This window comes from Propioniciclava coleopterorum (genome assembly GCF_011393335.1).
Classification (GTDB): Bacteria; Actinomycetota; Actinomycetes; order Propionibacteriales; family Propionibacteriaceae; genus Propioniciclava; species Propioniciclava coleopterorum.
In genome coordinates, this window is record NZ_CP049865.1 from 2,829,911 (window position 1) to 2,886,869 (window position 56,959).

At 72.1% G+C, this 56,959-nt stretch carries 49 protein-coding genes and 7 pseudogenes (1 of these 56 only partly in view); 34 read left to right on the forward strand and 22 right to left on the reverse strand.

Features of this window, described 5'->3' with window-relative positions; translation table 11 throughout:
* Together G7070_RS13480 and G7070_RS13485 are read left to right on the forward strand one after the other, a co-directional pair.
* On the forward strand, positions 1–1,092 hold the 3' portion of the coding sequence (locus tag G7070_RS13480; RefSeq protein WP_166234168.1) for a UxaA family hydrolase. It extends 375 nt beyond the left edge of the window; the window shows 1,092 of its 1,467 coding nt (coding positions 376–1,467); the start codon falls outside the window, past its left edge; it ends in the stop codon at positions 1,090–1,092.
* Positions 1,093–1,168: 76 nt separating this feature from the next.
* Positions 1,169–4,170 (forward strand): annotated as a pseudogene (locus G7070_RS13485) (alpha-mannosidase).
* Positions 4,171–4,176: 6 nt separating this feature from the next.
* On the opposite strand, the gene G7070_RS13490 reads toward G7070_RS13485, so the two are convergent.
* A complete protein-coding gene (locus G7070_RS13490) occupies positions 4,177–5,481 on the reverse strand; it encodes a hypothetical protein (protein ID WP_166234169.1) in 1,305 nt (434 codons plus the stop codon).
* A 193-nt stretch (positions 5,482–5,674) separates the two neighbouring features.
* Between G7070_RS13490 and G7070_RS13495 the strand changes: the two are divergent.
* Together G7070_RS13495 and G7070_RS13500 are read left to right on the forward strand one after the other, a co-directional pair.
* A pseudogene (locus G7070_RS13495) lies at positions 5,675–7,422 on the forward strand (proline--tRNA ligase).
* Positions 7,419–8,156 (forward strand): sulfite exporter TauE/SafE family protein, encoded by a 738-nt coding sequence (locus tag G7070_RS13500; RefSeq protein WP_246227123.1) that lies wholly within the window; start codon positions 7,419–7,421, stop codon positions 8,154–8,156. The pseudogene G7070_RS13495 and the gene G7070_RS13500 overlap by 4 nt, the downstream one beginning before the upstream one ends.
* A gap of 102 nt (positions 8,157–8,258) precedes the next feature.
* On the opposite strand, the gene G7070_RS13505 is transcribed toward G7070_RS13500, so the two are convergent.
* On the reverse strand, positions 8,259–9,167 hold the full coding sequence (locus tag G7070_RS13505) for a hypothetical protein (RefSeq protein ID WP_166234170.1): 909 nt from the start codon (positions 9,165–9,167) through the stop codon (positions 8,259–8,261).
* Positions 9,168–9,269: 102 nt separating this feature from the next.
* Here G7070_RS13505 and rimP point away from each other — a divergent pair, with 102 nt between their 5' ends.
* Genes rimP through G7070_RS13520 form a run of 3 tightly spaced genes read left to right on the forward strand, consistent with a single transcriptional unit; the run spans position 9,270 to position 11,816 of the window.
* Complete coding sequence (rimP, locus tag G7070_RS13510; RefSeq protein WP_166234171.1) at positions 9,270–9,758, forward strand: ribosome maturation factor RimP; 489 nt, start codon at positions 9,270–9,272, stop codon at positions 9,756–9,758.
* 4 nt (positions 9,759–9,762) lie between these two features.
* Entirely contained in the window at positions 9,763–10,734 is a 972-nt protein-coding gene (gene nusA / locus G7070_RS13515; RefSeq protein ID WP_166234172.1) for a transcription termination factor NusA, read from the forward strand.
* 50 nt (positions 10,735–10,784) lie between these two features.
* Entirely contained in the window at positions 10,785–11,816 is a 1,032-nt protein-coding gene (locus tag G7070_RS13520) for a peptidoglycan-binding protein (protein ID WP_431977898.1), read from the forward strand.
* 60 nt (positions 11,817–11,876) lie between these two features.
* Here G7070_RS13520 and G7070_RS13525 read toward each other — a convergent pair whose 3' ends face one another.
* The gene (locus G7070_RS13525) at positions 11,877–12,434 is read right to left on the reverse strand and encodes a hypothetical protein (protein WP_166234174.1); all 558 of its coding nucleotides are present in this window, start codon (positions 12,432–12,434) and stop codon (positions 11,877–11,879) included.
* A gap of 111 nt (positions 12,435–12,545) precedes the next feature.
* Between G7070_RS13525 and G7070_RS13530 the strand changes: the two genes are divergently transcribed.
* The 6 genes and pseudogenes from G7070_RS13530 to G7070_RS13555 all read left to right on the forward strand — a co-directional run bounded on the left by G7070_RS13530 (position 12,546) and on the right by G7070_RS13555 (position 18,877).
* On the forward strand, positions 12,546–12,803 hold the full coding sequence (locus G7070_RS13530) for a YlxR family protein (protein WP_206079794.1): 258 nt from the start codon (positions 12,546–12,548) through the stop codon (positions 12,801–12,803).
* Positions 12,804–13,003: 200 nt separating this feature from the next.
* Positions 13,004–15,874 (forward strand): translation initiation factor IF-2, encoded by a 2,871-nt coding sequence (infB, locus tag G7070_RS13535; RefSeq protein WP_166234175.1) that lies wholly within the window; start codon positions 13,004–13,006, stop codon positions 15,872–15,874.
* 89 nt (positions 15,875–15,963) lie between these two features.
* Positions 15,964–16,416: a 30S ribosome-binding factor RbfA gene (gene rbfA / locus G7070_RS13540; RefSeq protein WP_166234176.1), complete on the forward strand. Its 453-nt coding sequence runs from the start codon at positions 15,964–15,966 to the stop codon at positions 16,414–16,416.
* A 4-nt stretch (positions 16,417–16,420) separates the two neighbouring features.
* A pseudogene (gene truB / locus G7070_RS20010) lies at positions 16,421–17,319 on the forward strand (tRNA pseudouridine(55) synthase TruB).
* A 45-nt stretch (positions 17,320–17,364) separates the two neighbouring features.
* Complete coding sequence (locus G7070_RS13550; RefSeq protein WP_166234177.1) at positions 17,365–18,306, forward strand: bifunctional riboflavin kinase/FAD synthetase; 942 nt, start codon at positions 17,365–17,367, stop codon at positions 18,304–18,306.
* 118 nt (positions 18,307–18,424) lie between these two features.
* The gene (locus tag G7070_RS13555; RefSeq protein ID WP_166234178.1) at positions 18,425–18,877 is read left to right on the forward strand and encodes a hypothetical protein; all 453 of its coding nucleotides are present in this window, start codon (positions 18,425–18,427) and stop codon (positions 18,875–18,877) included.
* Between the two features lie 3 nt (positions 18,878–18,880).
* On the opposite strand, the gene G7070_RS13560 is transcribed toward G7070_RS13555, so the two are convergent.
* Entirely contained in the window at positions 18,881–19,387 is a 507-nt protein-coding gene (locus G7070_RS13560; RefSeq protein ID WP_166234179.1) for a GNAT family N-acetyltransferase, read from the reverse strand.
* Positions 19,388–19,547: 160 nt separating this feature from the next.
* Here G7070_RS13560 and G7070_RS13565 point away from each other — a divergent pair, with 160 nt between their 5' ends.
* From G7070_RS13565 to G7070_RS13575, 3 genes are all read left to right on the forward strand, one after another.
* Entirely contained in the window at positions 19,548–20,312 is a 765-nt protein-coding gene (locus G7070_RS13565) for a hypothetical protein (RefSeq protein ID WP_166234180.1), read from the forward strand.
* Between the two features lie 118 nt (positions 20,313–20,430).
* Positions 20,431–21,210, forward strand: a complete 780-nt coding sequence (locus G7070_RS13570) for a hypothetical protein (protein ID WP_166230692.1) — start codon at positions 20,431–20,433, stop codon at positions 21,208–21,210.
* A 109-nt stretch (positions 21,211–21,319) separates the two neighbouring features.
* Positions 21,320–22,192: a hypothetical protein gene (locus G7070_RS13575; RefSeq protein ID WP_166234181.1), complete on the forward strand. Its 873-nt coding sequence runs from the start codon at positions 21,320–21,322 to the stop codon at positions 22,190–22,192.
* A gap of 63 nt (positions 22,193–22,255) precedes the next feature.
* Here the strand turns inward: G7070_RS13575 and G7070_RS13580 are convergent, their stop codons facing one another.
* The 11 genes from G7070_RS13580 to G7070_RS13615 all read right to left on the reverse strand — a co-directional run bounded on the left by G7070_RS13580 (position 22,256) and on the right by G7070_RS13615 (position 32,236).
* Positions 22,256–23,656 carry an NAD(P)(+) transhydrogenase (Re/Si-specific) subunit beta gene (locus G7070_RS13580; RefSeq protein WP_166234182.1) on the reverse strand — a complete coding sequence of 467 codons (1,401 nt, stop codon included), beginning with the start codon at positions 23,654–23,656 and terminating at the stop codon, positions 22,256–22,258.
* Between the two features lie 4 nt (positions 23,657–23,660).
* The gene (locus G7070_RS13585; RefSeq protein ID WP_206079795.1) at positions 23,661–23,969 is read right to left on the reverse strand and encodes an NAD(P) transhydrogenase subunit alpha part 2; all 309 of its coding nucleotides are present in this window, start codon (positions 23,967–23,969) and stop codon (positions 23,661–23,663) included.
* On the reverse strand, positions 23,966–24,187 hold the full coding sequence (locus G7070_RS19310; protein ID WP_250645986.1) for a hypothetical protein: 222 nt from the start codon (positions 24,185–24,187) through the stop codon (positions 23,966–23,968). The genes G7070_RS13585 and G7070_RS19310 overlap by 4 nt, the downstream gene beginning before the upstream one ends.
* A 26-nt stretch (positions 24,188–24,213) precedes the next feature.
* Positions 24,214–25,134: a Rossmann-fold NAD(P)-binding domain-containing protein gene (locus G7070_RS13590; protein ID WP_206079797.1), complete on the reverse strand. Its 921-nt coding sequence runs from the start codon at positions 25,132–25,134 to the stop codon at positions 24,214–24,216.
* 106 nt (positions 25,135–25,240) lie between these two features.
* Positions 25,241–26,068 (reverse strand): Cof-type HAD-IIB family hydrolase, encoded by an 828-nt coding sequence (locus tag G7070_RS13595; protein ID WP_166234183.1) that lies wholly within the window; start codon positions 26,066–26,068, stop codon positions 25,241–25,243.
* Positions 26,069–26,075: 7 nt separating this feature from the next.
* Positions 26,076–26,387, reverse strand: a complete 312-nt coding sequence (locus tag G7070_RS17995) for a PRD domain-containing protein (protein ID WP_206079798.1) — start codon at positions 26,385–26,387, stop codon at positions 26,076–26,078.
* Positions 26,321–26,920 carry a CAT RNA binding domain-containing protein gene (locus G7070_RS13600; RefSeq protein ID WP_206079799.1) on the reverse strand — a complete coding sequence of 200 codons (600 nt, stop codon included), beginning with the start codon at positions 26,918–26,920 and terminating at the stop codon, positions 26,321–26,323. The genes G7070_RS17995 and G7070_RS13600 overlap by 67 nt, the downstream gene beginning before the upstream one ends.
* Positions 26,921–26,981: 61 nt before the next feature.
* Positions 26,982–28,394 carry a glycoside hydrolase family 1 protein gene (locus G7070_RS13605; RefSeq protein ID WP_166234184.1) on the reverse strand — a complete coding sequence of 471 codons (1,413 nt, stop codon included), beginning with the start codon at positions 28,392–28,394 and terminating at the stop codon, positions 26,982–26,984.
* 27 nt (positions 28,395–28,421) lie between these two features.
* Positions 28,422–28,823 carry a PTS sugar transporter subunit IIA gene (locus tag G7070_RS18000; RefSeq protein WP_206079800.1) on the reverse strand — a complete coding sequence of 134 codons (402 nt, stop codon included), beginning with the start codon at positions 28,821–28,823 and terminating at the stop codon, positions 28,422–28,424.
* Positions 28,772–30,277 (reverse strand): PTS transporter subunit EIIC, encoded by a 1,506-nt coding sequence (locus G7070_RS13610; protein ID WP_206079801.1) that lies wholly within the window; start codon positions 30,275–30,277, stop codon positions 28,772–28,774. The genes G7070_RS18000 and G7070_RS13610 overlap by 52 nt, the downstream gene beginning before the upstream one ends.
* Positions 30,278–30,514: 237 nt before the next feature.
* On the reverse strand, positions 30,515–32,236 hold the full coding sequence (locus tag G7070_RS13615) for an AAA family ATPase (protein WP_166234185.1): 1,722 nt from the start codon (positions 32,234–32,236) through the stop codon (positions 30,515–30,517).
* Between the two features lie 492 nt (positions 32,237–32,728).
* Here G7070_RS13615 and rpsO point away from each other — a divergent pair, with 492 nt between their 5' ends.
* Positions 32,729–32,992 carry a 30S ribosomal protein S15 gene (gene rpsO, locus G7070_RS13620; protein WP_166234186.1) on the forward strand — a complete coding sequence of 88 codons (264 nt, stop codon included), beginning with the start codon at positions 32,729–32,731 and terminating at the stop codon, positions 32,990–32,992.
* Positions 32,993–33,290: 298 nt separating this feature from the next.
* Positions 33,291–35,513 (forward strand): polyribonucleotide nucleotidyltransferase, encoded by a 2,223-nt coding sequence (locus G7070_RS13625; protein WP_166235311.1) that lies wholly within the window; start codon positions 33,291–33,293, stop codon positions 35,511–35,513.
* Positions 35,514–35,580: 67 nt separating this feature from the next.
* Here the strand turns inward: G7070_RS13625 and G7070_RS13630 are convergent, their stop codons facing one another.
* The gene (locus G7070_RS13630; protein WP_206079802.1) at positions 35,581–36,366 is read right to left on the reverse strand and encodes an HAD-IIA family hydrolase; all 786 of its coding nucleotides are present in this window, start codon (positions 36,364–36,366) and stop codon (positions 35,581–35,583) included.
* Between the two features lie 61 nt (positions 36,367–36,427).
* Between G7070_RS13630 and dapB the strand changes: the two genes are divergently transcribed.
* From dapB to G7070_RS13645, 3 genes are read left to right on the forward strand one after another with little or no spacing between them, the layout of a single operon-like run.
* A complete protein-coding gene (gene dapB, locus G7070_RS13635) occupies positions 36,428–37,162 on the forward strand; it encodes a 4-hydroxy-tetrahydrodipicolinate reductase (RefSeq protein ID WP_166234187.1) in 735 nt (244 codons plus the stop codon).
* Positions 37,159–37,410, forward strand: a complete 252-nt coding sequence (locus G7070_RS13640) for a hypothetical protein (protein ID WP_166234188.1) — start codon at positions 37,159–37,161, stop codon at positions 37,408–37,410. Before dapB ends, G7070_RS13640 begins: the two co-directional genes overlap by 4 nt.
* Positions 37,362–37,880, forward strand: a complete 519-nt coding sequence (locus G7070_RS13645; RefSeq protein ID WP_246227126.1) for an LmeA family phospholipid-binding protein — start codon at positions 37,362–37,364, stop codon at positions 37,878–37,880. Before G7070_RS13640 ends, G7070_RS13645 begins: the two co-directional genes overlap by 49 nt.
* A 41-nt stretch (positions 37,881–37,921) precedes the next feature.
* On the opposite strand, the gene G7070_RS13650 is transcribed toward G7070_RS13645, so the two are convergent.
* Both G7070_RS13650 and G7070_RS13655 read right to left on the reverse strand, forming a co-directional pair.
* Complete coding sequence (locus tag G7070_RS13650) at positions 37,922–38,965, reverse strand: glutathione S-transferase family protein (protein ID WP_166234189.1); 1,044 nt, start codon at positions 38,963–38,965, stop codon at positions 37,922–37,924.
* A gap of 32 nt (positions 38,966–38,997) precedes the next feature.
* A complete protein-coding gene (locus G7070_RS13655; RefSeq protein ID WP_166234190.1) occupies positions 38,998–39,948 on the reverse strand; it encodes a sugar-binding transcriptional regulator in 951 nt (316 codons plus the stop codon).
* A 104-nt stretch (positions 39,949–40,052) separates the two neighbouring features.
* Between G7070_RS13655 and G7070_RS13660 the strand changes: the two genes are divergently transcribed.
* The 3 genes and pseudogenes from G7070_RS13660 to glpK all read left to right on the forward strand — a co-directional run bounded on the left by G7070_RS13660 (position 40,053) and on the right by glpK (position 44,254).
* Positions 40,053–41,780, forward strand: a complete 1,728-nt coding sequence (locus G7070_RS13660) for a glycerol-3-phosphate dehydrogenase/oxidase (protein ID WP_166234191.1) — start codon at positions 40,053–40,055, stop codon at positions 41,778–41,780.
* Positions 41,781–41,944: 164 nt separating this feature from the next.
* On the forward strand, positions 41,945–42,661 hold the full coding sequence (locus G7070_RS13665) for an MIP/aquaporin family protein (protein ID WP_246228006.1): 717 nt from the start codon (positions 41,945–41,947) through the stop codon (positions 42,659–42,661).
* Between the two features lie 79 nt (positions 42,662–42,740).
* Positions 42,741–44,254 (forward strand): annotated as a pseudogene (glpK, locus tag G7070_RS13670) (glycerol kinase GlpK).
* 100 nt (positions 44,255–44,354) lie between these two features.
* On the opposite strand, the gene G7070_RS13675 reads toward glpK, so the two are convergent.
* Entirely contained in the window at positions 44,355–44,903 is a 549-nt protein-coding gene (locus G7070_RS13675) for a GNAT family N-acetyltransferase (RefSeq protein WP_246227127.1), read from the reverse strand.
* Between the two features lie 34 nt (positions 44,904–44,937).
* On the opposite strand from G7070_RS13675, the pseudogene G7070_RS13680 reads away from it, so the two are divergent.
* From G7070_RS13680 to G7070_RS13720, 10 genes and pseudogenes are all read left to right on the forward strand, one after another.
* A pseudogene (locus G7070_RS13680) lies at positions 44,938–46,631 on the forward strand (ribonuclease J).
* A gap of 106 nt (positions 46,632–46,737) precedes the next feature.
* The gene (gene rpmB, locus G7070_RS13685) at positions 46,738–46,923 is read left to right on the forward strand and encodes a 50S ribosomal protein L28 (protein WP_166234194.1); all 186 of its coding nucleotides are present in this window, start codon (positions 46,738–46,740) and stop codon (positions 46,921–46,923) included.
* Between the two features lie 181 nt (positions 46,924–47,104).
* A complete protein-coding gene (locus G7070_RS13690) occupies positions 47,105–47,713 on the forward strand; it encodes a GNAT family N-acetyltransferase (protein ID WP_166234195.1) in 609 nt (202 codons plus the stop codon).
* The gene (locus G7070_RS13695; RefSeq protein ID WP_166234196.1) at positions 47,710–49,917 is read left to right on the forward strand and encodes an ATP-dependent DNA helicase RecG; all 2,208 of its coding nucleotides are present in this window, start codon (positions 47,710–47,712) and stop codon (positions 49,915–49,917) included. Before G7070_RS13690 ends, G7070_RS13695 begins: the two co-directional genes overlap by 4 nt.
* 244 nt (positions 49,918–50,161) lie before the next feature.
* Positions 50,162–50,551 (forward strand): hypothetical protein, encoded by a 390-nt coding sequence (locus G7070_RS13700; RefSeq protein WP_166234197.1) that lies wholly within the window; start codon positions 50,162–50,164, stop codon positions 50,549–50,551.
* A 9-nt stretch (positions 50,552–50,560) separates the two neighbouring features.
* Positions 50,561–50,896: pseudogene (locus G7070_RS18940) on the forward strand (RsmD family RNA methyltransferase); the annotation flags it as partial.
* 71 nt (positions 50,897–50,967) lie between these two features.
* Entirely contained in the window at positions 50,968–51,147 is a 180-nt protein-coding gene (locus G7070_RS18945) for an RsmD family RNA methyltransferase (protein ID WP_246227129.1), read from the forward strand.
* Positions 51,144–51,623 (forward strand): pantetheine-phosphate adenylyltransferase, encoded by a 480-nt coding sequence (gene coaD, locus G7070_RS13710; RefSeq protein ID WP_166234198.1) that lies wholly within the window; start codon positions 51,144–51,146, stop codon positions 51,621–51,623. The genes G7070_RS18945 and coaD overlap by 4 nt, the downstream gene beginning before the upstream one ends.
* Positions 51,620–52,168: an RNA 2'-phosphotransferase gene (locus G7070_RS13715; protein ID WP_206079803.1), complete on the forward strand. Its 549-nt coding sequence runs from the start codon at positions 51,620–51,622 to the stop codon at positions 52,166–52,168. The genes coaD and G7070_RS13715 overlap by 4 nt, the downstream gene beginning before the upstream one ends.
* Positions 52,169–52,237: 69 nt before the next feature.
* Entirely contained in the window at positions 52,238–53,251 is a 1,014-nt protein-coding gene (locus tag G7070_RS13720; protein ID WP_166234199.1) for a tocopherol cyclase family protein, read from the forward strand.
* A gap of 165 nt (positions 53,252–53,416) precedes the next feature.
* Here G7070_RS13720 and G7070_RS20015 read toward each other — a convergent pair.
* The 3 genes and pseudogenes from G7070_RS20015 to G7070_RS13735 all read right to left on the reverse strand — a co-directional run bounded on the left by G7070_RS20015 (position 53,417) and on the right by G7070_RS13735 (position 56,798).
* Positions 53,417–54,795: pseudogene (locus G7070_RS20015) on the reverse strand (extracellular solute-binding protein).
* A 135-nt stretch (positions 54,796–54,930) separates the two neighbouring features.
* Complete coding sequence (locus G7070_RS13730; protein ID WP_166234200.1) at positions 54,931–55,848, reverse strand: carbohydrate ABC transporter permease; 918 nt, start codon at positions 55,846–55,848, stop codon at positions 54,931–54,933.
* Positions 55,845–56,798, reverse strand: coding sequence for a carbohydrate ABC transporter permease (locus tag G7070_RS13735; protein ID WP_166234201.1), 954 nt, complete (start codon positions 56,796–56,798; stop codon positions 55,845–55,847). Before G7070_RS13735 ends, G7070_RS13730 begins: the two co-directional genes overlap by 4 nt.
* Positions 56,799–56,959: the final 161 nt, after the last annotated feature.

Sequence of the window (56,959 nt, forward strand, 5' to 3'; positions counted from 1 at the left end):
ACCATCGAGCGCGCGGGCCTGCTGGACGCCTGGGACGGCGTGGACGCCGTGGTCCCCATCACCCACACCACCGGGTGCGGCCTCGCCGTCGAGGGCCCCGACATGGACCAGCTGCGCCGCACCCTCGCCGGCTACGCCGGTCACGTCAACGTGGCCGGCCTGGTCGTGGTGGCGCTGGGCTGCGAGATGAACCAGATCTCCGCGTTCCTGGACGCCGCCGACCTGCCCGCGCACCTGCCGGTGGAACGCCTCGCCATCCAGGAGGTGGGCGGCACCCGCGCGACCGTCGAGGCCGGGGTCGCCGCCGTCGAGCGGCTCGCCGCGGCGATCGGGCCCGTCGAGCGCGAGGACATCGGCGTCGACGAGTTGGTCCTGGGGCTGAACTGCGGTGGCTCGGACGGCTGGTCGTCCCTGACCGCGAACCCGGCGCTGGGCGTGGCCTCCGACCTGCTGGTCGCGCACGGGGGCACCTCGGTGCTCGCGGAGACGCCCGAGATCTACGGCGCCGAGGACCTGCTGCTCGGCCGCGCCGAGCCGGCGACCGCCGACCGGCTGCGCGCCATCATCGCGCGCTGGGAGCGCGAGATCGCCGCGGCCGGCGAGACGCTCGACAACAACCCCAGCCCGGGCAACAAGGCCGGCGGGATCACCACCATCCTGGAGAAGTCCCTGGGGGCGGTGTCCAAGGCGGGGCACGCCCCGCTGGCGGCGGTCTACGAGTACGCGCAGCGCATCGACACCCCGGGGCTGGGGTTCATGGACACCCCCGGCTACGACCCGGTCTCGGTGACGGGGCTGATCGCGGGCGGCGCCAACGTCGTCGTCTTCACCACCGGACGCGGCTCCGCGCTCGGGAGCCAGCTCGTGCCCGTCATCAAGGTCGCCACCAACACGCCGCTGTTCGAGCGGATGCGCGACGACATGGACCTCAACGCGGGCGACGTCGTCGACGCCGGCGTCCCGCTGGCGGACAAGGGGCGCGAGCTCTACGAGCTCATCGTCGCCACGGCGTCCGGGCGGCGCACCGCCAGTGAGGAACTGGGCTACGGCTCCCAGGAGTTCATCCCGTGGATGAAGGGGCCCACCTACTGACCGGACTGGCCGCAACCACCCAGCATCCCGCGGCAACCCGGTGACGCCCGCCGCCGCGCGGCGGCAGGATCGACCCATGCATGAGTTCCAGGCGCTGTCGTCGGGTCGGATCGAGCGGGTGCTGGAGGAGCGGCTCCGCCCGGCGATCCACTCACACCGCACCCCGCTGCGGCTGTCGGCGCACGTGGTCGGCGGCGAGCCGATCAGCGTCGCCGACGGGCTGGCGGCCGACTACCGCCCCTTCGCGGTGGGGAGCGCTGGGGGCGCGCGTGGGACACCGTCTGGTTCCGGATCGAGGGCGAGATCCCGCCGGAGCTGGCCGGTCGGCGGCTCGAGATCGTCGCCGACCTCGGGTTCGACCCGCGGCGTCCGGGCTTCCAGTGCGAGGGGCTCGTCCACCGCCCCGACGGCACCCCGGTCCGGTCGCTGAACCCGCGCGCGGACTGGATCCCCGTCGACGGGGCGGCCGGCGACCGCCTCGAGTTCTATGTCGAGGCGGCCGCGAACCCCCACCTGCCCTCGTTCGCGCCGACCGAGCAGGGCGACGTCCTGACCGCGAGCGACGAGGAGCTCTACCGCGTGCGCGCGGTGGACCTGTGCGTCTTCGAGGCCGAGGTGTTCGAGCTCGTGCACGACGTCGAGGTGCTCGCCCAGCTCGCCCAGCAGCTGCCGCCGGACTCGGCCCGCCGCGCCACGATCCTGCGGGCCCTCGACCGCGCCCTGGACCAGGTGGACCTCGCCGACGTCGCCGGCACGGCGGCCGCCGCCCGCGCGGTGCTGGCGCCCGCGCTGGCGAGCCAGGCCGAGGCCAGCGCGCACCGGCTGAGCGCCGTGGGGCACGCGCACATCGACTCCGCCTGGCTGTGGCCGCTGCGGGAGACGGTGCGGAAGGTGGCCCGCACGGCGGCGTCCATGACGACGCTGCTGGAGGAGGACGACGCGTTCGTCTACGCCATGTCCAGCGCGCATCAGTACGCCTGGCTCAAGCAGCACCGCCCGGAGGTGTTCGCCCGCGTGCGGGACGCCGTCGCCGCCGGACGCTTCGTCCCGATCGGCGGCATGTGGGTCGAGCCCGACGCCGTCCTGCCCTCGGGGGAGAGCTTCATCCGGCAGATCAGCCACGGCCAGCGGTTCTTCCGCGAGGAGTTCGGCCTGGAGAGCACCGGCGCCTGGCTGCCCGACAGCTTCGGCTACAGCGGCGCGCTGCCCCAGCTGCTGGTGGGCTCGGGCCTGCGGTGGTTCCTCACCCAGAAGATCTCCTGGAACCAGGTCAACCGGTTCCCGCACCACACCTTCTGGTGGGAGGGCATCGACGGGACGCGGATCTACACCCACTTCCCGCCGCTGGACACCTACAACGCCGAGCTCAGCGGCGAGGAGGTCGCCCGCGCCGCCCGCCAGTTCCAGGAGAAGTCGGTGGCCCGCTCCTCGCTGGCGCCCACCGGCTGGGGCGACGGCGGCGGGGGCACCACCCGCGAGATGCTCGCCCGCGCCCGCCGGCTCGCCGACCTGGAGGGTTCCCCGCAGGTCGTGCTGGAGTCCGCGGACGCGTTCTTCGACCGCGCGATGGCCGAGCTGCCCGACCCCGAGGTGTGGCGCGGCGAGCTGTACCTCGAACTGCACCGCGCCACCTTCACGACCCAGCACCGCACCAAGCAGGGCAACCGGCGCAACCAGGCGCAGCTCGCCGAGGCCGAGCTGTGGTCCGCCACCGCCGCCGTGCGGACCGGTCACCCCTACCCGTACGACGCCCTCGACGAGCTGTGGCGCGAGGTGCTGCTGCTCCAGTTCCACGACATCCTGCCGGGCACCTCGATCGCCTGGGTGCACCGCGAGGCCGAGGAGCGGCACGCCGCCATCAGCGCGCGCCTGGCCGACCTGATCGCCGACGCGTTGGACGCCCTCGGCGTCACGGCGGCCGCCGGGGGGCCGCTCGTCATCAACGCCGCCCCCGTCGCCCAGCACGGGGCGCCGGCGCTCGCCGTGACGGCCGGGGATCTGCCCGAGCCGCCCCCGGTCGCGGCGGCGGCGCCCGGCGGGCACGTGCTGGAGAGCGGGCACGTCCGCGTGGGCATCGACGCCGACGGCTTCGTGGTCTCCCTGCTCGACAAGGCGTCCGGACGCGACGCCGTGCCGGCGGGCGGACGCGGCAACCTGCTGCAGCTCCACCAGGACTTCCCCAACAAGTGGGACGCCTGGGACGTCGACGCCCACTACCTCGGCATGGTCCAGGACCTCGACGGCCCCGCCGAGGTGCGCGCCGACGGGGACGGCGTCGTCGTGGCCCGGACGTTCGGCGCCTCCCGGGTCGAGCAGCGGCTGTCGCTGGCCCGCGACGGCCGGACGCTGCTGATCGACCACGCGATCGACTGGCACGAGGACGAGAAGTTCCTCAAGCTGGCGTTCGACGTCGACGTCTTCACCGACGAGGTGGTGGCCGAGACCCAGTTCGGCCACCAGCGCCGCGCCCACCACACGAACACGTCCTGGGAGGCCGCCCGCTTCGAGACGCACGCCCAGCGCTGGTTCCTGGTGCGCGAGCCCGGCTTCGGGGTGGCGTTCCTCAACGAGTCCAGCCACGGCTTCGACGTCCGCCGCACCCGGCACGCCGACTCACCGGGGCAGATCGCGCGGTTCTCGCTGCTGCGCGCGCCGCGCTACCCCGACCCCACCGCCGACCGGGGACGGCACACCCTGCGCGTCGGGGTGCTGGTGGGCGCCGACGTGGCCGCAGCGACCGCGGCCGGCCTCGCGATGGAGCACCCCGTCCGCCGCGCGTCCGGCTCCCCGGTGCCGCCGCTCGTGGCGGTCCGCGGCGACGGGGTCCTCATCAGCGCGGTGAAGCTGGCCGACGACCGCTCGGGCGACCTCATCGTGCGCGCGTACGAGTCCCGCGGCGGGCGCGCCACGGCCCGCTTCGCGCTGGACGCGCCGAGGGAGCACCTGCTCGCGGACACCAACCTGATCGAGGTGGACGCCCCGGGCGGGCCGCGCCTGCTGGTCGGCGGCGCCTTCGAGGCCGCGTTCCGGCCGTTCCAGGTCCGGACGTTCCGGCTGAGCCGGCGCGCCCGCTCCTGAGGGGGGTCAGGAGCCCCGCGGGAAGTACACGGTGGTGAGGCCGCTCGCCGAGGACGAAACGAGTAGCCCGCCCATCATGTCGACGGTGATCCCGGTGTCGCCGGTGGGGTCGAGCTTGACGTCCAGCGACCCGACCTGGGTGCCGCGGCTGGTCCGCAGCAGCAGCGTCGTGCCGGTCCGGATCGGGCGGTAGGCCACCACGGCCCCGTCGGAGGAGACGGCCTCCATGACCGTCTGGAGGCCGGCGTCGGGCAGTGTGACGCCCGTCTGGGCGAACGTGCTGGTCCCCAGCCCGAACTGGTCGAACTCCTCCACCAGGACGGCGCGCCCGTCCCGGTCCACCGCGGTGACGCCGGAGGCGAAGTCGGCCAGCCGGAACGAGGTGCGCGTGTTCGGCGCGGGCAGCCCCGGCACGGCCGCGACGTCCACGCCCACCGGGGAGCCGGACAGGTCGTGGGCGACGAAGGCGGTGGCCCCGTGCCCCATCACGTAGCCGTCGTGGGCCCAGGTCACCTCGGTGGACCTGAACGGCTGGACGCGGAAGCTCCCGTCGCCGGTGTTCAGCGCCCAGGCCAGCGACGCGGACGCCGTCCCGCCGCAGCCGAGCGTCTCGTCCAGCAGCCGGCAGGTCGCCACCGTGCCGCCCGGAGGCACCGGCGCCGACCACGCCGTCGAGCCGTCCGGGTTCATCGCCATGATCGAGCTCTCCTCGGCGTGCACGAACAGGTAGGTGCGCCGGCCGTCCTCCCCGATGGCGGTCAGCCCGCCCAGGTCGTCGGGCACGTCGCCCTCGGTCAGCACCTCCCCGTCGGAGGCACGGACGCGCAGGGCGGCCACGGCGTAGCCGCCCTGCGGCTTCTCGGTGGCGCGTGCGACGACGGCGACGGTGCCGATCACCGCCCCGGGTTCGCAGGAGCCGGGCGCCGTGGACCACAGCTTCTCCCCGGTCGTCAGGTCGAGCGCCCGCACCTCCAGTTGCTGCTGCGCGTTCCGGGCCTGGAGCAGCAGGATCGCGCCGTCCGGGGTGACGCCGCACGGCGTGCCCTCGGCGTCGAACGTGCGGCCCAGGCCGTCGGCGTAGCCGGGCGCCAGCCAGGCCCCCGCGTCCGCGCCGAGCGGGGTGAGCAGCGGGCGGGCACCCGCCGGCGCGCCGCCCGGCGACGACGCCGTGGCGCCGGGCGACGGTGCAGGGGAGCTCGGGGCGGGCGTGGGTGCGCCGCCGGGGAACAGGCCGAGCACGCTGCACCCGGCCAGGGTGGACAGGGCGAGGCCGATGCCGAGGGCGGCGATGAGCCGGGGGGTGGCTGCCATGGGGGTCCCCTTCCACCGGGATCCGGTGTCGAGTACGGCGGATGGCGCAATACAAGCAGCCGGGGCGGCCGGTGCGCCCGGACGCCCGTCCCGCAAGACGCGCCCGCGGGCACGTCAGCCCCGCTGTCGCCACCCCCTCCACGATCCTGCGGACCGCCGCGGGACGGTAGGGTGGCTGATCGTGATCACGCGCATGTCCCAGCTGTTCTTCCGCACCCTCCGCGAGGACCCCGCCGACGCCGAGCTGCCCAGCCACCGCTGGCTCGTGCGCGCCGGGTACATCCGCCGCGTGGCGCCCGGGATCTACAGCTGGCTGCCGCTGGGGTTGCGCGTGCTGCACAAGGTGGAGGCCATCGTCCGGGAGGAGATGGCCGCCTTCGGCGCGCAGGAGGTCCACTTCCCGGCGCTGCTGCCCCGGGAGCCCTACGAGGCGACGAACCGGTGGACCGAGTACGGCCCCAACCTGTTCCGGCTGCAGGACCGCAAGGGCTCGGACTACCTGCTCGGGCCGACGCACGAGGAGATGTTCACCCTGATGGTGAAGGACCTGTACTCCTCGTACAAGGACCTGCCGCTGTCGATCTTCCAGATCCAGACCAAGTACCGCGACGAGGCCCGCCCGCGCGCCGGCCTGCTGCGGGGCCGCGAATTCGTGATGAAGGACTCCTACTCCTTCAACATCGACGACGCCGGCCTGGAGGAGTCCTACGCGCAGCACCGCGACGCCTACATCCGGATCTTCGACCGGCTGGGCCTGGACTACGTCATCGTCAAGGCCACCTCGGGCGCCATGGGCGGCTCGGCGTCGGAGGAGTTCCTCGGCATCGCCGCCAACGGCGAGGACACCTTCGTCCGCAGCCCCGGCGGCTACGCGGCGAACGTCGAGGCGGTCGTCCGGCCGACGGCCCCGCGCAGGACGCGTCCGGCGTCCCCGCGGCGCACGCCGAGGACACTCCCGACAGCCCGACCATCGAGACGCTGGTGGCGCTCTCGAACGACCGCTTCCCCCGCGCCGACCGGCCGTGGACCGCGGGCGACACGCTCAAGAACGTGCTGTTCATGCTGGTGCAGCCCGACGGCACCCGGACGCCGCTGGCGATCGGCCTGCCCGGCGACCGCGAGGTGGACGGCAAGCGCCTGGAGGCGGCGGTCGAGCCCGCGGAGGTCGAGGCCTTCTCCGAGGCCGACTTCGAGCGGTACCCCCAGCTCGTCAAGGGTTACATCGGCCCCGGCGCACTCGGCGCGGGCGCGGACGGGAAGGGCGTGCGTTACCTGACCGACCCGGCCGTGTCGGAGGGCACCCGCTGGATCACGGGCGCCGACGAGCCGGGCCGGCACGTCTACGACCTGGTGATGGGCCGCGACTTCTCCTCCGACGGCGTCCTGGACGTCGCCGAACTGCGCGACGGCGACCCCGCGCCGGACGGCTCGGGCCCCCTGACGCTGGCGCGCGGCATCGAGCTGGGCCACATCTTCCAGCTGGGGCGCAAGTACGCCGACGCGCTGGGCCTGAAGGTGCTCGACCCGAACGGCAAGCTCGTCACGGTCACGATGGGCTCCTACGGCATCGGGGTCTCCCGCGCCGTCGCCGCGATCGCGGAGGAGACCAGCGACGAGCTGGGGCTGGCCTGGCCGCGCGCCGTCGCGCCGTTCGACGTCCACCTCGTCGCCACCGGCAAGGACGAGGCGCCGCTGGCGTTCGCCGCCGAGTTGGCGCAGACCCTGTCGGACGCCGGCCTCGAGGTGCTCCTGGACGACCGCAAGGCCAGCCCGGGCGTGAAGTTCGCCGACGCCGAGATCATGGGCATGCCGACCTCGGTCGTCGTGGGCCGCGGCCTCGCCGACGGCGTCGTCGAGGTGCGCGACCGTCGCACCGGCGAGAAGACCGAGGTGCCCGCCGACGAGGTGGGGGACCGGCTGCTCGCGATCCTGGCGGAGTGACCGGGCTGGAGCTGCCGCTGGCGACGCTGGCGCTGCTCGTCGCCGCCTCCTTCTTCGCCGGCTGGGTCGACTCGGTCGTGGGCGGCGGCGGGCTGATCCAACTGCCGTCGCTGCTGATCGGGCTGCCCGCCGACACCCCGGTCCCGACGATCGCGGGCACCAACAAGCTGCCCAGTTCGCTGGGCACCGCCGCCGCGGCCCTCACCTACCTGCGGCGCGTCCCCATCACGTACCTCCACCTCGTGCCGCTCATCGCGGGCGCGGCCTCCGGATCCGCGCTGGGGGCGCAGCTCACCCACCTGCTGGACCGGCGCGCGTTCAACCCGCTCGTGCTGGCCGCGATCGTGGGGGTGGGCTGGTACACGTGGCGCCGGCCCCAACTCGGCATGGCCGCCGAGGACGCGCACGCCGGCTGGGCGGCCGGGCTGCGGCTGCTGGGGATCGGCCTGCTCGTCGGCGCGTGGGACGGCTTCATCGGGCCGGGCACCGGGTCGTTCTTCCTCATCCTGCTCGTCGCGGTCATGGGGCTGGAGTTCCTGCAGGCGACCGCGCTGGCCAAGGTCGCCAACCTGACCACCAACGTGGCGGCGCTGTTCGTGTTCGGGTTCTCGGGCAACATCCTGTGGGGGTTGGGGCTCGCGATGGGTGCGGCGAACGTGTGCGGGGGCTGCTCGGCGCGCGCACCGCGCTCAAGCACGGCAACGGCTTCGTGCGCCGGGTCTTCCTGGTGGTGATCGTCGTCCTGGGCGCCAAGGTCGCCTACGACACGGTGCTGGGCTTCCTCGGCTGACCTCCGGCGCGTGTGCGGCCTCCGGTCCTCCCGCCGGGGACCGCGGTCAGCGCAGCGGTAGCCCGGGCCAGCGCTGCATCAGCCCGCCCCACGTCGCCACCCCGGACGCCGACGCGTCCAGTTGCGCCGAGATCGCCGGGCGCATCACCGACGGCGCGTGCGCGAACGCGCGGCCCAGCACCGGGAGCGCGTCGCCCTGCAGCCGCGCGGCGAGCGCGCGCGCCCCGGCGGGGTCGGTGGGCCGCTCCACGCGGTACCACGGCGCCACGGGGGTCGGCGCCGGCGAGGCGGTCGCGGACGCCTCGGTCAACGCGTCCCGCAGCGTCAGCCACTGGGCCCGCTGCCGGCGCAGGGTGGAGGTCTCCTCGCCGCTCAGGCCCGGGGCGCCCGTGGCCACCTCGAGGCCGTAGACGGCCTCGCCCGCGGCATCCAGGGCCGCCTGCACCGCCTCGGCCGGTTCCTGCGCCGCCGGTTCCAGCAGCGTGCGGGCCGGCTCCAGCGAGGCGGTCGCGGCCGCCCAGTGCGTGGCCAGCGCCCGCGCCCAGGCGGCCATCGCCGCCCACACCAGCGGGCGGGCGGCGTCGGCGGCGATCGACTGCGCGGCGAAGGCGTCGGCGGCCGCGCTCAACGCGGCCTCGGGTGATGCCGACGGCGCGGCGGTGGGCGTCGGGGCGGCGGACGCGCCGGGGGAGCGCGCCGGGGGCAGGGACAGCGCGGCGAGCTGGTCGTCGCTCACCGACAGGGCCCAGGCGAGCAGCGTGGCGTGCGGGGCGTCCTGTCCGGAGGCGGCCGCAGCGTCGAGGGCGTCCCGCAGCGACAGCGCCGCCCGCTGGCCGTCCAGCAGCGCCCCCGTGGGCGGCGCCAGCGGCGCGGGCGGCGGGCCCAGCGGGACCAGGGCGCAGCCCGACAGCGACGCGAGGACCGCCCCGCCCACGAACGCACGCCTGCTCAGCACAGGCCGAAGGCTAGCAACCCCGACCACCCCGCGCGGACGCGTCGCCGCCCTGCCGCTCGGCTAGACTCGTGCGAACAACTGCACGTCACAACAGGAGGCTTCATGAACGAGCATGCGATCGCGGCATTGGTGGAGCCGGTGGTGGCGCGCAGCGGGCTCGAAGTCGACCGGATCGAGATCGCGCGGGCGGGCAAGCGCAGCGTCCTGCGGGTCTACCTCGACGGTGACGGCCCCGACGGGCGCGGCCCCAGCCTCGACGAGATCGCCGACGCGACGCGCGCGATCTCCACGGCGCTGGACGAGTCGCCCGCCGTCGGCAACGCCCCCTACACCCTCGAGGTGAGCACGCGCGGCGTCAGCCGGCCGCTCACCGAGGCCAAGCACTTCCGCCGCAACGTCGGGCGTCTGGTGAAGCTCACCACGCCCGACGGCCCGGTGGCCGGCCGCATCGCGGCCGTCGACGGCGACGCCGTCGAAGTCGACGTGGACGGCGCGACCCGCAGCGTCCCGCTCGGCGACATCAGCAACGCCGTCGTCCAGGCCGAACTCCGCAAGGACTCCTTCGCCGACGACGCCGACGAAGAGGAGTGACACGGTGGACATCGACATGGGCGCGCTGCGCATGCTGGAGCGCGACAAGGACATCCCGATGGGGGTCCTGGTGCGCGCGATGGAGGAGGCCATCCTCAACGCGTACGAGAAGTCGGGTCACCCCGTGAAGGGGGCCCGCGTCGAGCTGGACACCAAGTCCGGGCGGTTCTCGGTGATGGCCCCGGAGACCGACGAGGAGGGCGAGGTCGTCGGCTGGTACGAGGACACGCCGGAGGGCTTCGGGCGGGTGGCGGCGGCCACCGCGCGCCAGGTGATCTTCCAGCGGCTGCGGGAGGCCGAGGACGAGCAGAAGTTCGGCCACTTCGCGGCGAAGGAGGGCGACATCATCACCGGCGTCATCCAGGCCGACCGCGACAGCCGCACGGTGCGCGTCGACCTGGGCCCGCTGGAGGCGATCATGCCGCCGGCCGAGCAGGTGCCGACCGAGACCTACCGCCACGGCGACCGGATCCGCGTCTACGTGGTGGCGGTGCGCCGCGAGCCGAAGGGGCCGCAGGTGGTGGTCTCGCGCACGCACCCCAACCTGGTGCAGCGGCTGTTCAAGATGGAGGTGCCGGAGATCGAGTCCGGCGTCGTCGAGATCAAGGCGCTCGCCCGCGAGGCCGGCTACCGCACCAAGATCGCCGTCAACAGCAACGACACGAACGTGTCGGCCAAGGGGGCGTGCATCGGGCCGATGGGCCAGCGGGTCCGGGCGGTGATGAACGAGCTGAACGGCGAGAAGATCGACATCATCGACTGGTCCGAGGACGGCGCGACGTTCGTCGCCGAGGCGCTGAGCCCCGCCAAGGTCAGCTCGGTGACGGTCACCGACCAGTTCGCGAAGGCCGCGCGGGTCATCGTCCCCGACTACCAGCTCAGCCTGGCGATCGGTCGCGAGGGCCAGAACGCGCGCCTCGCCGCCCGGCTCACCGGGTGGCGCATCGACATCCGCCCGGACACCCAGCAGGACTGAGGCGCGAGCACCCCGAACGACAAGGGGGATCATCACCCGCAACGGGGGTGGTGATCCCCCTTGTCGCTGTTCTGGGGCGGGCGGAGAATGCGCCATGCGCGGCGAGGACTCGCCCCCGACCGCGCGGACCCCGGGGAGGTCGCCATGCGCAGTCGTCCGGCCACTGCCGCCCTGTTCGTTCTCGCACTCACGGTGGTGATGTCTCTCCTGGGGGCACGCCCGCGCAGGCGGCCTCACCGCCCTGCAGTTCCTCGACCCCCGTCGCGCAGCGCCCGCTGCTGCGGCGCGGGGACACCGGCTCGTGCGTCCGGGTGCTGCAGCAGCTGCTCACCGCCCGCGGGTTCGCGGCGACCGCCGACGGCATCTTCGGCCCGGGCACCGAGCGCGCCGTGCGCAGGTTCCAGGGTGACCGCGTCGAACTCGTCGTGGACGGTGTCGTGGGTCAGCGCTCGTGGAGCGCGATGGTCGCCAACAGCGGCACCCGGTACACGACGGGCCGCGGCCCGAACCTGTCCGGCCGCGTGGTGCTGAGCTACGACGACTGCCCGACGTCGCTGGCGGCCTTCACGACCATGGTCCGCGCCGCCCGCGACCAGGGCGTCGCGCTGGTGCTGTTCCCGACGGGGCAGTGCGTGTCCGCGGGCCGCGTCGACGTGGGCTACGCGCGCAGCCTGGGTCACTACGTGTTCAACCACTCGGTCAGCCACCCCGACCTCACGACGCTCAGCGCGTCCGGGGTCGCGACCCAGCTCGGGACGCCGGGGGTGCAGGGGTCCTACGGCCGGCCGCCGTACGGCGCCTACAACACCGCGGTGAAGGACGCCTACCTCGCCAAGGGGATGCGCGTGTGGACGTGGACGCTCGACACCAACGACTGGCAGGGGCCCAAGTCGCAGGCCCAGGTGGTCTCGATCGCGCGCGGCGCGCCCGCCGGGGCGACGGTGCTGATGCACATGCAGCACGCCGCCTTCAACCCGACGGCGCTGCAGCAGATCACCTCGGGGCTGGCGTCGCGCGGCATCGGTGTGTGCCGCAACCAGGGCGTGACGACCCCGGCACGCCCCACCGTGCTGGCCTGCTGAGACGCACGGGGGCCGCGCGTCCGAGCGACGCGCGGCCCGCGGGTGAGGAGGGCGGAGGGGTCAGCGGCGACCACCCCCGATCACGCCGGCCTCGACGGCCTTCTTGACCGCGTCGGCCTCGGCCCGGGTCAGGTCGCCGTCGGTGACCGCCTGATCCAGGCGCTGCTGCAGCGCGGCCGCGCGGTCGGCGTCCCGGTCGGACTGGATCCCGGCGAGGGCCTCGGTGACCTTGGCCTCGTCGACCCCCAGCGCCTTCGCGAGTTCGGAGGCCAGCGCCGCCTGGCGCTCCTCGTGGTTCGGCCGGTTCTGCTGGTTCCCCGCGGCGTCCTTGGCCGGCTTGACGGCGGCGTGCGCCGTCTTCAACGCCTCGCTCACCGTGGCCTGGTCGAGCCCTAGCTTCTCGGCGAGTTGCTGGGCCAGCCGGCCGTCGCGCTCCCCGCCGTGGCGGCCCTTGCCCCCGCCGCGCTCGGACCCCTGCTGGTCGCTCCCCACGGACGCCGAGGGCGTGGGGGAGGGGGTCGGGTCGGCCGCCTGGGCGATCCCGGCCGCGCCGGCGACGCCGCCGAGTGCCAGCGCGCCCGCGCCTAGCCCCAGACCGATCTTGTGCATCGTCTTCATGGTTCTCCTTACGTGGTGGACGATTACGACTCCAGTAGGCACCCGGCGGATCAGCGCCCGCTGGACGCGGGCTGTCAGGATGCTGTGAGTCTTCGGCACTAGGCTGAGGCCGTGCCGATCCGAACCTGCGTGGGCTGCCGCGCGACCGAGGAGCCGACCGCCATGGTGCGGGTGGTCGCCCAGGCCGGGCGCGTCGTGGTGGGGCGGACGCTCCCGGGGCGCGGCGCCTGGCTGCACCCGGGGTGCCTCGAGGCCGCCCTGAAGCGCCGGGCGCTGCCCCGCGCGCTGCGGGCGCCGGGCGTCTCCACCGAGGGCCTGGCCGAGGCGGTCGCCGCCGAGGCGGGGTCCGGGCGGGGTGCCTCGCGCTGACGCGGCCGTCCGGCTGCGGCGCCCCGCGCGATCCGCTTGGGCAAACGGCTGCTGCAACCGGTAGGATGGACGCTGCGCTTCGCGTGCTGTGCGCGAACACAAACCAGAAGGTGGGCTCAGGCTCATGACCACTCGATGAGTAATTCGAAATGAGCAACGACGACTAACTGGCTCGCGCGTCGCGGGCCTGAAGGAGAGTAGTGGCTAAGGTCCGCGTCTACGAACTCGCGAAGGAGTTCGGACTCGAAAGCAAAGAGGTTCTGGGGATCCTCAAGGACATGGGCGAGTTCGTCCGGTCCGCATCCTCAACGATCGAGCCGCCCGTGGTGCGGCGGCTCACCGAGAAGCTGAAGGGCGGCTCCTCCGAGAGCAAGCCCGCCGCCCCGGCGACCCCGGCCGCCCCGAAGGCGTCCGCCCCCGCCGGCACGCGCCCGGCCGCGCCGGGCCCCCGGCCGTCGGCCCCCGCGCCCGCGCCGACGGGCAACCGCCCCGCGCCCGCACCGGGCCCGCGTCCCGCGGCTCCGGCGCCCGCGCCCCGGCCCGCTGCGGCGCCTGCGCCTGCGCCGGCCCCCCGCCCGGCCGCGCAGCCGCAGCAGCCGCCGCAGCAGCAGCGTCCGGCGGCCAGCGCGCCGCAGCAGCCCGCCGCGGCGCCCAAGCCGGGTGCCGCCGCGCGTCCCGGGCCCCGCCCGGGCCCGCGTCCGGGTGGCACCGGCGGCCTTCCCGGCCAGCAGCAGCGCGCCCCGCGTCCCGGTGGCGCACCGCGTCCCGGCAACAACCCGTTCGCGCCGAGCCAGGGCATGGGCGTGCGTCGCCAGCGCCCCGACGCGCCGCAGCAGGGTGCCCGTCCGGGTGCCCCGGGTCGTCCCGGCCCGCGCCCCGGCGCCGAGGGCGGCGCCCCGCGCATGCCGCGTCCCGGTGGGACCGGCGGCATGCCGCGTCCCAACCCCGCGATGATGCCCAAGCACGCCAGCGGCCAGCTCAGCCCGGCGGGGCAGCGTCCCGCCCGCGGCGGCGGCGCCGGCGGCCCCGGCCGCGGTCGTCCCGGCGGTGCCGGCGGTCCCGGCGGCGGTGCGCGTCCCGGCTTCGGCGGCGGCCCCTCGACCGGCCCGGTCGGCGGCGGTGGCCGCGGTCGCGGTGGTCGCGGCGGCACCCAGGGTGCGTTCGGTCGCGGTGGCGGCCAGGCGCGTCGCGGACGCAAGAGCAAGAAGGCGCGTCGCGCAGAGTTCGACCAGATGGAGGCCCCGACGATCGGCGGCGTCCGCATCCGGTCGGGTGAGGGCCAGAAGGTCCGGCTGCGTCGTGGCGCGTCCCTGACGGATCTCGCCGAGAAGATCGGCGTCGATCCCGCGTCCCTGGTGCAGGTGCTGTTCCACCTCGGCGAGATGGTCAACGCCACCCAGTCGGTGGCGGACGACACGCTGCAGGTGCTGGGCGCGGAGCTGAACTACGACATCGAGATGGTCAGCCCCGAGGACGAGGACCGCGAACTGCTGGAGTCCTTCGACCTCGAGTTCGGCGAGAACGCCGGCGACGAGGACGACCTGGAGCCCCGCCCCGCGGTCGTCACCGTCATGGGTCACGTCGACCACGGCAAGACGAAGCTGCTGGACGCGCTGCGCCACTCCAACGTGGTCGCCAAGGAGGCCGGCGGCATCACGCAGGCCATCGGCGCCTACCAGGTGCAGACCGAGGTCGACGGCGTCGAGCGTCGGATCACCTTCATCGACACCCCGGGCCACGAGGCGTTCACCGCCATGCGTGCCCGCGGCGCCAAGTCGACCGACATCGCGGTGCTCGTGGTGGCCGCCGACGACGGCGTGATGCCGCAGACGATCGAGGCGCTCAACCACGCCCAGGCCGCCGACGTGCCCGTCGTGGTCGCGGTCAACAAGGTCGACAAGGAGACCGCTGACCCGGTGCGGGTCCGCGGCGAACTGTCCGAGTACGGCCTGATCCCCGAGGAGTACGGCGGCGACACCATGTTCGTCGACGTCTCCGCGGTCACCCGCGAGGGCCTGGAGCGGCTGCAGGAGGCGATCGTCCTGACCGCCGACGCGGCCCTGGACCTGCGCGCCAACCCCGACATGCCCGCTCAGGGTGTGGCGATCGAGGCGCACCTCGACAAGGGCCGCGGCCCGGTCGCGACGGTCCTGGTCCAGCGCGGCACGCTCCGCACCGGCGACTCGATCGTCGCCGGCTCGGCGCACGGCCGCGTCCGCGCCATGATCAACGATCTGGGCGAGACCGTGGACGAGGCTCCGCCGTCGATGCCGGTCCAGGTGCTCGGCCTGACGTCGGTCCCCGGCGCCGGCGACAGCTTCCTGGCCGTCGACGACGACCGGATGGCCCGGCAGATCGCGGACAAGCGCGAGGCGCGTCAGCGCGCGGCACTGCTGGCCCGCACGACCCGCCGCAAGACCCTCGACCAGCTGTTCGAGCAGTTGGAGAAGGGCGAGACCCAGGAGCTCAAGCTCATCCTCAAGGGCGATTCGGCCGGTTCGGTCGAGGCGCTGGAGGACTCGCTGGCCAAGATCGAGGTCGGCGACGAGGTGTCGCTGCGCGTCATCGACCGCGGCGTCGGTGCCATCACCGAGACCAATGTCTCGCTGGCGGCGGCGTCCGACGCGGTCATCATCGGCTACAACGTCCGTGCCCAGGGCAAGGCCACGCAGATGGCCGACTCCGAGGGCGTCGACATCCGCTACTACTCGGTCATCTACGCGGCGATCGACGACGTGGAGGCGGCGCTCAAGGGCATGCTCAAGCCGATCTTCGAGGAGAAGACGATGGGGCAGGCGGAGATCCGCGAGATCTTCCGCAGCTCCAAGGTCGGGACGATCGCGGGCTGCATGGTGCTGGACGGCATCATGCGCCGCAACGCCAAGGCCCGCCTGCTCCGCGACGGCATCGTCGTCACGGAGACCTCGATCGCGTCGCTGCGGCGCGAGAAGGACGACGCCACCGAGGTCCGCGAGGGCTTCGAGTGCGGCCTGACGCTGAACCACTACAGCGACATCAGGATCGGCGACATCGTCGAGACGTTCGAGATGGTCGAGAAGCCGCGCGACTGACCTCGCACGGAACAACCAGCGACTGGCCCGGGAAGCGAGAGCTCGCCCGGGCCAGCCGCGTCCCACAGATTCACGAAGGGATGAAGGACATGGGCAACCCGCGCTACATCAAGGTCGCCGAGCAGATGAAGGTGATCATCGCCGAACTGCTCGAGCGCCGCATCAAGGACCCGCGGCTGGGTTTCGTCACGCTCACCGACGTCCGCCTGACCGGTGATGGCCGCGAGGCGACGGTGTTCTACACCGTGCTCGGCGACGAGGCGGAGCGTGTGGCGAGCGCCGTGGCGCTGAAGTCCGCGGGCGGCCTGATCCGTTCCACGGTCGGCAAGCAGCTCGGGATGAAGTTCACCCCGACGATCGCCTTCGTCCTGGACGCGGTGCCGGAGACGGCCGCCGAGATGGACGCCCTGCTGGCGGCCGCCCGCGCCTCGGACGCCGACCTGGCGGCCCGCAGCGCCGGCGCGACCTACGCCGGGGACGCCGACCCGTACAAGAAGCCGGCCGAGGACGACGCGTCCGAGGACGACGCCGAGGAGAACTGACCCGGTGGTCGACGCGGCGTTGCTGCTGGCCGACAAGCCGGGCGGCATCACCAGCCACCAGGTCGTCTCGCGGGCCCGGCGCGCCCTGGGCACCAAGAAGGTCGGCCACGCCGGCACCCTGGACCCGATGGCCACGGGCCTGATGGTCCTGGGCGTCGAGAAGGGCACCCGACTGCTGGGGCACCTGACGGGGATGGACAAGACCTACGAGGCGACGATCCGCCTCGGGGTGGCGACCAACACCGACGACGCCGAGGGCGAGGTCGTCGCGGCGCCGGGAGCCACGCTGGCGTCCGTCGGCCCCAGGATCGCGGTCGAGGTGGGGCGCTCACCGGCGCCATCGAGCAGGTGCCGTCGTCGGTGTCCGCGATCAAGGTGAACGGACGCCGGGCGTACGCGCTGGTCCGCAAGGGTGAGGACGTCCAACTGGCCGCCCGCCCCGTGACCGTCGCGCGCTTCGAGGTCAGGGACGTGCGCGAGGCCGAGGCCGACGGCGCCGGCGTCGTCGATCTGGACGTCGTGGTCGACTGCAGCTCGGGCACCTACATCCGCGCCCTGGCGCGCGATCTGGGCGCGGCGCTCGGCGTCGGGGGGCACCTCACCCGGCTGCGGCGCACCCGGATCGGCCCCTTCACCCTGGCGCACGCGGGCTGGGACGCCGAACTGCCCGACCTGGCACCCGGCGAGCTGTTCCCCGTGCCCACCTACCCCCTCGGGGACATCGCGCCGCTGGCGTTCGCGACCGTCGAGATCGACGACGACGAGGCCCGCGACGTCGGCTTCGGCCGGCCGCTCGCGCGCCCGCTGCCCGCCGACCCGACGGCGCTGCTGCACGGCGGCCGGCTGCTGGCGCTGTATCGCCCGCAGGGCACCGGCTCCGTCCCCGTGGCCGTCCTGGTCTAGGCTGGGTCGGCGGATCGATCCCGCGGTGCGGGGAAGAGGAGTGACGTGACAGGTTCCGTGGTCGTCATCGGCAACTTCGACGGGGTCCACCCCGGCCATCGCGAGGTCCTGCACGTCGCGAAGGCGACCGAGCCGGACTCCCCGCTGATCGTCGTGACCTTCTGGCCGCACCCCGCCTCGGTCGTGCGACCCGGCGGCGGGCCCAAGCTGCTCACCGACCTCGACGAACGGGTGGCCCTGCTGCGCGAGGCGGGGGCCGACCAGGTCGAGGTGATCGAGTTCACCCGCGACTTCTCCCAGCTCACCCCCGGCCAGTTCGTGGATCAGGTCATCATGCCCCTGGACCCGGTCCGGGTCGTGGTGGGGGAGAACTTCCGCTTCGGCCACAAGGCGGCGGGCAACCTCGAGGCCCTGGCCGCGCTCGGACGCGGCCGGTTCCAGGTCACAGGGCTGCCGCTGGTGCGCGTCCGGGACGAGGAGACGTGCAGCTCCGGCGTCCGCGCGGCGCTGGAGGCCGGCGACGTCCGGCACGCCTCGGAACTCCTGGGGCGGCCCTTCCGGTTCCGCGGCGAGGTGCAGCACGGGGATCATCGCGGGCGCGAGCTCGGCTTCCCCACGGCGAACCTGCCCGTCCCGGCCGACTTCGCCGCCCCCGCCGACGGCGTCTATGCCGGCTACGTCACGCGCCTGGACGGCCGCGACGACCGCGGCGAGCCGCTGCCCGAGGGGGTGGCCGCCCCCGCGTGGCCCGCGGCCATCTCGGTGGGCAGCAACCCCACCTTCGACGGCGAGCAGCGCCGGGTCGAGAGTTTCGTCCTCGACCGCGACGACCTCGACCTTTACGACGTCCCCATCGCCGTCGACTTCTGCGATCGGATCCGCGGCCAGGTGCGCTTCGCGGGCATCGAGGCGCTCATCGAGCAGATGGACGCCGACGTGGCGGCCACCCGCCGCGTCCTCGCCGACCACCCGTGCGGGCGGTCCTGAGGCGCCGTCGCGCGCCGCGCCGCCCGCCCGGTTCGGCGGTCTGGGTCGGGGCCGGGATTTCGTGCCCGATCCTCGCGCAGACCTTCCGCCCGGCCCGCGGGCGGCGCAGAATAGCACCATGGAGTGGGTCGCGTCACTGCTGGTGATCGCCACGATCGTGGTGCTCGCCTCGATGGGGCGAGTCCGCAAGCCCCGCGTCCTGCCGCAGGTGCCGGGGGTGCACCCCGACGACGTGCGCGAGCTGACCGCGCTGGGGGAGCGGCTGGTCCGGGAGCGCCGGGCCGAGCGGGCCTGCGTCCTGGCCGAGCGGGTCCGGATGATCCGCGCCCGCGGCGTCCCGGTGCGGGCGATGACCCCGTCGCGCGTGGACGACCAGTGGCTGCTGCGGTTCGCGGACGGCAGCGTCCTGGTGGTGCAGGGGCGTCGCAGCGCGGACCCGTGGCTCGTGGTGCGCCAACTGGTCGGGGGCACGGTCGAACTGAGCGACCACCGCTACGAGCAGGGGCGCCTGCTGCTGACGTTGGACGCCGGCCCGCGGCGTCCGGAGTTCATCGCGCTGGGCGAGGCCTGAGCCTCAGCGCACCCGCAGCGACTTGCGGAAGATGGCCTCGGTGGGATCCTCTTCCTGGGCCTGGCTGCCGTCGATCACCGACAGGTTCACCGCGTTGCGGTGGTCGCCGGTGGGCGTGTAGCCGAGGCTGACGTACATCGGGATCGCCGCCGGGTTGTTGTCGGCCGAGACGCCGAGGAAGATCTCGTCGTAGTCCAGGCTGCGGGCCAGCTTCTCCAGTTCCTGGGTCATCGCGGCGCCGAGCCCCTGGCGGCGCGCCTGCGGGAAGACCCACAGCAGCTTCATCTCCGGGGTGAGCACCGCGTCGTCGTCGCGGCAGTCCAGGATGACCCGACCGCCCACCTCATCGCCCAGGAGGCCGACGACCACGTAGAAGTCGCCCTTGTCCTGTTCGTCCAGGTAGGTGGCGGACAGTCCCCTCGTCTTCTCCGTCTCGTTCGCCTCGAGCGTGGGCAGGTCGTCGCGCGTGGCAAGGCGGGCGGCGACGGCGGTCTTGGGGCTATCCGACATCACATCACTCCTGAAGCTGGGCTACGGCCTAAGTCTCGCCGATCCCCAGTAAACGCAAATCGGGTCTTGCCCAACGGTCAACCCCGGACGCAGAACCACGTTATCAACCGGGTATAGTGACGGCCGCCCCAACGAAACCCACCTCCCAGAAGGATTCCTCGTGAACAGACTCGGACTCGCCCTGCTGCCGCTCGCCGCCGCCGTCGCCCTGGCGGGGTGCAGCGGGACGCCCGCCCCGGCGCCGGGCGGCGGCGGTGGCGGCGCGTCGTCGTCGGCGCCCGCCCCGGCGCCCCGCAAGGACCTTCCGGCGCCCGGCTCGGAGGTCGACATCAACACCTTCGGCGACGCGCTCATCGCCGGGGTGGACGGGGTGAAGACGGTCACCGTCGAGATGACGACCCAGACCACCGTCCAGGGCCAGACCTCGCAGCAGAAGCAGACGACGGTCACCGACCGCACCGACCCGTCCCACCCCCGTTCGCACAGCGTCATCACCTCGGACGGCCAGACCGGCGAGTCGGTCTTCGACGGCGACATGTACTACTCCAAGCAGCCGGGCGCCACCACCTGGACCAAGCGGGACCTGTCCAAGCCGAGCACCGGCGGCATCCGGATCACCCCCGACAACCCCGGCGACCTGTCGAAGAGCTACACCGCCTACAAGGAGGCCCTGACCAAGGTCGTCTACGTCGGGCAGGAGAAGGTCGACGGCGTCGACGCCTCGCACTACACGGTGACCATGAACCTGGGGAAGGCGTCCGGCGGTTCCGCGTCGGAGATCACGGCGGAACTGTACGTCGACGGCCGGAACCGGCCCGTCCAGACCGTCTTCACCCAGGGCCCAGCGGGCACCTCGACCACCAAGCTCGGCAAGTTCGACGAGCCGGTCACCATCACGATCCCCGCCGACGCGACGGAGGAGTGAGGAACGCTCGTCAGGCGGGTGGGGCCGGCGCGGCGAGCGCCGGCCCCACCGTTCCGTCCGGGCACGGATAACGCGCGATTCGGCAGCGGGACCGGGGCGGGGACCCTAGCATGCGACCATGGTGTCAACGGTGTCACCGCCGCGTTCGTCGGCATGCTGGGCGCTCCTCCTCCCGGCCCTTTTCCTCCTGAGTTCCTGCGCGGCCCCCGTCGCCGCGCCCGCGCCCGCGGTCACCCCCGCGGGCAGCCCCGGCGTCGCCACCCTCACCCCGACGCCCACGCCCACGCCCACCCCGACGCCCACGCCCACCCCGACCCCGGCTTTGGTGGACGGCAACGCTCTGCTGGCGTCGGTGAAGCAGGCGATGACCGCGGAGAAGTCGGGTCGTGTGGAGATCACCAACAACACCGTCGAGGGCATCGAGATGTTCGTGGCCCTCGAACTCGACAACCACGATCCCGGCCGGCCGATGATGCTGATGTCGGTCGATGCGCTCGTCCAGATGGAAGCGATGCGGGTGGGGAAGAAGTACTACGCGCGTCTGCCCCAGTTGGGCGAGGGGTGGTACATCGTCGAACCGGGCACGGTGAGCGATCTCGAGAAGGTGACCTCGCTGGCCAGCTACCTCGACGCGTTCGAGGGGCGCGTCTCGCGGGCGGTCGACCAGGGCCGCACGATCGCCGAGGGGGTGGGCGCTCGGCGCTACACGCTCACGCTCGAGCCGCAGGGTGACAAGGTCGCCGCCACCGGCGAACTGTTCCTGGACGAGGCGGGTCGGCTGGTGCGGTTCGACGTCGAGCACGAGGACGGGGCCACGGCACGCTACCGCGGCTCGGGGTACGGGGAGCCCGCCTCCTTCAGCGCGCCGACCGACGCCAAGCGGCTCCCCAAGAAGTGAACCGACCGAGGCGGTGCGGCCCCGAGCGGGGCCCGCGGACCGGCGCCGGAGTGCGGCCGGCACCGGTCACCGGGCGGCCGGTCCCGTGCTTCACCCGGACGGGGGTCGCGTGACCAGGTTCCCGGCCGCGTGCGCGGCCCTCGCGCTCGCGCTGGCCGTGTCGGCGTCGGGATGCAGCGTCCTCGACGTCGCGACCCGGGTCGGCGACCTCGGCGCCGCGGTGCGGCCCCGGCCCTCGTCGGGCGCGACAGCGCAAGCCGGTGCCCCGTCGCCGGCGGCGACGGCGACGGCGACGCCGAGCGTCACCCCGTCCGGCCGTCCCATCCCCACGCTTCCGCCCACCGTGGAGGTCGCGCTCCCGAAGGCCGACATCGGCGGCGAGCCCGACGTGGAGGCGCTGCGCCGCGCCCTGGTGGAGGCGTCCTTCGCCGTCCGCTCCGCCGCCTTCCACGGCACCATCACCACGGAGATCCGCGGAACCCGCCACCTGATGGTCGTCAGCGGAGGCTATGACCGGCACGCGCCCGAGGGGAGCGTGCTGGAGGCCGAACTGCGGGTGGCGGGCGAGCCGTCGTTCTCCTTCATCCAGGTGGACGACACCATCCACGTGCTGGGGGAGGACGGCTACTGGGAGACCCACACGGCCCAGGACCTCGCGCGGGCGGGGGTCATGCTCCCGCAACTGGACTACGCGGCGGACCTGAACCGGATCTTCACGATGCCGGGGTCGTGGACCTACGAGGGGAGCGACGAGGCTTCGGGGCCCGTCCCGCTCGAGCGCTACCGGCTCACCATGTCCGAGGCCGACCTGATGGGCACGACGACCAGGGCGGCGAAGAAGAACCGGGTGGTGGTCGACTACTCCTTCGACGCCCAGGGGCGGCTGGGGCGCGTGGTGTTCGCGGCGCCGTCGGTCGGCGTGAGCGTGGACATGATCTACCACCGCTACAACGAGAACCTCCACATCGAGGTGCCCCGCTGACGGTGACCGACGAGGAGAGGGGCGCGCCGGATGCCCGGCGCGCCCCTCGTCGTCGATGCTCGACTAGCTGAGTTCCTTCACGTGGGTGATGACCTCGGCGATGGCCTGCTGCGCGGACCCGTACAGCATCGAGGTGTTGTCGGCGAAGAACAGGGCGTTCTCGATGCCCGAGTAGCCCGCCCCCTTGCCGCGCTTGATGACGATCGTCTGGCGCGCCTTGTCGGCGTCCAGGATCGGCATGCCGTAGATCGGGCTGGACTTGTCGGTGCGCGCGACCGGGTTGACCACGTCGTTGGCGCCGATCACCAGGGCGACGTCCGCGAGCGGGAAGTCGGAGTTGATCTCGTCCAGGTCGAAGATCTGGTCGTACGGCACGCCGGCCTCGGCCAGCAGCACGTTCATGTGCCCGGGCATCCGGCCCGCGACCGGGTGGATCGCGAACTTCACGTCCACGCCCTCGGCCTCCAGCAGCTTCGTCATCTCGTAGACCTTGTGCTGCGCACCCGCCACGGCCATGCCGTAGCCCGGGACGATGATGACGCTCTCGGCGTACCGCATCATCGCCGCCGCGTCCATGGCGGAGACCTCCTTCATGGTCCCCTGGACGCCGCCGCCCGCCTGCGCCTCGCCCGTGATCGGGGCGAACAGCACGTTGGTCAGCGGGCGGTTCATCGCCTTGGCCATCAGCTGGGTGAGCAGCGTGCCCGCGGCGCCCACCACGATGCCCGCGATGATGAGGGCAGGGTTGTCGAGCACGTAGCCCTCCAGGCCGACCGCCAGGCCGGTGAAGGCGTTCAGCAGCGAGATCACGACGGGCATGTCGGCGCCGCCGATCGGGCTGGTCAGCGCCAGGCCGAGGATCAGGCTCATGAGGAAGAACGCGATGACCAGCAGCGGGTGGGGCCCGACGACGACGATGGCGACGCCGAGACCGAGCGTCACGAGCGAATGCAGCACGTTGCCGAGGTTCTGGGCCGGCCAGCGCACGGCGCGCTTCATGACGCCCTGCAGCTTGGCCCAGGCGAGGATCGATCCCGAGAACGCGACCGACCCGATGAACGCGCCGAGCATCGCCAGGACGGAGTGCAGGCCCGTGGGGGGCTCCGCGGAGGTGAACTCCACCGCCGCGATCAGGGCCGCGGCGCCGCCGCCCATGCCGTTGTAGATGGCGACCATCTGGGGCATGTCGGTCATCTTGACGACCTTGCCCAGGTAGGCCGCGGCCCCGGCGCCGATCACCAGCGCGACCAGACAGAGGATGAGGTTGATGCTCTTGCCCGGAGCGAAGAACAGCAGCCCGCCGTCGGGTCCGGGGATGAAGAAGGTGGCCACGGTGGCCAGCAGCATGCCCACGCCCGCCCAGGTGATGCCCCGCTTGGCCGTCTTGGGCGAGCTCATCGCCTTCAGGCCGAGGATGAACAGAACGGCGACGACCACGTACGCCGCGTTGATGACCCAGAACATGGGCTCAGGCCCCCTTCGTCACGGGCTTGGCGTCGGACTTGGTGGCGAACATGCCGAGCATCCGCTCGGTGACCACGTAGCCGCCGGCCGCGTTGGCGGCGCCCAGGAGCACGGCCAGGAAGCCCAACACCAGTTGCAGCGGGGTCGTGGCGTGCGCCAGCGCCCACATGGCGCCGACGAGCACGACGCCGTGGACGAAGTTCGAGCCGGACATCAGCGGCGTGTGGAGGATCACCGGCACGCGGCTGATCACCTCGTAGCCGACGAAGGCCGCCAGCACGAAGATGTAGAGGTAGAGCAGGTCGGTCATCATGCGGAGGCTTCCTCCTCGGGCGACGGGACGGGGAGCGGGGCGGTGGGCAGGCCGAGCACCTTCGCGACGCCCGCGTGGACGACCGCGCCGCCGTGGGTCAGGGCGGTGCCCGCGATGACCTCGTCGCTCCAGTCGATGGACAGGACGCCGTCGACGATCATCGGCGTGGAGAAGTTGAGCAGGTTCTTGGCGAACATCTCCGAGGTGTGGACGGACATGCGCGCCGGCAGGTTGACCGGGCCGATCACCCGGGCACCCCCACGAGCATCTCCTTGCCGGCCACGGTGCCCTCGACGTTGCCGCCGCCCTCTGCCGCCATGTCGACCACGACCGAGCCGGGCTTCATGGCCTCGACCATGGCGCGGCTCACGATGACGGGGGCCTTCTTGCCCGGCACCGCCGCGGTCGTGATGAGCACGTCGGAGTCGGCCACGGCCTTCGCCAGCGCCTTGGCCTGCTGCGCGAGTTCCTCGGGGGTGAGTTCGCGGGCGTAGCCGCCCTCACCGGCGGCGCTCACGCCCGTGTCGACGAACTTGGCGCCGAGCGACTCGACCTGCTCGCGCGTCTCGGGCCGGACGTCGTAGCCGTGCACCATGGCCCCGAGCCGCTTGGCGGTCGCGACGGCCTGCAGGCCGGCGACGCCGGCGCCGATCACCAGGACGCGCGCCGGGCGGATGGTGCCGGCGGCGTAGGTCAGCATCGGGAAGAACTTCGGCGTCCGGGTGGCGGCGATCAGCACGCACTCGTAGCCGGACGCGGCGCCCTGGCTGGAGAGGATGTCCATGCTCTGGGCGCGCGAGATGCGGGGGAGCAGTTCCATGGCGAAGGCGGTGACCCCGCGCTCGGCCAGGGAGGTCGCGTGCGCGGCGCCCGCGTAGGGCGTGAGCAGGCCCATGAGCACCTGCCCGGGCTTCAGGGCCGCGGCGTCGGCGTCCGACAGGTTGCCGATGGTCCACACGATGTCGCTCCCGGCGATCACCTCGGCCGACGTCGGCGCCCAGTCCACGTCCCCGAGGGACTCGGGCGTGGCGAACGCGGCGTCGGTGGCGCCGCGCTGGACGAGCACGCGCGCGCCGAGCGCGGCCAGTTTCTTGACGACGTCGCCGGTGATGGGCGACCTCGTTTCGTCCTCGGCGCTGGCCGGGATCCCGATCACGACCGTCATGGGCTTCACTCCTTCGTGGACCGTCTGTCGCCCCATTCAACTACGGATTGTCGTAGTAGGGCGAATCGGCGCGCCACTCGGGGGATCGACCCTCCCGGCGCTCCTCTCAGTTCAGCCCGAGGCGGGCGAACGCGAGGGCCAGGCCGTCGGCGTCCACCGGCTCGGTGACGAGCGTGGCGACCGCCTTGAGCTCGTCGGGCGCCTGCCCCATCGCCACGCCGGTCCCGCACGCGGTCAGCAGCGAGACGTCGCTGCGCGCGTCGCCGAAGCCGATCAGGTCCGCGGTCCCGACGCCGAGGTGATCGGCGAGCAGCCGGACGGCGCGCCCCTTGTCGACGCCCACCTGGCCGAACTCCCCGAACTCGGGCCGCGTCCCGGTCAGCGACCAGGTGTCGATCGCGACCCGGGGGGACACCGCCGCCGTGAGTGGGCCCAGGTCGACGTCGTCGCTCAGCACGAAGCTGATCTTGTTGGCGTCGTGCCGCCAGGGGCCGTCCCCGGCGAAGTCGGTGACGATCAGGTGGGGGAGCGCCGACGCCGTGTGCGCGATCGTGGCGGGCGTGGCGCCCTCGGGGCGCAGCGCGGCGGCGCGCTCGATGAGGTCGGCGGTGCCGAACAGCCCGCTGTTGCACTCGACGTAGAAGGCCAGCCCGCGCTCGCGGAGCCAGGCGATCGCGTGGTCGACGTCGTCGGCGGCCATCACCTGATGGTGGATGACGGCACCGTCGCTCTCGACGTAGGAGCCGTTGCCGCCGATCATCCCGCTGAGCCCCAGGTCCCACAGTTCGGGGTAGACCTCGGCGCGGGCGCGTCCGGTGCACAGGTAGAGCCGGTGACCGGACGCGACGGCGTCCCGCACGGCTCGTTCGGCGGAGGCGGGCAGGTCGGTGGCGTAGTCGACGAGCGTGCCGTCGACGTCGAGCAGAACGATCATGAGGTCCTCAGGTGAGCCGCCCGGGCTGGCTCAGCCGGGCGATGTGCAGGGTCAGGTAGGCGGTCTCCTCCTCGGTGATGGGCTGGTCGAGCCGCATCTCGAGGACGTCGCGGACGCGCCGGGCGCACCGGTCGGCGCGCGGATGCGCCACCCGGATCGCCGCCAGCAGCGTGCTGGTGTCGTCGGCGAGCTGCGCGCCGGTGTGGGCGCGCACGAAGAAGTACCGCAGGTGGGTGACGAAGCGGGCGACGTTCATCGACTCCCGCTCCAGGGGGCCTCCGTACTCCGCCTCGATGATGTCGAAGATCTGGGAGAACACCCCGTCATCCGGTAGGTCAGGGCGAGGTTGCCGGAGTTGAAGGAGGCGTTCACCAGGTGCAGGGCGACCGGCACCGCCTCCTCCAGCGGCAGGTCGACGCCGAGCTCGTCGTTGATGGCGGTCACGATGCTCTCGCCCCAGTGAAGTTCGCGGGGATACAGGTGGGCGACCTCGGCGCGCAGCGGGAACACCCCGTCGATGCCGCGCTGCCGCCGCTTGATCGCGAAGGAGAGGTGGTCGGCCAGGGCGAGCACGGTGGTCGAGGAGGGCTCGCGCCGCAGTTCGGCCCACACCGGCGCCAGGGCGCGGTCCACGACCTGCACGTGCTCGGGCGCGATGCTGGCGAGCATGGCGCCGAAGTTGTCGGCGTTGCGGCCGTCGTCGGGGACGAAGACGCGCACCACCTTCGACTCGTCGACCGGTTGTCCCGGTCCTGTCTGGAAGCCGAGCCCGCGCCCGGTCAGGACGACCTCGCGGCCGTCGGGGTCGCGCGCCAGCACCACGTTGGTGTTGAACACCCGCAGGACGTGCACACCCCCTCCTTCCCGCGCGTCGCGATCGGGCGCCCGGCCGGTGTCCGGGCGCCCGGTCCGCTCAGGCGCCGAGGCTCGCGCCGTTGCTGGCGATCACGTCGGCGTAGAAGCCGAACGACTTCTTCTTGTGGCGCGCTAGCGTGCCGGAGCCGTCGTCCTGGCGGTCGACGTAGATGAACCCGTAGCGCTTCGACAGCTGAGCGGTGGACGCGCTGACGACGTCGATCGGTCCCCACCACGTGTAGCCCCACACCTCGACGCCGTCCTCGATCGCCTCGCGCACCTGCACGAGGTGGTCGCGCAGGTAGGCGATACGGTAGTCGTCCTCGACGGTCATGGTGCCGTTCTGCTCCACGAGGACGTCGGTCGCGCCCAGCCCGTTCTCCACGATGAACAGCGGCTTGCGCCACCGGTCCCAGAACTGGTTGAGCACGATCCGCAGGCCGACGGGGTCGATCTGCCAGCCCCACTCGCTGGCGGGCAGCGTCGGGTTCTGGACGCCGCCCATGATGTTGCCCTCGCCCGCCCGGCCGCCGGTCGCGGCCTCGCACAGGCTCATGTAGTAGCTGAAGCTGACGAAGTCGACGGTGTGCTTCAGCGTCTCCCGGTCGGCGTCGGTGATGTCGAGCTCGACGCCTGCCTCGCGCAGTTCGCGCAGGAAGTAGCCCGGGTACTCGCCGCGGACGTGGACGTCGCTGAACGCCAGGTTCTGGTGGTCGACCTGCATCACCTTCAGCGCGTCCGCCGGGTCGGGGGTCAGCGGGTAGATCGGCATCGCGATCACCATGCAGCCGACCTTGATGTCCGGATTGATCTCGTGGGCGATCCTGGTCGCCGAGGCGGACGCGACGAGCTCGTGGTGGATCGCCTGGTAGAGGTCGGCGGGGCGGAGCTGGTCCTTCGGCGTCCAGATGCCGCCCGACATCAGCGGCGCGTGGAGCACCGAGTTGATCTCGTTGAAGGTGAGCCAGTACTTCACCCGGTCGCCGTAGCGCTCGAACAGCGTGCGGGCGTACCGCTCGTAGAACCCGATCATGCGGCGGTCGGTCCAGCCGTCGTAGGTGCGGGCCAGGTGCAGCGGCGTCTCGTAGTGGCTGATGGTGATCAGCGGCTCGATGCCGTGCTTCTCCAGCTCGTCCAGGACGCGGTCGTAGAAGGCCAGGCCCTCCTCGTTCGGCGTCTCCTCGTCGCCGAGGGGGAAGATGCGCGACCAGGCCACCGAGAACCGGAAGACCTTGAAGCCGAGCTCGGCGAACAGGGCGATGTCCTCGGCGTAGCGGTGGTAGAAGTCGATCCCCTCGAGCTTGAGGTTGTCCGGCGTGGGCTCGGTGGTGGGCGGCGCGGCGATGCCGCGCGGCATGACGTCCTGGATGGACAGGCCCTTGCCGCCCTCGTCGTAGCCGCCCTCGAGCTGGTTGGCCGCGACGGCGCCGCCCCACAGGAAGGACGCGGGGAACGTGGTGTCAGTGAGCATGGATGCTTCTCCTAGCGTGTGTGGTGGTCAGAGGGTGACGAGCGCGGCGTCGGCGCCCGCGGCGATGTCGCCGGGGGTCGCGGGGGCGACCTGGGCGAACTGGCCACTGTTGGTGACGAGCACGACCGTGGTGGGGTCGTAGCCGGCGCCCTGGACCTTGGCCAGGTCCACCTCGCACAGCACGTCGCCCCGCTTGACCACGTCGCCCTTGGCGACCTTCGGTGCGAAACCGTCGCCGCCCATCTGGACGGTGTCGATCCCGATGTGGACCAGCACCTCGACGCCCTCGGGGGTCTTGAGGCCGAACGCGTGGCCGGTCTTCATCGCGACGACGACGCGGCCGTCGACGGGGGAGGTGATGGTGCCGTCGGTGGGGATCACCGCGAGGCCGCCGCCCATGCTGCCGGAGGCGAACACCTTGTCCGGCACGTCGGCCAGGGGGATGCTGCGGCCCCGCGCGGGGAGCCGAGCGAGACGCTCTGCCCGGCGGCGGTCACGACCGGGACCTCGTCGGCCTCGTCGTCGGCGTCCGGGGTCTCGCGGGGGCCCCAGACCAGGGTCAGGCCGAAGCCGATGAGGATCGCGACGCCGGTGCCGACCAGCTGCAGGACGAACGAGCCGTGCTGGGTGTAGCCGGCCAGTCCCAGCAGGGACGGGAACACGAACTGGTCCATGGCGCTGCCGCCGGCCGAGGCGATCGCGCCGCCGACGGCGCCGCCGGCGATGCCGAAGTAGAAGGGCAGCTTCAGGGGCAGGTTGACGCCGTAGATCACCGGCTCGGTGACACCGGCCACGAAGCCGGACAGGGCGCCGGACGCCGCGACCTCGCGCCGCTTGGCGCTGCGGGTGCGGATCGCCACCGCGAGGGCGGCGCCGGCCTGGGCGAGCACCGCGGCGATGAGGGGGCCGCCGAGGACCGAGTAGCCCAGCGTCCCGATGTCGTTCATCATGATCGGAACGAAGCCCCAGTGCAGACCGAAAAGCACGAAGACCTGCCAGAAGCCGCCCATGAGGGCGCCGCCGAGCCAGGGGGCGAAGGCGAACAGGGTGCTGACGCCGCCGGAGATCGCCTGCGCGGCGATGGTGGTGACCGGGCCGATCGTCATCAGGACGAGCGGGACCATGACGGCGAGGGTGATGAGCGGCGTGCCGAAGTTGCGCAGCCAGCTGGGCAGCACCTTGCCGAGGCCGCGCTCGAGGTAGCTCTGGACCCACACGGCGATGATGATCGGGATCACCGAGCTGGTGTAGTTCATCATCACGACGGGGATGCCGAAGAAGGTGACGGGTTCGGGGCTGGCGGCCAGCGCCACGATGGTGGGGTAGACCAGCGCCGCCGCGATCGCCATGGAGGTGAACTGGTTGGCTCGGAACCGCTTGGCGGAGGTGACCGCGAGGAAGATCGGCAGGAACATGAACATCGCGTCCGCGGCGGCGTTCAGGATCGTGTAGGTCGTGGCCTCCGGGTCGAGCCAGCCCAGCGTGCCGGTCAGCGCGAGGAACGCCTTCAGCAGGCCGGCGCCGACCAGGGTCCACAGCACCGGGAGGAAGATCGAGCTGATCAGTTCGATGAAGCCGTTGAGAAGGTTCTTCGGCTTGCCGCCCGACCCGGCGTCGTGCGCGTCGCCGAGCGCCGTGATCGCGGTCATCTGCTCGTACAGCAGCGGCACGTTGTTGCCGATGACGACCTGGAACTGGCCGCCCGCGGGCATGACCGCGATGACGCCGGGGAGCTTCTCCACCGCGGCCCTGTCGGCCAGCGCGTCGTCCTTGAGCGTGAGCCGGAGCCGGGTGGCGCAGTGCGCCATGGACGCGATGTTGGCCTCGCCGCCCACCCTCTCCAGGATCTGCGGCGCGAGCGCCTTGTAGTCCACTGAACCCATCGTCGGGTCCCCTTCCGTGTTTCGAGCAAACAAAAAAGGCCTGAGCCGCACGTCAGTGCGTCTCAAGCCTTGCCTCGACAGCCGAGTAACAATCTTGCGGGTTCTCACCCGATGGATCGAAGGTAACACCGCCGTGGAGGCCCCGGCAACAAGGTGCGGAAGATTGCCGCGGCCTCCCGCGAGGACGCGCCGTGGACGCGTTCGCGGGGCCGCGAGGTGACGTCGACCCGGCTGCGACTAGGGGGCGAGCGCCCCGAACAGGTCGCTGGACTCGATGGTCTGGAGTTGTTCCTTGGTGAGGGACGCCGGGTCCTCGGCGCCGCCGAACAGGCGGAAGTCGCGCTCCCGCTGGGCGCGTTCGATGACGTTGCGCGCGTGGCGGCCGTTGCCCAGCCGGTTGATCTCCCCGGCGGAGACCACCTTGGCGAAGTGGTCGCTGAGCAGGTCGACGGTGCCGTCGCCGAGGATCGCGCCCCCGGAGTCGGCGATGGACACCGCGATCCGGACGAGTTCCTCGGCGGAGTAGGGCGGGAAGGTCAGGGTGGCGGTGAACCGGGACGCGAAGCCCTCGTTGGACTCCAGGAACCGGTCCATGTCCGCCTCGTAACCCGCCACGATGACGACGAGCCGCTCGCGCAGGTCCTCCATCAGCTTCAGCAGGGTGTCGATGGCCTCGCTGCCGAAGGCGTCCCCGCCCTGGAGTCCCTGCTGCTGCAGGCTGTACGCCTCGTCGATGAACAGGACGCCGCCGACCGCCCCCTCGACGAGTTCGGTGGTCTTGATCGCGGTGGCGCCCAGGAACTGCCCGACCAGGTCGGAGCGGGTCGCCTCCACGACCTTGGGGCGCTCCAGGACGCCCAGGGCGTGGTAGAGCCGGGCGATGACGCGGGCGATCGAGGTCTTGCCGGTGCCGGGCGGCCCGGCGAAGACCATGTGCTCGGTGACCCGGCCCGCGTTGAGGCCGTGCTGGGCGCGGGCGAGGTTGGCCCGCACCTGGGCCAGCAGCACGCGGACCTGGCGCTTCACCGAGTCCAGGCCGATCCAGGAGTCGAGCTCGGCCATGATGTCGGCGACGCTCTCCCGGGGCTGCTCGTCCCCGTCGGCGTCCTCCCGGCCGGTCGGCGTCGGCGTGGGGGCCTCGCCGTCGCGGACGGGCTTCGCGGGCTCGGGGGTGTCGAGCGTGATCCGCTTCTTCCCGACCGCGAACGTGATCTGCCAGTTGGGGTCGTTCAGCGCGCTCTGCGTGGCGGTGAACTGCGGGGCGAGTTCGAGCGCCCGGCGCAGCAGCGTCATGCTGCCCTCGAGGTCCCCCTTCGCCCGGACGCACAGGCCGTGCAACTGGTAGGCCTCCCCGGCGGCCGAGGACGAGAAGGTCTGGCTCTCGACCTCCTTGACGTGGGCGATGGCGAGATCGAGCTGGCGGGTCACGGCGGCCGCCCAGCCCGCGAGCACGTGACCCTCGTTGGCCACCCACACGTCGTCGCTGGTCGCCGCCTCGGCGCCGGCCTCCAGGGCCCGGTCGTAGTCCTTCTCGCGGTAGGCGATGCGCGCCTCGACCACCTTGCGCTGGTACGGGTTGCACTGGTCGGTCAGCGTCGACAGCACCTGCCAGGCCTCGTCGAAGCGCTCCAGACCGGCCAGCCGCGCCGCCCAGGTCAGCGTGACGCCGTCCGCGCTGCCGATCCGCACGCCCACGTGCGCGCCGATGTCGCCCACGACGCTGAGGGCGGTGTCGGTGACGGCGCGCGCCTTGGCGATCTCGGTGCGGTGCCGGTACGCCTGCTCCAGCGCCTCGTCGCTGCGCACCCCGGACCCCATCAGCCCCAGCCAGGCGTCCGCCATCGTGGGATCCAGTTGGACGGCCGCGGCGAAGTGCTGCCCGGCGGCGTCCTTGTCTCCGGCTGCGAGGGCGGTGGCTCCGGCCTTGAAGCGGGCGTGGGGGGCGGACAGCGGGGGCATCGACGGCTCCTTCGGATCGGAGGTGGGTCCGTGGCCACCCTAGTCACCGACTCCGGCCGCGAGGAAGCGGACCGGGTCCTGAACCGGAGCGGGCGGGCGGTCCCGTCCGACCCCGGACGGCCAGGGGTGGAGCAGAGTCAGGAGACGGTGCCAAGAAATCAGCAAAGACGCACTCGACGCGGTGGGCCGGCGACCCCACAAGGGGAAACGCCGGGGCTGGCGCGGTCGAGTGCGCCGTTGTTGATTTTGCGCTGTGGTCAGCCCCGCCGGGACGCGGCGGCGCGGCTGGGACACCGCCGGCGCCCCGGCAGGGATCGAGGCTCCTCGGGTGGTGGAGCGCCGGCGGCGGGGGCCGGGAGCGCCACCGGCCGGTTTTGGGGCGCCGGGCGTCCCTGCGGTAGAGTGGACGACTGGCGTCAGGACGCCCGCGGATTCAGAGAGCCACCCGTTCGGGAACGGCACCGCGCAACGGACGAGAAGGAGAAGCACCTGATGGATGCCGCAACCAAGAAGGCGATCATCGAAGAGTACGCGACCACCCCGGGCGATACGGGCTCTCCCGACGTCCAGATCGCGCTGCTGAGCAAGCGGATCTCGCACCTGACCGAGCACCTCAAGATGCACAAGGGCGACCACCACAGCCGCCGTGGGCTCATGCTGCTCGTCGGCCAGCGCCGCCGGCTGCTGAACTACGTGGCTCAGCAGGACGTCGAGCATTACCGCGCGCTGATCGCGCGGCTCGGCCTGCGTCGTTGATCAACCCCAGCGCTTCGTAAGGGGCGGCCCTCGCGGCCGCTCCCTTCTGCGCGTGTTCCACCGGTACGCTGGCACCGACGCGTGTCGGTGTCCGCCAACAGGACGCCCGCGGGCGTCCGCACAACTGAATCACCATCCACCGCTCACCTGGCCCGTGCTCGTTCGGTCCTCGGTAGTGGCCTCCGGGAAGCGCCGCGCGTCGGCAGCCCGTGGGCCTCGATCGAAGACCGATCCACCAACCTCGAAGAATGGGGCCGGAGCCCGGGTGCGCACACCTGAAAGGAAGTTCTCCATGGCTATGGAGGGACCTGAACTCCGCTCGACCGAGGCCGTCATCGACAACGGCTCGTTCGGCAAGCACGTCGTCCGCTTCGAGTCGGGGCTGCTGGCCAAGCAGGCCAACGGCGCCGCCGTGGTGTACCTCGACGAGGACACGATGCTGCTGTCGGCCACGACCGCGCAGAAGAACCCGCGCGACGCGATCGACTTCTTCCCGCTCACCGTCGATGTGGAGGAGCGGATGTACGCCGCCGGCCGCATCCCCGGCTCCTTCTTCCGCCGCGAGGGCCGCCCGAGCGAGGCCGCCATCCTCGCGTGCCGCCTGATCGACCGCCCCCTGCGCCCCTGCTTCATCAAGGGCCTGCGCAACGAGGTCCAGGTCGTCGTCACGGTGATGGCGCTCAACCCGAACGTCCGCTACGACGTGCTCGCCATCAACGCCGCCTCGGCGTCCACCACGCTGGCCGGCCTGCCGTTCTCCGGCCCCGTCGGTGGCGTCCGCGTCTCCCTGATCGGCGACCAGTGGGTCGGCTTCCCGACCGTGGAGCAGATGCAGGACTCCGCCTTCGACATGGCCGTCGCCGGCCGCGTCCTGCCCGACGGCGACGTCGCGATCATGATGGTCGAGGCGGGCGGCACCGAGGGCACCGTCGAGATGGTCCGCTCCGGCAAGACCGCGCCGACCGAAGAGGTCGTCGCCGCCGGTCTGGACGCCGCCAAGCCGTTCATCAAGGCGCTGTGCGAGGCCCAGATCGAGCTGGCCGAGCAGCTGCCCAAGCCCACCGAGACCCTGCCGGTCTTCAAGGACTACCAGCCCGACGTCTACGAGGCCGTCGAGAAGGCCGCCGCCGACCGCCTCAAGGAGGTCATGAGCATCGCGGGCAAGCAGGAGCGCGAGGAGACCACCGAAGAGGTGCTGGCCGAGGTCCACGCCGAGCTCGACCGCCTGTTCGAGGGCCGCGAGAAGGAGGTCACCGGGGCCTACCGTGCGCTGACCAAGAAGGTCGTCCGCCACAAGACCCTGACCGAGGGCGTCCGCATCGACGGCCGCGGCACCCGCGACATCCGCACGCTGAGCGCCGAGGTCGGCGTCCTGCCCCGCGTGCACGGTTCGGCGCTGTTCCAGCGCGGCGAGACCCAGATCCTGGGCGTCTCCACGCTGAACATGCTCGACATGGAGCAGAAGCTCGACACGCTGTCGCCGGAGACGACGAAGCGCTACATGCACAACTACAACTTCCCGCCGTACTCCACCGGTGAGACGGGCCGCGTCGGTTCGCCGAAGCGCCGCGAGATCGGCCACGGTGCGCTGGCCGAGCGCGCGATCCTGCCCGTGCTGCCGACGCGCGAGGAGTTCCCCTACGCGATCCGTCAGGTGTCGGAGGCGCTGGGCTCCAACGGCTCCACCTCGATGGGCTCGGTCTGCGCCTCGACGCTGTCGCTGCTCAACGCGGGCGTCCCGCTGAAGGCGCCGGTCGCCGGCATCGCGATGGGCCTCATGAGCGAGGAGATCGACGGCGAGACGCGCTACGTCGCGCTGACCGACATCCTCGGCGCCGAGGACGCGCTGGGCGACATGGATTTCAAGGTCGCCGGCACGCGTGACTTCGTCACCGCGCTGCAGCTGGACACCAAGCTCGACGGCATCCCCGCCGACGTGCTGGCCTCCGCGCTGCTGCAGGCCCGCGACGCCCGCCACACGCTGCTCGACGTCATGGGCGAGGCCATCGACGCCCCCGACGAGATGAGCCTGTACGCGCCGCGCATCATCACGGTGAAGATCCCGGTCGACAAGATCGGCGAGGTCATCGGCCCCAAGGGCAAGATGATCAACCAGATCCAGGACGACACGGGCGCCAACATCTCCATCGAGGACGACGGCACCATCTTCATCGGCGCCACCAACGGCGAGTCCGCCGAGGCCGCCCGTTCGCTCATCAACGCCATCGCCAACCCGACGATGCCGGAGAAGGGCGAGCGCTACCTGGGCACCGTCGTCAAGCTGATGAACTTCGGCGCGTTCGTGTCGCTGATGCCGGGCAAGGACGGGCTGGTGCACATCAGCAAGCTCCGTCAGCTCAACGGCGGCAACCGCGTCGAGAACGTCGAGGACGTCCTCAGCGTCGGCCAGAAGCTCCAGGTGGAGATCACCGAGATCGACGACCGCGGCAAGCTGTCGCTGGCCCCCGTGGTCGAGGAGGCCGAGAAGGCCGCCGAGGCCACCGAGGGTGCGGACGCCTGAGTCCGACCCACCACGCGCGCCGAGGGCGCCGCTCCCGACCGGGGGCGGCGCCCTCGCCGCGTCCGGGTCAGCCGCGCAGCAGCGGCAGCAGATCCGCCACCGAGTCGAGGACGCGCGAGGGCCGGTAGGGGAACGCGTCCACCTCGCCGGCGTCGGTGGAGCCGGTCAGCACGAGCACGGTGTGCAGGCCCGCCTCCATGCCGGCGACGATGTCGGTGCCCATCGTGTCCCCGATCATGCCGGTGTGTTCGGAGTGCGCCTGGATCTGGTTCATCCCCGAGCGCATCATCATCGGGTTGGGCTTGCCCACCACGTAGGGCCTGCGTCCGGTCGCCGCGGTGATCATGGCGGCGAACGCGCCGGTCGCCGGGACGATGCCGTCGGCCGCCGGGCCGCTGGTGTCGGGGTTGGTCGACACGAACCGCGCCCCGGCGAGGATGAGCCGCATCGCCTTGGTGATCTGCTCGTACGACAGCCCCCGGGTCTCGCCCAGGACGACGAACTCGGGGTCGATGTCGGTCAGGACGAACCCGGCCTCGTGCAGGGCGGTGGTCAGGCCCGCCTCGCCCAGGACGTAGGCCGTCTTGAGCCCGCTCTGGTTCTTCAGGAACGCGGCCGTCGCCATCGCCGACGTCCAGATGTTCTCCTCCGGCACCCGCAGCCCCGCCCGCCGCAGCCGCGCCGACAGGTCCCGGGGCGTCTGCACCGAGTCGTTGGTGATGACGAGGTAGCGGATGTCGTGTTCGGTCCAGAACTCGATCAGCTCCCGGGCGCCGGGGATGGGGCGGTCGCCGTGGACGAGGACGCCGTCCTTGTCGGTGAGCCAGCAGGTCAGATCCTTGGGATCGCGCATGGCTCCAGCATGCGCCATGCGGCGTCCGGGCGCGACCGAATCCCACCCTAGGATGGGGCGCATGCTGAGAGTCGCCGTGCTGGGAGCGAAGGGGCGCATGGGCGCCGAAGTGTGCCGCGCCGTGGAGGCCGCCGAGGACCTCGAGCTGGTCGCGGCGCTGGATGCCGGGGACGACCTGACGCCCGCGCAGGCGGCCGACGTCGCGGTCGACTTCACCGTCCCCGACGCCGTGATGGCGAACCTGGAGTGGTGCGCCGCCCACGGCGTCCACGCGGTGGTGGGGACGACCGGGTTCACCCCGGAGAAGCTGGAGCGGGTCCGCGAGCTGTTCGACGGGACGCCGGCGCACGCCATCGTCGCGTCCAACTACTCCATCGGGTCGCTGCTGATGATGAAGTTCTCCGAGCTGGCGGCGCCCTTCTTCGAGTCGGTCGAGATCATCGAACTCCACCACCCCAACAAGGTCGACGCCCCCTCCGGCACCGCCGCCACGACCGCCCGGGCGATCGCCGCTGCCCGCCGCGCCGCCGGGCTGGGCCCGACCCCGGACGCGACCACCGAGGAGACCGACGGGGCCCGCGGCGCGGACATCGACGGCATCCGCGTCCACTCGGTGCGCCAGCGCGGGCTGTTCGCCAACCAGGAGGTGCGCTTCGGCAACGAGGGCGAGCAACTCGTCATCGCCGAGAACGGCTTCGACCGGTCGTCCTACATGCCCGGCGTGCTGGCGGCGATCCGCGCGGTGCCGGACCAGCCCGGCCTGACCGTGGGCATCGAGTCGCTCCTGGGGTTGTGATGCGCGCGCTGGGCAAGTTCCTCGCCGGCCTGCTGATCTTCCTGCTGGCCCTCGTCGTGCTGATCGTCGGGGCGGTCTTCGTCGCCGACGGCATGATCCGCGACGAGGTGGAGCAGCGCGCGGCGCGCGCGCTCCAGTCGGGGCTCGGGCTGGGGAGCCCCCCGAGGTCACCGTCGAGGGCTACCCGGTCGCGTGGAACGTGCTCACGACGTCCTTCCCCGCGGTGCGGGTGCAGGGCGACGCCATGAACGTCCGGCTCGAGCGCGGCGGGACCGTCCTGCTGACCGACCTCGACCTCACGTTCCGCGACGTGAAGCTCACCGGCAACGCCGTGCGGGCCGCGACGGCGGAGGGTGGGGCGCGGCTGGGGTACGCCGACCTGGGCGCGATGGCCGGCGTCCAGGCGAAATCGGCCGGCGGCGACCAGGTCACCTTCACCAGCGAGGCGAACGTGTTCGGCGCCCGGGTCCCCATCGGCGTGACCGGACGCCTCACCGTCGACCCCGCCGCCCAGACGGTGGCGGTGACGCAGAGCGAGATCAACGTCGCGGGCGTCGCGGTCCCCAGGCAGGTGAGCCAGCCCGTGGTGGACGCGATGCTCAAGCCGGTCGCGGTGCCCCTGCCCTACGGGCTGCGCCTCGAGGCCATGACGCCGGACGCCGACGGCGTGGCCGCCCGGGTCGGAGGCACCGACGTCTCGTTCCCGATGACGCGCTAGGGTCGCCGCCCGCGGGGAGGGCCCGCGCCCCGGATCGAGGGTCAGGACTCCAGGATCGTGTGCGGCGCCCGCTCGGCGGGCCGCACGGGCCCCGGCGGCGTCCCATCCCCGAAGGGCGAACCGCCCAGCGAGCCGCGGTCGTGGTCGGTGAGCCACCCGGACAGGTCGGGACCCTTCGGCACGATCTGCAGCGGGTTCAGGTCGGAGTGCACGACGTAGTAGTGCTGCTTGATCTGCTCGAAGTCGACGGTGTCGCCGAACCCGGGCGTCTGGAACAGGTCGCGGGCGTACCCCCATAGCGCCGGCATCTCGATGAGCTTGTTGCGGTTGGTCTTGAAGTGGTTGTGGTACACCGCGTCGAAGCGCACCAGGGTGGTGAACAGCCGCACGTCGGCCTCGGTGATGTGCTCGCCCATCAGGTAGCGCCGCGTCGTGAGCCGCTCCTCGACCCAGTCCAGCGCCGCGAACAGCCGATCGTAGGCGGCGTCGTAGGACTCCTGCGTCCCGGCGAAGCCACAGCGGTACACCCCGTTGTTGATCTCGGTGTAGACGCGCCGCATCACCTGGTCCATCTCGTCGCGCAGCGCCTCGGGGTAGAGGTCGGGCGCGCCGGGGCGGTGGAAGTCCTTCCACTCGGTGGCGAAGTCGAGCGTGATCTGCGCGAAGTCGTTGGTGACGACCGCGCCGGTCGTCGTGTCCACGATCGCCGGCACGGTGATGCCGCGCGGGTACTGCGGGTCGCGGGCGAGATAGGCGTCCTTGAGCTTATGGATGCCGAGCACCGGGTCGACGCCGCCGGGGTCGAGGTCGAACGTCCACGAGTCGGCGTCGTGGGTGGGACCCGGCAGGCCCAGGCTCAGGGCGTCCTCCAGCCCCAGCAGCCGGCGGTCGATGATGGCCCGGTTCGCCCACGGGCAGGCCCGGGCGGCGATCAGGCGGTAGCGGCCGGGCTCGATGGCGACGGCGTCCTCGCCGGGGGCCACCGCCCGCTTGAGTCGGGTGGGGAGGTAGCGGGTGTCGCGCGCGTACTCCTTGCCCTTGCTGGAGTACACCCCGCCCGTGCTGTGTTCGGCCTGCTCACTCATGGGTCCACCGTCTCACGGGGCGCAAGCCCTTCTCACAGGTGGTTGACCACGGTGCGGGCGGTCTGCTCGTCGATGACGAGGTCGGTGGCGACGCCGGCGCGCAGCGCCCCGAGGATCGCGCGGGCGCGCAACGGATCCGAGGCCACGCAGATCCGCCGCGGGACGCGCGCGAGTTCGGCCGGGGTCAGCCCCGTGGCCCGCTGGTTCGCCGCGATGTCGGCGTAGGTGCCGTCCTCGCGGAGCAGGACGGTGCAGATGTCGCCCACCACGCGGTCGGCCAACAACCGCTCGCGCTCGGCGTCGTCGAGGTAGCCGGCCGCGTAGACGTGGGAGGGGATCGACCCCGAGAGGGAGCCGACGCCGAAGACGGCCACGTCGAGCCATTGCTGGAGCGCGAGCACGTACTGCACCGACCGCTCGCGCCACATGGCGCGCTTGGTCTCGACGAAGTCGAAGAACGCCGGGACGGGGAACAGGATCACCTCGGAGTCGAAGGCGTCCCCGATGGACTGCAGGATCTCGCCGATGTAGGGCACCCCGCTCGACCGGGGGTTCGCGCCGCCGTTCATCTGCACCACCACGCTGTCCACCAGGGGACGCCGCGGCAGGTGCCGGGAGAGGTTGGCGATGGTCACGCCCCACGCCACCCCGATGATCTGATGGTCGGCCACGATCTCGGCCAGCAGGCTGGCCGCGCGCTGCGCGACCTGGTCCATCCGGGTGGCCAGCGGGGCCGTCGCCCGGCCCGGAACCAGGTGCACCCGGACGCCGAACGCCCTTGCCAGGCCGTCCACGAGGGGGGAGCGGGAGCCCAGGTCGTCGGCGATGGTGATCCGCACCACCCCCTGCTCGCGGGCCTCCGACAGCAGACGCGAGACCGTCGAGCGGGACACCCCCATGTCGCGGGCGATCGACTCCATCTTCTCGCCCTGCACGTAGTAGTGCGTCGCCGCCCGGTACATGTCCTCGGTGCGCCCGTTCATGATCCCTCCCCGTCCGTGCACGTTTGTTCAGAAGGGTGACACGATCGTGCAGCGTGGGCAAGATGAGCACGTCTACTAGTCGTCGTGCACCAAAGGAGCCGAGCATGACCATCCCAGCACTGAACCCCCAGCAGCGTGAAGAGCATCTGGCCACCCTCGCGGAGGAGACGTTCGACATCCTGGTGATCGGCGGCGGGGTGACCGGTGCGGGCACGGCCCTCGACGCCGCGACCCGCGGCCTCAAGACCGCCCTGGTGGAGGCCCAGGACTACGCCTCCGGCACCTCCAGCCGCTCCAGCCGGCTGGTGCACGGCGGCCTGCGCTACCTGTACAACCTGGACTTCGCGCTGGTCGCCGAGGCGCTGAAGGAGCGTGGCCTGCTGATCAGCAAGCTCGCCCCCCACCTCGTGAAGGCGCAGCCGTTCCTGTGGCCGCTGAAGACCCCGGTGATCGAGCGCACCTACTCCGCGGTCGGCGTCGGGCTGTACGACGCGCTGGCCGTCATCGGCGCCGGAATGCACAAGACCGTCCCGTTGCAGAAGCACCTCTCCAAGAAGGGCGCGATGCAGCGCTTCGCCGACGTGCGGCCCGACGCGTTGGTCGGCGCGATCGAGTTCTACGACGCCCGCGTCGACGACGCCCGCCTGGTGATCAACCTGACCCGCAGCGCGGTGCGCTACGGCGCCACCACGGCGTCGCGCACCGCCGTCGTCGGCCTGCTGCAGGGCGCCGACGGCCGGGTCACGGGCGCCAAGGTCCGCGACATGGAGACGGGCCGGGAGTTCGACGTCAAGGCCAAGGCCGTCATCGGCGCGACCGGCGTGTGGACCGAGGACACCCAGTCCATGGCCACGACGCGCGCGGGCCTGAAGGTGCTGGCCAGCAAGGGCATCCACATCGTCGTGCCGCGCGACCGGATCAAGGCCGAGGCCGGCATGTTCCTGCGCACCGAGAAGTCGGTCCTGTTCATCATCCCGTGGCAGCACTACTGGGTCATCGGCACCACCGACACCGCCTGGCACGAGCAGCTCGAGCACCCGGTGCCGACGGCCGCGGACATCGACTACGTGCTGGAGCACGCCAACGCCGTCCTGGACGCCAAGCTCACCCGCGACGACATCATCGGCACCTACGCCGGCCTGCGCCCGCTGCTGCAGCCCGTCGGGCAGGACGAGGCCAAGTCGGCCAAGGTCTCCCGCGAGCACACGACGCTCGAGGCGGCCCCCGGCCTGGTCAGCATCGCCGGCGGCAAGCTCACCACCTACCGCGTGATGGCCAAGGACGCCGTCGACGTCGCGCTGGGCAAGCAGCGCGCCGCCGAGACCCCGTCGATCACCGACAACGTGCCGCTGCTGGGCGCCGACGGCTACTCCGCCGTCGTCCGCCGCCGCGACGAGATCGCCAAGAAGTACGGCTGGTCCACCGGGCAGGTCGACCACCTGCTCGACACCTACGGCTCCGAGATCGACGCGCTGCTGGCGCTCATCGACGAGGACCCCGACCTCGGCCGGCAGCTCAAGGCCTGCGACTGGTACGTCCGCGCGGAGGTCGCGTTCGCGTGCCGCTACGAAGGCGCCCTGCATCTGGAGGACATCCTGATCCAGCGCGTCCGCCTCAACTCCTCCACGCCCGACCGGGGCGCGTCCGCCGTGGACGAGGTGGCCGAGATCGCCGCCCCGCTCCTGGGCTGGGACGCCGACCGGACGACCGCCGAGAAGGAGAACTACCGAGCCCGCGCAGCCGCAGAGTTGGCTGCTCAGGAACAGACCACGGACGCCGAGGCGTCCAAGGTCAGGACGGAAGCCCCCGACATGGTGCCGTCCACCCTCTGACCCCCAGGTCGGGCACCGGCGCCCACAAGCGCCGGTGCCCGGGTCCCAAAAAAAACAGGCGCCCACCCGACCGGGGGGCCCCGACCAGGCACAAGGCTGTGCCGGAAAGTGAGAAACGCGTGTCTCTCGCAACCATCTTCCTCTCCGAAACCGTGGGGACGGCGATGCTGCTCCTCCTCGGTGGCGGTGTGGTCGCCAACAACATCCTCCCCAAGAACAAGGGAAACGGCACCGGCTTCCTGATGGTGAACTGGGGCTGGGGTCTGGCGGTCTTCGCCGGCGTCCTCGTCTCCTACAAGTCCGGCGGTCACCTGAACCCCGCCGTGACCCTCGGCATCGCGTCCTCGGGCGCCAAGGAGTTCGTGCCGGGCATCCCGGTCGGCTTCGCCTCCATCGCGACCTACATCGGCGCGCAGTTCCTCGGGGCCTTCATCGGCGCCGTCCTGTGCTGGCTGGCGTACAAGAAGCAGTTCGACACCGAGGCCCCGGCCGCCCTCAAGCTGGGCGTCTTCTCGACCGGCCCCGAGGTCCGCAACTACGTGTGGAACGTCGTGACTGAGGCCATCGGCACCTTCGTGCTGGTCTTCGTCGTGCTCGCCGTCGGCAAGTTCACCGGCCAGAACCCGACCCCCGTGGCCAACCTCGGCTGGCTCGGCGCCCTCGGCGTCGCGCTCCTGATCGTCGGCATCGGCGCGTCGCTGGGTGGTCCCACCGGCTACGCCATCAACCCCGCCCGTGACCTCGGCCCGCGCATCGCGCACGCCGTGCTCCCGATCCCGGGCAAGGGCGCGTCCGACTGGGCCTACTCCTGGGTCCCCGTCGTCGGCCCGATCCTCGGCGGTGTCCTCGCCGGTCTGCTGAGCAACGTCCTGCTGCCCTGATCCCATCCGGGTGCGGCCGGGTGTCCCGGCCGCACCCACTCTCCGTGACTCAACACAACGAGGTGGAAGGAAACACCCAATGACTGAGAAGTTCGTTATCGCGATCGACCAGGGCACGACGAGCACCCGCGCCATCGTGTTCAACCACGGCGGCCAGATCGTCGGCGTGGGCCAGAAGGAGCACGAGCAGATCTTCCCGCGCGCCGGCTGGGTCGAGCACGACCCCAAGGAGATCTGGGACAACACCCGCGAGGTCGTCGGGATCGCCCTGGCGCACGCGAACGTGAGCAAGGACAAGATCGTCGCCGTCGGCATCACCAACCAGCGCGAGACCGCGATGGTGTGGGACAAGAACACCGGCGAGCCCGTCTACAACGCGATCGTCTGGCAGGACACCCGGACCGACAAGATCTGCAAGGAACTGGCCCAGGGCGACGACGACCGCTACAAGGCGAAGGTGGGCCTGCCGCTGGCGACCTACTTCTCCGGCCCGAAGGTCAAGTGGATCCTCGACAACGTCGAGGGCGCCCGCGAGCGCGCCGAGGCCGGCGACCTGGTCATGGGCAACATGGACACCTGGGTGCTGTGGAACCTCACCGGCGGCGTCAACGGCGGCGTGCACGTCACCGACGTCACCAACGCGTCCCGCACCATGCTGATGGACCTCGACACCCTGAGCTGGGACGAGGGGATCGCGGGTGAGATGGGCATCCCCATGTCCATGCTGCCTGAGATCAAGTCCTCCTCCGAGGTGTACGGCGTGGTCCGTCCCGAGGGCTCCCTCAGCGGCATCCCCGTCGCGGGCATCCTGGGCGACCAGCAGGCCGCGACGTTCGGCCAGGCGGCGTTCGAGGTCGGCATGGCCAAGAACACCTACGGCACCGGCTGCTTCATGCTGATGAACACCGGCGAGGAGAAGGTCCCGAGCAAGAACGGCCTGCTCACCACCGTGTGCTACAAGATCGGCGACAACAAGCCGATCTACGCGCTGGAGGGTTCCATCGCGGTCACCGGCTCGCTGGTGCAGTGGCTGCGCGACAACCTGAAGATGTTCGAGTCCGCCCCGAGATCGAGGAACTCGCCGCCACGGTCGAGGACAACGGCGGGACGTACTTCGTGCCCGCGTTCTCCGGCCTGTTCGCCCCGTACTGGCGCTCCGACGCCCGCGGCGCGATCGTCGGCCTGACCCGGTTCGTCAACCGCGGCCACATCGCCCGCGCCGTCCTGGAGGCCACGGCCTACCAGACGCGCGAGGTGCTGGACGCCATGGAGGCCGACTCCGGCGTCAAGCTGGCCGAGCTCAAGGTCGACGGCGGCATGACCGCCAACGACACGCTGATGCAGTTCCAGGCCGACCAGCTCGGCGTGGACGTCGTCCGTCCCGTGGTCGCCGAGACCACGGCGCTGGGCGCCGCGTACGCCGCGGGCATCGCGGTGGGCTTCTGGAACGGCGAGCAGGACGTCATCGACAACTGGGCCGAGGACAAGCGCTGGACGCCCGAGGTCGATGAGGCCGAGCGCGATCGCCTGTACCGCAACTGGAAGAAGGCCGTCACGAAGACCTTCGACTGGGTGGACGACGACGTGAACTGACCTCCCCGGTCGGGAAGGGGAGGGGCGTGACGGTCTGGGGCCGTCACGCCCCTCTTTCGCGTCCGGACCCGGCGGCACCGTGCCGCCGGAAGGGAGCGTCTCAGGCCAGCGCGGTGTGGAACCGCAGCATCTTCACCGGCGCGGCGTCCTCGTCGGTGCCGACCGCCTGGTGGGCGCCGTCGGCCGCCCAGCCCGAGGACTCCAGCAGGGCGCGCAGCCGGTCGTCGTTCGAGCGCACCCACCAGGTGGCCCGCGAGAAGCTGTCGGCGCGCAGGGTGTCGGCCACGGCGTTGAGCAGCCGGGACCCGTGCCCCTGGTTCTGGGCCGGCGGGTCGATGATGAACTCGCCCACCAGGCCGTCGGCGGCCGGGTCGGCGTCCGGGTCGTCGGAGGGGCCCACCGCGGCGAACCCCACGGGACGGCCGTCCTCCACGGCGACCAGGACGCGCAGCTTGGCCAGGGGCGGGCGCGCGATCGCCGTCTCCCAGGACTGCGTCATGGTCGCGAGGTCCAGATGGCCCAGGATGCTGCGCGCCACGTCGCCGGGGAACTGCTGCTCCCAGCTGCGGCGTTGGATGGCCGCGAGGCGCTCGGCCTCCGAGGGGAGGGCGAGGCGGCAGGAATCGGGCGTGCGGGGAGCGTCGTTCACGCGGGTCATCCTAACCGTGTCGGGGCCGACCGCTATGGTGAGCATCGTGCGAGAACCCCTTCAGACCCCACCGAAACTGCGCCCCGACACGCTGCGGATCACGCCGCTCGGCGGCCTGGGCGACGTGGGCCGCAACAGCGCCAGCTTCGAGATCAACGATGAATTGATGATCCTCGACTGCGGTGTGCTGTTCCCCGACGAGAACCACCCCGGCGTCGACCTGATCCTGCCCGGGCTGCACCTGCTCGACGACCGGCTCGACGCCATCAAGGCCCTCGTGCTGACCCACGGCCACGAGGACCACATCGGCGCGGTGCCGTACCTGCTGCGGCGGCGCCCCGACATCCCGGTGCTGGGCAGCAAGCTGACCCTGGCGTTCGTGCGCGAGAAGCTCAAGGAGCACCGCATCCGCAACGCCGACCTGCGCGAGATGGAGGCCGGCTCGCGCACGAAGATCGGCGAGTTCGACCTCGAGTTCCTGGCGGTCAACCACTCCATCCCCGACGCCCTGGCCGTGCTGCTGCGCACCAAGGCCGGCTCGGTGCTGCACACCGGCGACTTCAAGATGGATCAGCTGCCGCTGGACGGCCGCCTCACCGACCTGCGCGGGTTCGCCCGCGCCGGCGAGGAGGGGCTCGACCTGTTCATGGTCGACTCCACCAACGCCGAGACCCCCGGGTTCACCACCCACGAGAAGGACATCCAGCCGGCCATGGAGCGGGTGTTCTCCCACTCCAAGGGCCGCCTGATCGTCGCCTGCTTCGCCTCGCACGTCCACCGCGTGCAGCAGGTGATGGACGAGGCCGTCAAGGCCGGCCGCAAGGTGGTCTACGTCGGCCGTTCCATGGTGAAGAACATGACGATCGCGGCGCAGCTGGGCTACCTCAAGGTGCCGGGCAACACCCTCATCGCGCTCGACGACATCGACAAGTACGCCCCGAGGACGTCGTCATCATCTCGACCGGCTCCCAGGGCGAGCCGCTGAGCGCGCTGAGCAGGATCGCCAACCACGAGCATCCGGTCATCACGGCCGGCCCCGGCGACGTGGTGCTGCTGGCCAGCTCGCTGATCCCGGGCAACGAGAACTCGGTCTACCGGGTCATCAACGGCCTGACCAAGAACGGCGTCAAGGTCGTGCACAAGGGCAACGCCATGGTGCACGTCTCGGGGCACGCCAGCTCGGGCGAGCTGCTGTACTGCTACAACCTGGTGCAGCCGAGGAACGTGATGCCGGTCCACGGCGAGGTCCGCCACCTGGTGGCCAACGCCGAGCTGGCCATCGCCACCGGCGTCCCGCGCGAGAACACGGTGGTCGTCGAGGACGGCACGGTCGTCGACCTGCGCGACGGCCGGGTGAAGATCGTCGGACGCGTCGAGTGCGGCTACGTCTTCGTGGACGGCTCGACGGTGGACGCCGTGGGCGACGCCGAGCTCGACGAGCGCCGCATCCTGGGCGAGGAGGGCTTCATCTCGGCGATCGCGGTGGTCAACCTGCACAGCGGCGAGCTGGTCGAGGGTCCGATCATCACCGCCCGCGGCTTCTTCGACGAGGACAACATCTTCGACAGGATCACCGACGAGGTCGCCCAGGCGCTGCGCGACGCCCTCGCCGACGGCGCGGAGGACACCTACCAACTCCAGCAGGTGATGCGTCGCCGACTGGGGCGCTGGGTGAGCAAGCGCTACCGCGCGCGCCCGATGATCGTGCCGGTGGTGTTGTCGACCTGAGTTTTTGTTTGGGTGCCGAGTCGGTTAGTATGGTTCGGTTCCGATTTCGAGCTCGACGCGTGATGTCTCGCGCGGGCTGGATTCCCATCACTGAGGAGATAGTGCCATGGCCGCCGTGTGCGACGTCTGCGCCAAGAAGCCGACCTTCGGCCATAACGTGCCCTGGTCCAAGAAGAAGACCAACCGTCGTTGGAACCCGAACATCCAGTCCGTGCGCGCGTCCGTCAACGGCGGCACCAAGCGCATGAACGTCTGCGCGTCCTGCCTCAAGGCCGGCAAGATCGCCCGCTGACCCTCGGGTTCGCCCGCTGAAGACCCGCTCCGGCGGGTCTTTCGCATGTCCGGGGACGTCTGCGCCGGTTCCTGCCCGGACGCGGCGCCCCTCGGCCCCGGCCGGGTCGGAACGCGGTCCCGCGACCCGGCGGTCGCCGCGTCGGCGAACGGGTCGCGGGGGACGGCGCTAGCGTCGGGGCATGGACCCGCTCGACGCCCTCGCCTGGCCGCTCCGGACACCGCGCCTGACGATCCGCCGGGTCACGCCCGCGGACGCCGACGCGACCTGGGCCTACCGCCGGCTCCCCGAGGTGGGGGAGTGGATCGGCTGGTTCGCCGCCACCCCACAGGAGTACCGCGCCGAGTTCACCGCGCCGGGGCGGCTCGCGACGGTGCTGGCCGTCGAGCTCGGCGGGACCGAGCCGCGGGTGATCGGCGATGTGATCTGCCGCGTCGAGGACGCCGAGGCGCAGCGCGAGGTCGCCGCGGACGCCGCCGGCCGGCAGGCCGAGGTCGGCTGGAGCCTCGACCCCGCCCACGGCGGGCACGGCTACGCCACTGAGGCGGTGGCGGCGGTGATCGACGCCTGCTTCTCGGCGCTGGGGGTGCGCCGCGTCCGCGCGGTGTGCTTCGCCGACAACGAGCCCTCCTGGCGCCTCATGGAGCGCCTGGGGATGCGGCGGGAGGCGCACACGCGCGCGTCCGCGCTGCACCGCCGCGGCGTCTGGCTGGACTCCTTCGAGTACGCGGTGCTCGCCGACGAGTGGCGGGTGGAAGCGTCCGAGCGGCCTCCTAGGATGCTGGTGTGACTCCGCTCGACCCGTGGCGCACCGACGCCTTCCGCACCCTCAACGAGCCCGTCGGCACGGTGCTGGGCGCGAAGGCGGCCGACTCCTTCGCCGCGCTGCGCGTCCACACGGTCGGCGACCTGCTGCGGCACGTGCCCCGGCACTACCTCGCCGGCACCGAGCTCACCGACCTGGCCACGCTCGAGGAGGGCGAGCACGTCGCCGTCATGGCCCGCGTCGCCCGCACCGAGATCTTCGAGGGCCGCGGCGGCTTCACCGGCGGCAAGCGCCCGCCCAACTCGCGCCTGGAGGTCACCCTGACCGACGGGGAGGGCCGGCTCAAGGCGACCTTCTTCGGCCGGGCGTCCATCGTGAACTGGTGGCAGCGCCAACTCTCGGCCGGCGTCCGCGGCATCTTCGTCGGCAAGGTGGGCAGCTTCCGCGACCAGCCGCAGATGACGCACCCGGCGTTCGTGATGCTGGACGAGGCCGGCGGGGTGGTCGGCAACTCCGAGGAGAAGGAGCGGATCGCCGAGCTGTCCCGCTCGGGCCTGGTGGGGCTCTACCCGGCGACCGCCAAGCTCAAGACCTGGACCATCGCCGACTGCGCCCGGATCACCCTCGACGTCCTGCCGGACGCCGACCCGTGGCCCGGCTGGGTGCGGGAACGGGCGGGCGTCATCGGGCTCAAGGACGCCTTCGCCGCGGTCCACCGGCCCGAGTCGAAGGCGCAGATCGACGTGGGCCGGCAGCGGCTGTGGTTCGACGAGGCCTTCACCACCCAGCTCGCGATGGCCTACCGGCGCGCCGAGAACGCGCGGCAGTCCGCCGGTCCGCGGGCCCGCGTCGCCGACGGCATCCTGGACGCCTTCGACGCCCGGCTGCCGTTCACCCTCACCGCCGGCCAGGCCGAGGTCAGCGAGGAGATCTTCGACGACCTGGCCCGCCACCAGCCCATGCAGCGGCTGCTGCAGGGCGAGGTCGGCTCCGGCAAGACCCTGGTCGCGCTGCGCGCCATGCTCGCCGTGGTGGACGCCGGTGGCCAGGCCGTCCTGCTCGCACCCACCGAGGTGCTGGCCCAGCAGCACCACCAGACCATCACCGGCCTGCTCGGCGATCTGGGGTACGGACGCACCCTCGGGGCGCCCGATGTCGCCACCGACGTGGTGTGCATCACCGGATCGACCCCGGCCGCCCAGAAGCGCGCCGCCCTGCTGAAGGTCGCCTCGGGCGAGGCGGGGATCGTCATCGGCACCCACGCGCTGCTCGCCGACCACGTCCAGTTCGCCGACCTCGGCCTGGTCGTCGTGGACGAGCAGCACCGCTTCGGCGTCGAGCAGCGCGCGGTCCTCACCGACCGCGCCGACGCCCGCCCGCACGTCCTGGTGCTGACGGCGACCCCGATCCCGCGCTCGGTGGCCATGACGGTCTTCGGCGACCTGACCGTCTCGACGCTGTCCCAGCTGCCCGCCGGCCGCGCCGACGTCACCACCACCGTGGTGGACGCCGGCATCCGGCCGGCCTGGGTCGAGCGGGCCTGGGAACGCGTCAGCGAGGAGGTCGCCCAGGGCAGGCAGGCCTTCGTCGTCGCCCCGCACATCGGCGGCGGCAAGGAGGAGGGGATGGGCGTGCTCGAGTTGGCCGCCCACCTGAGCGAGGGCCCGCTGGCCGGGGTGCGGGTGGGCGTCCTGCACGGGCGGCTGCCGGCCGAGGAGAAGGCGTCGGTGATGGCCGCCTTCGCGGCCGGCGACCTCGACGTGCTCGTGGCCACCACGATCATCGAGGTCGGCGTCGACGTGCCCAACGCGTCCATGATGATCATCTGGGACGCCGACCGGTTCGGCATCAGCCAGCTCCACCAGCTCCGCGGCCGGATCGGACGCGGCGGCCTGCCCGGCGTCTGCCTGCTGATCTCCGCCGCCGAGCCGCTGGCGCCGTCGTGGGAGCGGCTGGCGGCGGTCGCGGCGACCCGCGACGGCTTCGAGCTCGCCGAGCTCGACCTGGCCCAGCGCCGCGAGGGCGACGTGCTGGGCGCCAGCCAGTCCGGCGGACGCTCCACGCTGCGCCTGCTGCGCGTCCTGGAGCACGCCGACCTGATCGACGCCGCCCGGACGCTGGCCGAGGAGGCCGTCCGGCGCGACCCCGACCGGCGGGAGCCCGGCTTCGCGGACGCCGTCACCCAGACCAACCTGCTGGCCGGCGAGGAGTGGATCGACCGCTCCTGACCGCGGGGGTGGAACCGCCCCGCTTGGAACGAGTCGCCCCCGCTTGAGACGAGCCGCCCCCGCTTGGAACGAGTCGCCCCCGCTTGGGACGAGTCGCCCCCCGCTTGGAACGAGCCGCCCCCGCTTGGAACGAGTCGCCCGCGTCCGGTGCAGACGCCCCCGTAGCAAAGGGGGCATCTGGCACGAGAGGGGGCGACTGCGAGCGCCCTTGACGCGCGCGGCCGGCGCGGCGCACCGTGGCGGTATGGCCAGGTACGGGTGGGCGGCCGCCGGCTGGGCGGTCGCGGGGCTGCTGGTGGCACTCGCGTTCGCCGGGATGTTCACGATCGGGGTGTTCGTGCTGCCCGTCGCCGCCGCGGTCGTCGCCCTGCTGGTGTGGCGGACGGCGGGACGCGGCTGGCCCGGGCTGCTCGTCGGCGTCGCCGCGCTGGTGCTGTGGATCGCCGCCCGCAACCGGCTGGGCCCCGGGGAGGTGTGCACCCCCATGCCCGACGGGACGAGTTGCACCGAGTATTACGATCCCGTCCCGCTGCTGGTCGCCGGGTGCGCGCTGCTGGTGGTGGCCGCGCTGGGGCTCGTCGCCGGCGGCGTCCGGGCGGCCCGTCGGGGGGCCGCGGCGGCCGCCGCTCGGTAGCCTGACCGGGTGAGCCGCATCATCGCCGGACGCGCGGGCGGGCACCGCCTCGCGACGCCGAGCCATTCCCGCACCCGCCCCACCTCGGACCTGGTGCGCGAGTCCGCGTTCAACCTGATCGCCGACTGGGCCGGCACTGTCGGCGAGCCCGCCGACGAGATGCTCGCCCGGTTCAGCCTGCTCGACCTGTACGGCGGCACGGGGGCCGTCGCGCTGGAGGCGGCCAGCCGGGGGGCGGGCCCCGTGGTCTGTGTGGAGCGGGACCGCGCCACCGCCGCGCTCGCCCGCGGCAATGCCGAGGCGACCGGCCTGGACGTCGCGGTCGTGGCGTCCTCGGTGGACGCCTACCTGGCCGGGGCACCCCGTCGCTTCGACGTGGTGTGGTTCGACCCGCCCTACGACGTCGCCTCCCGATCGTGGACGCCCAGGTGGCCCGCGTCGTGGAGGGCGGCTGGCTCGCGCCGGACGGCCTGGTCGTCGTGGAACGGTCCAGCCGCAGCGTGCCGCTCGCCTGGCCGGCGGCGCTGCCCGACCGCTCGGAGCGCCGCTATGGTGAGACGACGCTCCACCTGGCGACCAAGGAGGATCCCGCATGAGGGCGATCTGCCCCGGCTCGTTCGACCCCGTCACGCACGGCCACCTCGACATCGTGACGCGCAGCGCGCACCTGTTCGACGAGGTGATCGTCGCGGTGGGCCGCAACAGCGCCAAGAACTACCTGTTCACCCCCGACGAGCGGGTCGCCATGCTGACCGACGCCGTGAAAGATCTCCCGGGCGTGAGCGTGATGCTGCTGGACGGACTGTTGGTGGACTTCTGCCGCGACCAGGGCGTCGACGTGATCGTGAAGGGGCTGCGGTTCGCCAGCGACTTCGACTTCGAGCTCCAGATGGCGCAGATGAACCACGCGCTGAGCGGCATCGAGACGATCATGCTGCCCACCTCGGCGCAGTGGTCGCATCTGAGCTCCACGATGATCCGCGAGATCGCCAAGCTCGGCGGCGACGTCAGCCAGTTCGTCACTCCGCAGGTCGCCGAGGCGATCGCGGCCAAGTCGACAGGGCAGGCGTGAGCGTCCGGGCCGAGGATCTGAGCCGGGCGATGTCGCACGCGCTGCGGCACGAGCCCTGGCGCTACGAGCTCGAGCTGGACGAGCACGGCTGGGTCCCGCTCGACCAGCTCCTGGACGCCCTCCGCGAGCAGGGCGGTGAGTGGGCCCAGGTCGGCCGAGCCGACGTCGAGGCGATGCTGGCCTCGGCGGCCAAGCAGCGCCACGAACTGTCCGGAGACCGGATCCGGGCCCGCTACGGCCATTCGACGCCCAACGCGGTCGTGCTGGAGGCCGGGGAGCCGCCCGCGCGGCTGTTCCACGGCACCTCCCACGCCGCCTGGCTGCGGATCCAGGCCGAAGGGCTGCGGCCGATGCGGCGCCAGTACGTCCACCTGTCGACCGACGCCGAGATGGCCACCGAGGTCGGCCGGCGCCGCGACCCCGAGCCGCTCCTCCTGACCGTGGACGCCGCCGCCGCGGTCGCGGCCGGGCACACCTTCCACCGCGGCAATGACCGGGTCTGGCTCACCGCATCGCTGCCCGCGTCCTTCCTCACCCTGGGCTGATCCCCGGAGGCGCGCGCCGAATCTGAGCGCGCGGCTGGGCGCTTGGGCGATGACGGGTTACCGTGACGCATGCGGACGCCGTTCCAGTACCTGCTCGGGGTGCGTCACCCCGAGGCGTTCCACGGCCGCGGGGTGAGCGGCGGCTACTTCGAGGGCTGGTACGTCAAGCTCGTCTCGTCCGATGGGACCCAGCGCTGGGCGGTGATCCCCGGGGTGTTCCGGGCAGAGCGCGGCGGCGCGGCCGAGGCGTTCGTGCAGGTCCTCGACGGGCTGACCGGGCGGTCGTGGTACCACCGCTACGACGCCGACGCCTTCGCAGCCTCCGAGCGGGAGTTCGCGGTCCGCGTCGGCCCGAACATCTTCGACGCGTCCGGCATCACCGTCGAGGTGCCGCAACTCGCCGGGCGGATCGACTTCGCCACGCCGCTGCGGCCCTACCCGGTGACCGCCCGCGTGCCCGGGATTATGGGCTGGTACGGCTACCTGCCGATCATGGAGTGCCGGCACGGCATCGTCTCGTTCGGGCACGACCTGGCCGGCACCCTCGACGTCGAGGGGGTCGCGGTCGACTTCGACGGCGGACGCGGCTACCTGGAGAAGGACTGGGGGCGCTCGTTCCCGTCCGCCTACGTGTGGGCGGCGAGCAACCACCTCGCCGACGCGTCCGGGGAGCGGCCCGACGGCTCGCTCATGGCGTCCTGCGCCGTCATACCGGGGCTGGGGCGACGCTTCCGGGGAAGCATCGTGGCCCTGGCGCTCGGCGGGCGCGTCCGCACCTGGGCGACCTGGAACGGCTCCCGCGATCTGGACCTGCGGATCGACGACCAGACGGTGCACTGGCGGATGGCCGGCCCCGACGGCACCCTCGACCTGGCCGCGGAGCGGGTCCGCGGCGGCCTGCTGCACGCGCCGCTGCGCACCGCCATGCACCGCCGCGTCGAGGAGACCCTGGACGCCCGCCTGCGGCTCCGGCTCACCGCGCCCGACGGGGCGACCCTGTTCGACGGGACGGGGGAGTGCGCCGGCCTGGAGGTCTTCGGCGACACCGACGGCCTCACCCGCCTGCCGGCCCGCCGCCGCTGAGCGGCCGCCCGACGGCCCTGGCTGACCGGAGCGCAGCCGCGGGGACGAAGGTGCCGGGCTGATCCGGCGCCCGCGTCCCGGGCACGCCGATGGACGGCCGCACCCGCGGCGTCCGAGGGGACGCCGCGGGTGCGGGTCGAGCGGGGAGAGCCAGCGGTGGAGCCGTCAGATCCTGCCCTTGACCTGGCCGGTGTAGATGCCCTCCAGCACGCCCTTCAGCGTGGTCATGGACGCCTTCACGTCGGCCTGCTGGGTGACGATCTCCGCGACCGCCTTGGCCATCTCCTGGTCGGCGCCCGGCAGGAACGCCCGGGCGTAGTCCTGCGGGCGGGTGGCGTCCAACTGCTTGATCGCCTCGCCGGCCAGCGGGTTCTTCGCCAGCAGGCTGCTGGTGTCGGCCGACGTGCGGACCGGCATGTAGCCCGTCGCGGCGGCGAACTTCACCGTGTTCTCGGGATCGGTCAGGAAGCCGATGAACTTCGCCGCGGCGAGCTGGTTCTCCTTGGAGATCTTCTTGGGGATGCCCACGCCGGCGCCGCCGGTCGGGCAGACGGGGGTCGTGACTTCCGGGCCGCCGGGGAGGAAACCGACGCCCAGCGCGAACTTGCCCGCCGCCGTCTTCTGCATCCCGACCAGCGAACCGGTGGAGCCCAGCGTGGCGGAGATGGCCCCGGCGGCCAGGTCGTCGGTGGCGGACTTGGAGGCGACGCCGGCCCAGCCGTGCTTGTAGACCGAGTCCTGCACGTACTGCAGGGCGGCCACGGCCTTGTCATCGGCGCAGGTGATGTCGAAGGAGTCCGGCGCGGACCAGCCCGACCCGTAGCCCCACAGGATGTTCTGCAGCGTCCAGCCGGCGTAGTCGGCCAGGGCCGGGTGCTCGTAGGCGTGCGTGACGCCCGGGTTGGCCGCCTTCAGCCGGGGTGCCCACTCGGCGAACTCGGCCCACGTCCGGGGGCGCGGTCCTCCAGACCGGCCGCCTTCCAGTGGTCCTTGTTGTAGTAGAACAGCGGCGTGGAGCGCGCCCACGGAACCGCCCACTGGGCTCCCTTGTACTGGTAGTCGGCGTACAGGCCGGGGCGGTAGTCGGACGCGTCCACGCCCGCGGCCTTCAGGGCGTTGCCCAGGGGGATGATCGAGTCGGCCAGGAAGTAGCGGAACCACCACACGTCGGAGAACACGACGATGTCGGGCAGTTGGCCACCCGCCTGGGCCGCCTGGAACTTGGTGGCCACCTCCTCGTAGTTGGAGCCGGCGGTGACGAGGTTGACCTCGATGCCCTCCTTGGCGGTGAAGGCGGCGATGATCTCCTTCGTGACGGCCTCGGAGCTGCCGGGGTGGTTGGACCAGAAGGTGATCGACGTGGCGGGGGTCACGCCCGCGAAGTCCGGGCCGTTCGGGTCGGCGGCGGGGAAGGCCCCGGCCGTCCCGGGAGCCGCGACGTTGGGACCGCCGCAGGCGGCGAGGACGGCGGAACCGAGGCCGACGCCGGCGGCGCCGAGCAGGGTCCGGCGCGTGAGCCGCGCCGAGGTCAGGGATGCGGACATGGTGTCTCTCCTCACGGTCGGCCCCCGGGCGGGGGCACAGGTTTCTTGCTGACGGGGATGTCTGGGGCGGGGTGGCTCAGGGTCGGCTCGGGCCGCGAGCGACTCAGCGGGACGGCTCGGGCCGGGGCTGCGGGGTCACTTCACCGCGCCCTGGGTCAGCCCGGCGACGATGGAGCGCTGCAGGAACATGAAGACGATCAGGACGGGGACGATCACGACGACGGCGCCGGCCATGAGGATCGGGTAGGAGCTCGGGTCGCCCTCGAGGTTCTTGAGCAGGGTCAGGCCGACGGGGAGGGTCATCATCTGGTCGTCGCTGGTGATGATCAGCGGCCAGATGTAGTCGTTCCACTCGTTCACGAGCGTCACGAGCGCCACGGTCGCGATGGTGGGGGTCGAGATCGGCACCACGATCGAGACCAATCGGCGCAGGTGCCCGGCGCCGTCGAGCTCGGCGGCCTCGAGGATCTCGGCGGGCAGCGACAGGAAGTGCTGCCGCAGCAGGAACGTGCCGAACGCGGTGCCGAGCCCGGGCAGGATGATGCCCCAGTACGTGTTGGCCCCGCCCAGCCCCGCGATGAGGACGTAGTTGGGCAGGAGCGAGACCTGCGGGGGCACCATCAGCGCCACGAGGATGCCGGCGAAGATGACCCGCTTGAACGGGAACCGCACGAACACCAGTGCGTAGGCCGTGGTGATCGCCAGGATCACCTTGATGCCGCCGCCGATGAGGGTGACGAGCGTCGAGTTCCAGAACAGCCGCGGGAAGTCCACGCGGCGCGAGGCCTCCGCGTACGCGTCGAGGCTCGGCGAACCCGGCAGCCACACGATGTCGCGGGAGATCACCTCGCCGCTGGTCTTGAGCGAGCCGAGCACCATCCACAGCAGCGGCAGGGCGATGATCAGCGTGGCCAGCACCAGCGGCAGGTAGCCGCCCAGCACCATCGAGGCGGTGGACTCGCGCTCCAGGCCCGCCCGGCGCCGGCCGCGCCGGGGTTCGGGGGCCGCCGGGGCCGCGGGCGCGGGGCGCTCGGTGAGGAGGGTGGCGCTCATGCGTAGTGGACCTTCCGCTCGATGACGCGCAACTGCACCAGCGTCAGGCAGATGAGGACGACGAACAGGATCGTCGCGATGGCGGAGGAGTAGCCCGCCCGGTTGTAGCCGCCGAAGGCCTGCAGGTAGGCGTCGTACATCAGCGTCGTGGTGCCGTTGCCCAGCGGGGTCATGATGCGGATCAGGTCGAACGCCTGCAGCGAGGACAGGAGCATCGTCATGAGCAGGAAGAACGAGGTCGGCGACAGCAGCGGCCACACGATGCTGCGGAACCTGCGCCAGCGGCCCGCGCCGTCGATCGCGGCGGCCTCGAGCAGGTCGGGTGGGATGGCCTGGAGCGCGGCGAGGTAGATGACCGCGCAGTAGCCGAGGTTCTTCCAGACGTAGACGATGATGACCATCGCCAGGGAGAGCTCCGGCTTGAGGAACCACTCGGGCACCGGCAGGCCGGCGCCGCGCAGCAGGCCGGACAGGACGCCCGTGGTCGGGTCGAAGATGAACATCCACACCAGTCCGATGCCCACTCCGGACAGCACGTACGGGGCGAACACCGTCGCCCGGGCGACGCCGCGTCCGAGCAGGCGGCGGTTCAGGACGGTGGACAGGGCGAGCCCCAGCAGGATCGACCCGCCGACCGTGGCGACGGTGAAGACGGCGGTGGTGCGGAGCACCGGGACGGCGTCCGGGCCGGTGAAGAACTCCACGTAGTTGCCCAGGCCCACCGGGGTGGCCGTCTCGGAGCCCAGCGTCCAGTCCAGCGTCGAGTAGTACACGTTGGTCAGCAGCGGCCGGTAGGTGAAGGCAAGGATCAGGGCCACGTTGGGCGCGGCCAGCAGCACGAACAGCGCCCACTCCCGCAGGGTGCGGCGGGAGAGCCGGGAGCGCCGCGCGGCGGGCGAGGCGTGGGGGGAGGAGGCGGTCGACTGCGGACCCTGGGACGTACTCGGCACGAGGCGAACGTAGGCAGGCCGTCCGTCTCGTTGGGGCACCCGAGGTGAACGGGGCTCGGCGAACCGGTGACGAGTCGGGGGAGCGACGCAGGGCCACGGTCGGCGGGGGCGCCGGGCGTGGGGGCAACGGGTTTGGTCGCCCGCGCGCGACCCGGTAAGGT

Bases quoted from the DNA above. Each gene is read 5' to 3' on its own strand.
- G7070_RS13555 (WP_166234178.1), top strand. From the start codon at position 18,425: ATGGAGTGGGTCGCGTCACTGCTGGTGATCGCCACGATCGTGGTGCTC.
- G7070_RS13610 (WP_206079801.1), bottom strand. From the start codon at position 30,277: ATGGGTTCAGTGGACTACAAGGCGCTCGCGCCGCAGATCCTGGAGAGG.
- G7070_RS13525 (WP_166234174.1), bottom strand. From the start codon at position 12,434: ATGAAGACGATGCACAAGATCGGTCTGGGGCTAGGCGCGGGCGCGCTG.
- G7070_RS13720 (WP_166234199.1), top strand. From the start codon at position 52,238: ATGCGGACGCCGTTCCAGTACCTGCTCGGGGTGCGTCACCCCGAGGCG.
- rbfA (WP_166234176.1), top strand. From the start codon at position 15,964: ATGGGCAACCCGCGCTACATCAAGGTCGCCGAGCAGATGAAGGTGATC.
- G7070_RS13700 (WP_166234197.1), top strand. From the start codon at position 50,162: ATGGCCAGGTACGGGTGGGCGGCCGCCGGCTGGGCGGTCGCGGGGCTG.
- G7070_RS13665 (WP_246228006.1), top strand. From the start codon at position 41,945: ATGCTGCTCCTCCTCGGTGGCGGTGTGGTCGCCAACAACATCCTCCCC.
- G7070_RS13730 (WP_166234200.1), bottom strand. From the start codon at position 55,848: ATGAGCGCCACCCTCCTCACCGAGCGCCCCGCGCCCGCGGCCCCGGCG.
- G7070_RS19310 (WP_250645986.1), bottom strand. From the start codon at position 24,187: ATGTCCGTCCACACCTCGGAGATGTTCGCCAAGAACCTGCTCAACTTC.
- G7070_RS13585 (WP_206079795.1), bottom strand. From the start codon at position 23,969: ATGATGACCGACCTGCTCTACCTCTACATCTTCGTGCTGGCGGCCTTC.
- dapB (WP_166234187.1), top strand. From the start codon at position 36,428: ATGCTGAGAGTCGCCGTGCTGGGAGCGAAGGGGCGCATGGGCGCCGAA.
- G7070_RS13490 (WP_166234169.1), bottom strand. From the start codon at position 5,481: ATGGCAGCCACCCCCCGGCTCATCGCCGCCCTCGGCATCGGCCTCGCC.
- G7070_RS13690 (WP_166234195.1), top strand. From the start codon at position 47,105: ATGGACCCGCTCGACGCCCTCGCCTGGCCGCTCCGGACACCGCGCCTG.
- G7070_RS13605 (WP_166234184.1), bottom strand. From the start codon at position 28,394: ATGCTCACTGACACCACGTTCCCCGCGTCCTTCCTGTGGGGCGGCGCC.
- G7070_RS13625 (WP_166235311.1), top strand. From the start codon at position 33,291: ATGGAGGGACCTGAACTCCGCTCGACCGAGGCCGTCATCGACAACGGC.
- G7070_RS13590 (WP_206079797.1), bottom strand. From the start codon at position 25,134: ATGACGGTCGTGATCGGGATCCCGGCCAGCGCCGAGGACGAAACGAGG.
- G7070_RS13580 (WP_166234182.1), bottom strand. From the start codon at position 23,656: ATGTTCTGGGTCATCAACGCGGCGTACGTGGTCGTCGCCGTTCTGTTC.
- G7070_RS13560 (WP_166234179.1), bottom strand. From the start codon at position 19,387: ATGTCGGATAGCCCCAAGACCGCCGTCGCCGCCCGCCTTGCCACGCGC.
- G7070_RS13650 (WP_166234189.1), bottom strand. From the start codon at position 38,965: ATGAGTGAGCAGGCCGAACACAGCACGGGCGGGGTGTACTCCAGCAAG.
- G7070_RS13615 (WP_166234185.1), bottom strand. From the start codon at position 32,236: ATGCCCCCGCTGTCCGCCCCCCACGCCCGCTTCAAGGCCGGAGCCACC.
- G7070_RS13655 (WP_166234190.1), bottom strand. From the start codon at position 39,948: ATGAACGGGCGCACCGAGGACATGTACCGGGCGGCGACGCACTACTAC.
- G7070_RS13570 (WP_166230692.1), top strand. From the start codon at position 20,431: ATGGTGTCAACGGTGTCACCGCCGCGTTCGTCGGCATGCTGGGCGCTC.
- rpmB (WP_166234194.1), top strand. From the start codon at position 46,738: ATGGCCGCCGTGTGCGACGTCTGCGCCAAGAAGCCGACCTTCGGCCAT.
- G7070_RS13630 (WP_206079802.1), bottom strand. From the start codon at position 36,366: ATGCGCGATCCCAAGGATCTGACCTGCTGGCTCACCGACAAGGACGGC.
- rimP (WP_166234171.1), top strand. From the start codon at position 9,270: ATGAACGAGCATGCGATCGCGGCATTGGTGGAGCCGGTGGTGGCGCGC.
- coaD (WP_166234198.1), top strand. From the start codon at position 51,144: ATGAGGGCGATCTGCCCCGGCTCGTTCGACCCCGTCACGCACGGCCAC.
- G7070_RS13660 (WP_166234191.1), top strand. From the start codon at position 40,053: ATGACCATCCCAGCACTGAACCCCCAGCAGCGTGAAGAGCATCTGGCC.
- rpsO (WP_166234186.1), top strand. From the start codon at position 32,729: ATGGATGCCGCAACCAAGAAGGCGATCATCGAAGAGTACGCGACCACC.
- G7070_RS13595 (WP_166234183.1), bottom strand. From the start codon at position 26,068: ATGATCGTTCTGCTCGACGTCGACGGCACGCTCGTCGACTACGCCACC.